The sequence below is a fragment of the Pseudomonas sp. MYb327 genome (genome assembly GCF_040438925.1).
In the GTDB taxonomy this organism is placed as follows: Bacteria; Pseudomonadota; Gammaproteobacteria; order Pseudomonadales; family Pseudomonadaceae; genus Aquipseudomonas.
Genome location: NZ_CP159258.1, coordinates 624,284 through 681,571 on the forward strand (window position 1 = coordinate 624,284; position 57,288 = coordinate 681,571).

A 57,288-nucleotide genomic window follows, 5' to 3' on the forward strand; every position below is an offset into this window, starting at 1 on the left:
CACTCCCATTGCTGCGTAATGCCGTGAAGGCATAACCGTTACCGGTCAACGCTACGACGTCCCGCCATTCGGCGATCTCTGCCGGGACCAGCCCACCATTAGGTTCATACCCCCAGGCCACCACGCTGTCATTGTTCCTGCGTGCGCTAAAGGCATAGCCACACAGGCTCAAGGCGACAATGTCGGTGAGTGTCGGCAGCGTTGCCCCCAGGTTGCCGCCGCGCCCGGGGTTACCCCAGGCCACGAGGTTGCCCAGGTCCGCGCGCGCCGCGAAGGCTGCGTTATTGGCGACCATGCCAGAAATCAGGTTGCCGTTGCCCACCAGATTGCGTTGATGAATGGCCACCCAGTCATCGTCCACCTGCACGTGCAGCGGGCGATCCGGTTGCGTGTCGCGAAAGCGCAAGCCGCTGACGACGGTCGTTTCGTGGTTGTACCGCCAGCGCGCTTCAATGGGTTGCAAGGTGTTGGCGTCGAGCGCCGTCAACCAGAAATCGCCACCGGAAAGGAAGTGGCGATTGCCACGGGACCGCGCGCCCATCACCTGCAAGCGCCCGGTGCCGATGGAATGGTGCACTTCAAATTCGGCCACCCGCGATTCTTCACGCCGACCGTCCACGCGCAGCACCGTGCAGTCGAGTCTGACCTCGCGCCCGACATTAGCCAGAAATACCGCTCTTGGCAGGGTGACCCACTTGTCGCGTCCCGCCTGACCTTCCTCGATCCGGAACGGCACGCTGGCGGTACCGCCCCCCGGCGCAACGGTAACGCGAACTTCGCCGCTGTCACCGACTTGCAAGGGATAGTCGGTAGCGGCCAGGCAGGCTTCCAGGTCACGCGGTATCACGGCCAAATCCATGACTGCATTCTCGACACCATCAAGCCGCGGTGGATTGAACGCCAGGGAAACATCACCGATCAACAGCACCAACGGTTCGGAATAACCAATGATCGCACCCGCACGTGTGATGTAGTAATCAACGGTTACATGACGGTAGCGATTGGCGGTGATGAACTGCTTGTACACCAGGAACTCGACTTCCTCACCGGCAGTTGCCGCGGTCAGGTTTCTGAATTCCATGTGACTGCCGCCGGCAACCGAGCTGCTCCAGCGATACGTTACCCGGTCCCGGTCCAGGGTTTGTGTATAAGGAACAATCAGAGGGCAGCCTCCCGGAGGGACGAGTTCAGGGTCAAGTACACCGCCAACGGCCAAATTAACGAGGGGAGGGGGAAACGCATCGAGAGGCACCCCAGGGTGGGTTTTGCTGACAAGGGCAGAGAGTTGCGAAGGCATGTGAACACACTCCTTACGTCGGACGACGGACTGGCGGTAAAACCAGGTGGTTAGGGGTATCACACAAGAAAGGTCGAAGGCTTTGCTACTGTCAGAACTGACAGTGCCGACCGGCGGGTAATTTTACTTCGGGGCGTGAGTTCTCCATCACATTGGCTCGGGCGGCCCGATCAACCGTCCTATCACCCCAAATACGCCCCGCTCCTTGATCGTCTCAAGCTCCCCTTGGGTCTCGATCCATGGCAGAAATTCCCTGGCGACAATCACTTCACCCTGTGGATCGAGCAGGCGTGCAAGCACCTTGTGATGCATGACCTTGCTGGATGGGTGTTCAATCGCTTGCACCGGTCAGGCGCAAGTAATCCAGAGTGGTGCTGATCTCGGCGGCCAGGTGTTCGGCATCTTCAGTGCTCAGGCCTTGGGTCAGCAGGCTGAATTCGCGAGTCGAGGTGGTGTTTACAGAGAAGGAAGGCGAGTCGTCGGGAGAAGAATTACACAAAAGCCCTGTACGAAAGAGGCTCAGGACTTGCGCAAGGTTTTTTGCTTGAGGATGTAAATCGTCACCAGCACCGCACTGGTCAGCATGAACCCGCGTGCCCAGGGCATGGGCACCAGGTAGCAGGAAAACAGAATGCTCACCCACATCAGGCCGATGGCGTAGACCTTGCCCTTGAGCGGAATTCCATTGCCATCGAGGTAGTCGCGTATCCATGGCCCGAGTCGAGGGTGATCTACCAGCCAATGGTAAAAACGCGGGGAGCTGCGGGCGAAGCACGCGGCCGCCAGTAACAGGAAAGGAGTGGTGGGCAGCACCGGCAGGAAAATCCCGATCACTCCCAGCACTACGCTTAGCCAGCCAATGGCCAGCAGCACGTAGCGCAACATCAGGGAGCGGTTGCCTATGGGGTTGTCCATAGGCAGAACCTTAGTGGTGACGTGGCTTGAGGATCGCCGGTTTTTCGTCTGGTGCGTTGCACAGCAGGTACAGCGCAGTCAGGGCTTCCGGGATCTGCACGATCATGTCGTCCATCAGGTTGGCGTCGGCGGCAATGTCGGAGAACTCCGGTTGCTCGTCGAACAGGCCCGAACCGACCATGATCGGCAGCAGCATTTCGCTGACTTCGTCTTCGGCGGTTTCGAACCAGGCTTCTTCACGCAGGAACACGCCTTCCATGAAGCCGATGCACCAGCCGCGCAGTTCGGAATCGTCCGGATCGTCGCCCAGGTCGAGGTCGCATGGCAGCTCGAACTCTTCATCGGAGGCCAGTTGGCGGGCGATGTGAGCCTTGAGGCCGATTAGGGTGGCTTCGATTTCTTCGCGTTGGGCTTCGCCGCTGTAGTGCGGCTCTTCGGCGAAGAGGGCGTCGATCCACTCTCGATCAGGCACCACCTCGGAACAGATGGAAAGCGCGGTGAGGTAGCCGTGAGCGGCCACGTAGTCCAGCGCCTCGTCATGCAGTTCATCGGCGTCGAGGAAGACTTGCAGGCGGGTTAATTGCTCAGCGAAGGACATTAAAGGGCTACCTTGGGGAATATTCGATGCGGGAATTCTAGGCCTTCTTGAGCGCTTGGGCCAGCCGCGCGGCATATTTGCCCCCTTATGAACTTCGCTTTCCCTGAAGGAACTGCCGAAGGCTGCGATCTACAAGGGGTCATCTTCATCGCTCTTATCAGCGGTGCCCTGCGCAAGGGAGGCCTCGGGTATACTCGCGCGTTTTGTGATGCCCTGCTGGCATCGCGGCTGAAATGTGAAGCGTCATGCAATGCGCACTTACGATTTGTCGGTGCAGCCTTGCGGGTTCTGCACCAGCCTTGCAGGGATGTTTCGGTGATTTTTGGAGTTTCTATGCTCGAACAGGCTCAACGCGTCCTCAAGGACATCTTCGGCTACGACAGTTTTCGTGGTCGCCAGGGTGCAATCATTGAGCGCGTGGCCAATGGCGGCGATGCCCTGGTCCTGATGCCTACAGGGGGCGGCAAATCCCTGTGCTTCCAGGTTCCGGCGCTGTTGCGCGAAGGCCTGGCGGTGGTGGTATCGCCGTTGATCGCCTTGATGGATGACCAGGTCGCGACCCTCGAAGAACTGGGCGTGGCGGCGGCAGCGTTGAACTCGACGCTGAGTGCCGAGCAGCAGCGCGACCTGGCGGCCCGGATCAAGCGCGGCGAAGTCAAAATGCTGTACCTTGCCCCCGAGCGCCTGGTCCAGCCGCGCATGCTGTCCTTCCTGCAAGGGTTGAACATCGCATTGTTCGCCATCGACGAAGCGCATTGCGTATCCCAGTGGGGCCATGACTTCCGCCCGGAATACCTGCAGCTGGGCCAGTTGGCGGAAATGTTTCCCGACGTGCCGCGCATTGCCCTGACCGCTACTGCTGACAAGCGTACCCGCGAAGAAATCGTCACTCGTCTGCATTTGCAGAATGCCGAACGTTTCCTGTCGAGCTTCGACCGGCCGAACATTTTTTATCGCATCGTGCCCAAGGAGCAGCCACGCAAACAGTTACTGGCGTTCCTCGCTGAACGACGCAGCGATGCCGGCATCGTCTATTGCCTGTCGCGCAAAAAGGTCGAGGAAGTGGCCGCGTTTCTCAGCGAGCAAGGCTTCCCGGCGCTGCCGTACCACGCCGGCCTGCCTAACGATTTACGTGCCTATCATCAGAAGCGCTTCCTCAACGAGGAAGGCCTGATCATGGTCGCGACCGTGGCGTTCGGCATGGGCATCGACAAACCCAACGTGCGGTTTGTCGCGCACCTCGATTTGCCGAAATCCCTTGAGGCGTACTATCAGGAAACCGGTCGTGGCGGCCGCGACGGTCTGCCGGCGGATGCCTGGATGGCCTACGGCTTGCAAGACGTGGTGATGCTCAAGCAGATGCTGCAGAACTCCGAAGGTGACGAACGCCACAAGCGTCTGGAACAACACAAACTCGACGCCATGCTTTCGCTGTGCGAAGAAACCCGCTGCCGCCGCCAGACCCTCCTGGCCTACTTCGACGAAGACATGCCCGAACCTTGCGGCCATTGCGATAACTGCGTCGACGTTGTGCAAACCTGGGACGCCACCGAGCCGGCACGTCAGGCGCTGTCGGCGATCTATCGCACCGGCCAGCGCTATGGCGTCGGGCATCTGGTGGATGTGTTGTTGGGCAAGGACAACGAAAAAGTCCGCAGTTTCGGTCATCAACACCTGTCGGTGTTCGGTGTCGGCAAGGCGCGGGCAGAGGGTGAATGGCGTTCGCTGTTCAGGCAACTGGTCGCCCGTGGTCTGGCCGACATCGATCTGGAAGGCTACGGCGGGCTGCGCCTGAGTGACAGTTGCCGACCGCTGCTCAAGGGCGAAGTGACCCTGGAACTGCGTCGCGATCTCAAGGCGCAAACCACGGCGAAAAGCAGCAAGAGTCAGGCGAGCCAACTGGTGCGTGGCGAAGAGCGCGAACAGTGGGAAGCCTTGCGAGCACTGCGACGCAAACTCGCCGAGGAACATGGCGTGCCGCCGTATGTCATTTTCCCGGATTCTACCTTGCTGGAAATGCTCCGCAGCCAGCCGACCACGCTGGCGGAAATGGCCACGGTCAGTGGCGTCGGCGCACGCAAACTTGAGCGTTACGGGGAGGCCTTCCTCGAAGTACTCGGTGGTCAGGTCGAGGCACCGAAAGCGGTGGCCGACGTGCGCCACGAACTCATCACCCTGGCGCGCGCCGGCATGACGCCGTTGCAAATCGCCGGTCAGCTGCAATGCTCGGAAAAGAACGTCTACGCCATGCTCGCCGAAGCCATTGGCAAGCAGCAGTTGTCGCTGGAACAAGCGCTGGATCTGCCCGAAGACTTGATGGGCGAAGTCCAGGACGCGTTCCTCGACGGTGAAGGTGAATTACCGCCCGTGTCGGAGATTTCCGCACTGTTTGCCGGACGAGTACCGGAAGGTGTTTTGTACTGCGTCCGGGCCGCTCTGCAATCCGAATTCGAGATTTGATGGTCGGGTTTACTGGTGTAACGATTCACTACAGATCAAGCCTTGCCTGAAAGCAAGGCTCATGCTTAGCTGACTAATAATTAGTATTTCTCTATTTCAGCCTGATCATGAGTGTTTTATGCCGTTAACCGATCAACACCGTTTTGGCATGCAATTGGCCCAGATGTCCCGTGGCTGGCGTGCCGAACTGGACCGCCGTCTGGCAGGCCTGGGGTTATCCCAGGCGCGCTGGCTGGTGCTGCTGCACCTGGCACGTTTCGAAGAGGCCCCGACTCAGCGTGAATTGGCGCAGAGCGTCGCCGTCGAAGGACCGACCCTGGCCCGCCTGCTCGACAGCCTGGAAAGCCAGGGCCTGGTGCAACGCCAGGCGGTGCTGGAAGACCGTCGGGCGAAAAAAATCGTCCTCTGTGCCCCGGCACACCCCCTGATCGAACAAATTGAAACGATTGCCACTCAACTGCGCCACGAACTCTTCGAAGGTGTCGATGAGGCGGATTTGCGGGTCTGCATGCGAGTCCACGGGCACATCCTGGCCAACCTTGAAAAATCTTGAGGCATAACCCCCGATCCAGACTTTTGAGATCCCTTGTTGCGCGGACTATAAGAACTACTCGGCAATATCGTGTTCGTACCGGATGTGCGAACACGTGCAGGTTGGTTCTGGTTATCTAAGGGATGCTCATGCTTGAAAGTCGGCTGTTGGTTGTTCGCTGTTGCGTCAGGTTGTTGCTCTTCGGTGCTGCTGTCACTTACTCGGCATTGGCTCCAGCGCTGGGTTTGGGTGACATCACCGTGCATTCAGCACTGAACCAGCCGCTTCGCGCCGACATCGCCCTGGTGGATGCCGGTGGTCTGGAGGAGGGCGAGTTGTCGGTCAGCCTGGCGACGGCAGACGAGTTCAGCCGTGCCGGTGTCGAGCGGGTGGTTTTCCTCAACGACCTGAAGTTCACCCCCGTCCTGAAGAGTAACCGCAGTTTCATCCGTGTCAGCTCCAACAAAGCGGTCAATGAGCCGTTCCTGAATTTCCTCGTACAACTCAATCAGCCCAACGGCCAATTGCTGCGTGAATACACGGTGCTGATCGATCCGCCCGGCTCACCGGAGATTGTGCCCGCCACCGATGAACCAACCGCCACTCCTTCGCCTTCCGCATTCCCGAGTGTTCAGCCGGCCGCCGCACCAACGCCTGCGCGCAAGGAACCACCCAAGCCTGCCGCCGGCCAGGCAAATGAGCCTCTTGCTGAGCAACCGGCCGCCAGCGAACTGCAAACCCAGCAGTTGCAGGCAACCGTCGATGAGCTCAAGGCCAAGCTTCAGGCGCAGGACGAACAGATCGCTGCGGATAAAAAACAAGTCAGTGAATTGCAAGCCCGGTTAACGGAAGTCCAGCAGTCGGTGGCAAAACCGGTCAAGCCAGCGGTAGCGGCGCCGATGGTTGTGGAGGAAGCCGAGTCTCGCTGGCCGGTAATTCTCGGAGTTTTCATATTGGTGGGGCTGGTGGTGCTGGGATGGTTCGTCATTCGTCGGCGTCAGGTGTCTGACGACGCCCCCGAATCATCTACAAGACAGGAACCGATGATGGAGCGGGCAGTGGAGCCCCCGATGCCGCCGTCCGCGATACCCGCGAACCCTGAAGAAACCCCGACGGGCGATGTGCTGGAAGCAGTCGATATTTACCTCACCTATGGCCGATTTGCCGAGGCCGCAGGTTTGTTACGCGAGGCAATGGTCAAGGAGCCTCAGCGCACCGATCTGGCTGAACAACTGTTGGACGTGCTGGGCAAGCAAGGTGATCTTGCGGCGTATGAGGCGCAGGAAACCAGCCTGAGAAACGGCGGGTTCGACGCACAAAAACTCCACGAAATCCGCACCCGTCACCCGAAACTGAGCGCCAGTACACCGGTCACCGTGGCTGCTTTAGCGATTGCGCCTGCTGATGAGTTTCAGTTGAACCTTGATGACCTGTCGATGGACACCTCTTGGGACCTGACCAATCCATTTGAAAGCCCGCCATCAAGTGAGCCGCCACTATCGGAAGCCGAGATCGTATGGGTTGCCGAACCTGACACTCAACCCCTCGACAATGCCTTTCTCGCTGAATTCAGTGAGCCCCTGCAGTTGCTGCAACTTGAGCCACTGAATCTGAAACCTGCCCAACCGAGCAACGTTGGCAAACTGGAACAAGCCCAGACCTGCATCGATGATGGTGACCTCGACGGGAGCAAGCTCCCTCGCCACGGGTGTTAAGCTGACGGCATTCAAACATCACACAGGGATCTGCGATTCATGACCGCAAGCAAACCCGAAATCATCATCACCTATTGCACCCAGTGCCAGTGGCTGTTGCGCGCTGCCTGGCTGGCCCAGGAGCTGCTCAGCACCTTTGGCGACGACCTGGGCAAAGTGTCCCTGGTGCCCGGCACTGGAGGGGTGTTTCATATTTACTGTGACGATGTACAGATCTGGGAGCGCAAGGCTGACGGCGGTTTTCCCGAGGCCAAGGTGCTCAAGCAGCGAGTCCGCGATCAGATCGATCCGGACCGCGATTTGGGTCACAACGATCGCACTCAGTGAGAGGTCGCTTCCGCTGCAACGGTTTTCTTGCTTGAGCCGTTGGACAGCCGGCTGGACACCACAATCGCAACGATGATCAGCGCGCCGCCAAGCAACATCCGCAGCGTCGGGTTTTCCCCGAACAAAAGCCACGCCATGGTGATGCCGTAAACCGGTTCCAGAGCGAACACCACCGCGGCGGTTCTTGCTTTGATCACCGCGAGACTGGCGACGAACAGGCTGTGGGCGACGCCGGTGCAGAACACGCCGAGCAGGCCGATCCACAACCAGTCGATCGCGCGTACTTCGCTCAATTGCGGTGCCGCCACCGGCAGCAGGCACAGGGCAACGACCACGTTCTGGCACAGTGCGGCCTGCACTGGCGGGATACGCCCGGAGCTGGCGCGGTTGGTCAACGACAACAGGGAGAACAGCAAACCGGAAGCGACTGACCACAACAGGCCGGTGGTGGCGTCGCTGGCCAGATTGAAGTCTGGTGTCACCAGTATCAACCCGATGGTGACGAGCGTGACCAACAGAATCTCATTGACGCGAATCCGCTCGCGGAAAATCAGCCCTTCCAGGATCACGGTAAAAGCCGGGAAACTGGCAAAACCCAAGGTCGCGATTGCCACGCCGGCGATCTTCACTGAAATGAAAAAACTCACCCAGTGCCCGGCGAGCAACAAGCCACTGAGTAACAGGCGGCGCCAGTCTACGGCGGCCAGTTTGTGCCATCGAGTCTGACTGGCGAATCGTGCAAAAAACGCCAGCGCCAACACCGCGAACGCCGCTCGGCCGAACACGATGATCGCCGGTGACGCGGCGGCGAGTTTGCCGAACACACCGGTCAGGCCGAACATCAGTGCGCCGATATGCAGGGCGCCAAGGGCGGTACGGGGAGTCATGGCAATCCTTGTTAAACGTAATGAGCCCGACCATTTAACCTCGCCCGCAGCCGCAATGTCTGTCGGCAAACTAGCGTTATTTGTCGCCAGCCTCGCGCCGTAATTTTCCGGGTGATACGCCGAACTCCCGCAGCACGGCGGCGGCAAAGGCACTCTGGGAGCTGTAACCCACCCGTGAGGCAACTTCGCCAATGGGCAGCATTGAATCCCTCAACAATCCCACAGCTTTATGCAGGCGGCGGCTACGGATGTAATCCATCGGCGTCTGCCCGCATTCGGCGACGAACCGTGCATGAAGGCGAGCATTGGAAAGGCCGGCCACGCGGGCCAGGTCGGCGACCTGCAACGGATAGGCCGCGTATTGGTCGATGTGCGCATTCAGCGCGGCATAGGGCAGGCGCCGACCGCCGACGCTATCGGGCCTGGCGTTGTTGAGACTGGCCAGCAATAGTACAGCGCCTTGTTGCGCAATCAGCGGGTCATCGACTTTGCTGTTGGCCAGCCAATCCACCAGTTGACTCTGTCCAGCATCCAGCGACAACCGACCGGCGTTGTCGAGCAAGCGTCGACTGGCCTCGGCATGATCGCCCAAAGACTGGGCAATCCATTGATCGCCGGGCACGTCCAGGACCAGACAACGGCTGCCATTGGCGCTCCCGCAGGCATGATGATATCCCGAGGGGATCACGACGAAACTTTGCTGAACCACCTGACTGCCACACCCGTCAACTTCGAAATCCAGCGCGCCAGAGAGCCCGAACACCAACTGCGCATGTTCATGGCTGTGGACGATCAGGTCGTCGGTGTATTGGCGAAGGGTGAGGATCGGTCTCATCGCAGGTCTCCCGGGTCAGGGCGCCAGTCTACACCGGGGCACGCCCGCGAGCGCTGTCACAAGACTGACTTGCCGCTGTCATGGGCCATTAACCCGACCGGCGCAAGCTTGCCAAAACTTGTCCTGAGGTTTGCCCATGACCAGCGCCGAGCTCGCCAAACCCAGTCGTAAGCAACGTGTGCGGACCTTGTGGATTTCCGATGTGCACTTGGGCACTCGCGATTGCCAGGCCGAGCATCTGTCGCAGTTTCTCAAGGGCTATCACGCGGACAAAATCTACCTGGTCGGCGACATCATCGACGGCTGGAAACTGCGCGGCGGCATGTACTGGCCGCAGGCGCACACCAACGTGATCCGGCGCCTGCTGACCATGGCCAAGCGTGGCACCGAAGTGATCTACGTCACCGGCAACCACGATGAATTCCTGCGCCGCTATTCGAAGCTGATCCTGGGCAACATCCAGTTGGTGGACGAAGCGGTGCATGTGACTGCCGATGGCCGGCATCTGCTGGTGATCCATGGCGACCAGTTCGACGTGATTACCCGCTATCACCGCTGGCTGGCGTTTCTCGGCGACTCGGCCTACGAATTCACGCTGACCTTGAACCGCTGGCTCAATCATTGGCGCGCCCGTTATGGCTACGGTTATTGGTCGCTGTCGGCGTACCTCAAGCACAAAGTGAAAACCGCGGTCAGTTTCATCAGCGACTTTGAAGAAGCCATCGCCCACGAATGCGTAAAGCGCGAGCTGCACGGCGTGGTGTGCGGGCACATTCACCACGCCGAGATACGCAAGGTCGGCGAGGTGGACTACCTCAATTGCGGGGATTGGGTGGAATCGTGTACGGCGCTGATCGAGCATTGGGATGGCACGATCGAGTTGTATCGGCTGGCCGATGCCCAGGCGCGGGAGGCGCAGTTGAAGTCAGCCAAGGTCGCAGAATTGGCTTAAGGCTCAAAGTCCCCATCGCGAGCAGGCTCACTCCTACAGTTGATCGTTTTCTCCTGGAGGTACTCGGTCTCTTGTGGGAGCGCGCCTGCTCGCGATTGGACCTCGCAGCGGTCCCGCTGGATCTGTTAGGCCGGCGCGTGTTCTTCCATCGCCGCCTTGTAGATCGAATTCTTCGGCTGCGCAAATAACCTTTCCATCATCGGTTCAAAGAAGCTCAACGGCAGCGTGTCATAAGCCGGGTCAAACGCCGCCGCATCGTATTTGGCGCAGAACTCAATGGTCGTCTGGTATTGCGGGTGATCGCTAAATTGCTCGCGCAGGTGCCGATCCATGCCCAGGTGATGGAAGAAATAGTAGCCCTGGAAAATCCCGTGTTTCTCCACCATCCAAAGATTCTCGGTGCTGACGAACGGCTTGAGGATCGCCGCGGCGATGTCCGGGTGGTTGTAGGAACCCAGGGTGTCACCGATGTCGTGGAGCAGGGCGCAGACCACGTACTCTTCATCGCGGCCATCGCGCCAGGCACGGGTGGCCGTTTGCAAAGAGTGGGTCAGGCGATCCACCGGAAAGCCACCGAAATCACCTTCCAGCAACTTCAAGTGCGCCACGATCCGGCCCGGCAACTGACGGGCATAGGCACTGAAATCGGCGGCGATGATCGCCCAGTCTTCCTGTGTGCCGTCCTTCATGTGGGTGAAACGGGCATTGGCATTCATCGGCAATCCTCTTGTGTTCTAGAACGGCACGCGTCCCAGAATCATGTCGCGATACATGACGAAATCGCCGAGCAGGCTGTAGAAAGGGTGCTGAAAGGTTGCAGGACGATTCTTCTCGAAGAAGAAATGCCCGACCCAGGCGAAGCTGTATCCGGCCAGCGGCAAGATCCACAACAACATCCACGCGCCACGACCGATGGTCAGCGCCAGAATGAAAATAACCAGCGTGGTACCGATGAAGTGCAGTCGTCGGCAAGTGCTGTTGCTGTGTTCGCTGAGGTAGTACGGGTAAAACTCAGCGAAGCTGTTGAAACGTTTGATGTTTTCCACGACTGCAATCTCTGTGGTTATTGTTCTGGCTGCAAGTTGTTCTGCGGGTAGCTTATTTGAGTCTAGAGTGATCATTGGCGCCAGCCAGTGACAATAGGCGCCACTTTAGTATCCTTCGGTAAATTCGCCGCGACAGACGGCTCACCAAGACAGTAAAGCCATGAGCGAACGAACGACTTCTGCAAGCTGGGCGATGGGGATTGTCAAAGCACTGGAAATGGACGGCCTGGATTGCCGGGTTCTGTTCAAACAGCTGGGGCTCGACTACGAAGCACTGGATGATCCGGATGCACGCTTCCCGCAAGACTCCATGACTCGACTTTGGCAGCGCGCGGTTGAGCTGTCCGGTAACCCGGCGATTGGCCTGAACATGGGCAAGGTAGTGCGACCGGCACAGTTTCATGTGACGGGCTACGCCCTGATGTCCAGCCAGACCCTGGCCGAAGGCTTCAAGCGCCTGGTGCGCTACCAGCGGATCATCGCCGAAAGCGCCGACCTGAGTTTCCGCCTGCTGGACGAGGGCTATGCGCTGATCCTGACTGTCCACGGCGATCATCTGCCGCCGACCCGGCAAAGCGCCGAAGCCTCGCTGGCTTGCGCCCTGGCGCTGTGCGGCTGGCTGACCGGGCGCACGTTGCAGCCGCGCAAAGTGCTGGTGCAGGGCGATCAACCGGCCAATCTCGAACCTTACAAACAAGCTTTCCACGCCCCATTGGTGTTCAACGCGCCCTACGATGCCTTGATTTTTGAACGCGCGGACATGGAAGCGCCGCTGCCGACGGCCAACGAGGCCATGGCGTTGTTGCATGACCGTTTCGCCGGTGAGTACCTGGCGCGGTTCTCCGAGAGCCGTGTCACGCACAAGGCGCGGCAGGTGTTGTGCCGTTTGTTGCCCCAGGGCGAACCCAAGCGCGACGCCGTGGCGCAGACGCTGCATTTGTCGCAACGCACCTTGCAGCGGCGTTTGCAGGAGGAGGGAACGAGTTTTCAGACGTTGCTCGACGACACCCGTCGTGAGCTGGCCGAGCAGTATCTGGCGCAACCGACCATGACCCTGCTGGAAATTGCCTACCTGCTGGGGTTCGCCGATCCGAGCAACTTCTTCCGCGCCTTCCGCCGCTGGTTCGACACCACCCCCGGCGAGTACCGGGCGCGGTTGCTCGAAGCGCCTGCGCCGGTCAGTGACGCCAGAACGCCGGAATACACAGCACAAACACCGTAATGATCTCCAGTCGGCCCAGAAGCATGCCGAACGAGAGAATCCACTTGGCCGCGTCCGGCAGGGAAGCGAAGTTGCCGGCCGGACCGATGGTCTCGCCCAGGCCGGGACCGACGCCGGATACGGTGCTGGCCGCGCCGGTGAGGGCGGTCATCCAGTCCACGCCGAGCAACGACAGCAGTAACGCGATCACACAGATAGTGATGGCGAAGAAGAACGAAAAGGTGAGGATCGACCTCACGATCTCTTCATCGAGACGGTGACCGTTGTACTTCTGCTTGATCACCGCGCGGGGGTGAATCAGCTGGTTAAGGTTAGCCTTGAGCAGGATGTAGGCGACCTGGAAACGGAAAATCTTGATCCCGCCGGCAGTCGAGCCGGAACAGCCGCCGACAAAGCCCAAATAGAAAAACAGCATCAGCGAGAAATTGCCCCAGAGGCTGTAGTCCCCCAGTGCAAAACCGGTGGTCGTTACTACCGATGTCACGTTCAGCGCTACATGTCGCAGCGCTTCCAGCCAATGCAGCTTGGTGGTCCACCAGTACCAGGTGCCCAGCACCAGCCAGGTCACCAGCAACATGCCCAGCAAGCCTTGAACCTGTTGATCCTTGATCAGCGCGCGGCGGTTACCGCGCAAGGTCGCTACGTACAGGGTGAATGGCAGGCTGCCGAGAATCATGATGACGATCGCCACCCAATGCACGGCCGGTTGCGTCCACTTGGCCAGGGATTGGTCCGAAGTGGAGAAACCCCCGGTGGAAATCGCGGACATTGCATGGTTGATCGCATCGAACGGGCTCATCCCGGCCCACCAGAAGGCCAGGCTGCCGAAAATGGTAATGCCGACGTAGGCCGCTACGATCAATCGCGCCACCATGTGCGAACGGGGCATGACTTTTTCGGAACGGTCTGACGACTCCGTCTGAAACAGCCGCATGCCACCGATGCGCAGCAGTGGCAGAATCGCTACCGCCATGCCGATAAAGCCGATGCCGCCAATCCAGTGCAGCAGCGAGCGCCACATCAGAATCCCGGGGGACATGTCATCCAGATGGTTGAGCACCGTCGAACCGGTGGCGGTGATACCGGACATGCTTTCGAAGAACGAGTCGGTGTAACTGATGTGCTGGGTCAGCAAAAACGGCAACGCGGCGAAGATGCACACCACCAGCCAACTGCTGACGGTCAGCAAATACATGTCCCGTGGTCGCAAGTGCACGTGCTCGGGGCGCCCGGGAATGACCAGGGCCAGGCCGGCGACAAAGGTAATCATGCTGGCCCAGAGGAATGACGGCAGGTCGCTGGTGCGGTCAAAGATGACCAGCGTGGCCATGGGCACGACCATGGAGATCGCCAGGGTTATCAGGAAGATGCCGATGATGAAACCAATGATCCGTAAGGTCGGCAACGCCATGAATTCCGCTCGGCTGAAGTAAGGAGGGCGCCATTCTACCTGTGGGGCAGGGCATGTAAACCGGCACTCTCAAGGTGGATACCGCTAGAATAGCCAAACATTTTTCTCAGGAGGTGGCCGATGCAGGCTCTCGACGTTTTGCTCAACCGTGTTTCCGTCCCGCGACTGGTCGAGCCGGCCCCTACACCAGCACAGCGAGAAGTGCTGTTTGGCGCCGCCATGCGGGCCCCGGATCACGGACACCTGCAGCCTTGGCGCTTCCTGACGGTCGAAGGCGCGGCGCGTGAGCAAATGGGTGAGTTGCTGGCAGAAGCGGCGAAGCAGCAGGACGGCGAAGTCACTGAAGCGGCCATCGACAAGGCACGCAACGGTCCGCTGCGTGCACCACTGGTGGTCGTGGTGATTGCGCGTGTGCAGGATCACGTCAAGTATCCGAAATCCGAGCAGTTATTGGCGGCTGGTTGCGCGGCGCACGGGATTTTGCTGGCAGCTTATGCGCAAGGAATTGGCGCGGTGTGGCGCACGGGTGATCTGGCTTATTCGCCGCAGGTGGCCAAGGGGTTGGGTCTTGCCGAAGGCGAAGAGGTGATTGCGTTTCTTTACCTTGGCACGCCGCAGAAAGAGCCGCGGGTGGCGGAGAAGGTTGATCTGACTGCTTTCGTCAGCGCCTGGCCCGGCAAGGCCTGACACCGCAAAACCTGTAGGAGCAAGCTTGCTCGCGATGGCGGCAGAGGCTTCAACATTGAAGTGACTGATAGACCGCTATCGTCGGAACGCCGCCCGGAGCAGGCTCGCTCCCACAGGGTTTCAAGGTTGGACGACGGCCCCCGGTACCAATGGTAATTCCAGACTGGCAATAAACCCACCTTCCGGATGATTGGCTAACACCAGGCTCCCGCCATGGCGTTCCGCCGCTCGGCGTGCGATCGCCAATCCCAAGCCATGCCCCGCTGCTGTTTGCCCCGGTGCGCGGAAGAACGGCTCACCCAACTGGCTCAAATGAACCGCATCGACCCCCGGCCCATGGTCACGCACGGTTACCACAATCCGCTCCCCGTGACGCAACGCCTGCATTTCAATCGGCAGGCCGCCTAACGGATTGAAGCGTTGGGCGTTACGCAGAAGGTTGTCCACGGCGCGCTCGATCATGGTCGGCCAGCCTTTGAGACTCAATTGAGTCTCGGCTTCGAGATGGACGAGTTGTTCCGGTGAACCCAGTTGCGCATCTTTTTGCAGGGTATTGAGCAAGGCGTTGAGATCCACTTCTTCAGCGCTGGCGTTGTCGGCATCGACCCGGGCCAGTACGAGGATTTCACTGATTAGCGCTTCGAGCCGATCGCATTCGCGGGTCAGGCGCGGCCAGAGTTTTTCTCGTTCTTCCGGGTTGGCCCGTTCGGCCAATGCCAGCGCAATGCGTAGCCGGGCAAGCGGAGAGCGCAGTTCGTGAGACACGTCCCGCAGCAATTGTCGCTGGCTGCCGATCAGGCTTTGCAGACGCGCGCCCATCCGGTTGAAGTCGTTGGCCAGCACGCCGAATTCATCGCGGCGGTTGGCCAGTTTGACCAGGCTGTTTTGTTGGTAGGTGGTTTGCCCAAGATCATGCACCGCACCGCGTAAACGGCTGAGTGGACGGGTGATGGAAAAGGTTACTAACAGGCTGAACAGGGTCAGTACCACCAGGGCAATTCCCAATGCACTCAGCGGCCAGAGCAGGCTTTCGCGGTGCCAGGCGTCGAGTTCCGGGTGAGGAATGCGGTAGATGAACAGGTAGGTGTCGCCGCTTTTTTCGCTGGTGAACTCGTCGGTCAGGCGCCGCCAGGGCAGGCGACGGTCATCGTTGTTCTGCCGAGCCTCAAACGCCGCCGCGCGCCGAGGGAAGGTGCCGCGCACCACCGGGTCGCCGCTCTCGTTGAGCACCTGGACATCGATGTGATATTGGCGCTTGCGCTGCTCAAGAATGTCCTGGGCTGCGTCTTCACCCTGGGTTTCGTAGGTCTGCGTCCATTGCTCGGCCAGGGTGTTCAGGCCCGGATGGCGACTGAGTATCCACGCATCCTGGTTGAGCATGTGCCCGAGCAGAATGGAGAGCCCTGCAACCAGAGCGATGGCCAGCCAGAAGCTGGCCAGAATCCGCCAGAACAATGAACGCACAGAAATCCCTCAAACAAACACAAACCATTGTGGGAGCGAACCTGCTCGCGAAAGCGTCGGCACATTCAACATCAACGTGACTGAAAGAACGCTATCGCGAGCAGGCTCGCTCCCACATCTGAATTACATCAGACCCAACGGTGTTCAGCCGTTGGGTCCGGGTTAGCGCATTATTGCGCTTTTTGCGCCTGTTGCGCTTTCCAGGCCTTGAACTCGGCCCATTCGGCGCGACGCTCAGCTTGTTTCTTCTGGATCTCGTCGAATTGCTTCTGTTGATCCGGCTTCAGCAAGGCGCGCACGTCAGCTTCAGCTTTCTTGTGATTGGCGGCCATTTCGTCTTTCATGGCTTTCTGGTCGGCTGGCGAGAGTTTTTCCAAGTATTTGTCGACCACTTGCTTACGCTCGTGCATCTGCTCGCCCATGATCTTGCGAATCTGTTCGCGCTGTTCGCGGCTCAGGTCCAGTTGGCTGTACGGGCCTTTGCCGTGCATGCCGTGCATCTGACCGCCGTGGCGCGAACCGTCCATCGGGCCACCCATCGGGCCGGCGCCTTCAGGCATGGCCATGGCAACGGTCGGCAGAGCGGCGGCGAACATCAGAGCGATAAGAGTCTTGCGCATGGTGAATCTCCTTGTCTCATTCCCGGTACGTTCCGGATGAGTTCAGATTACGCAGATCAAGGTCAGCGGCAGTCAGGGGTACGTAAAGCTTGGGTAAAGATGATTTTGTCAGTACCTGGCAAAACATAATCCTGTAGGAGCCCGGCTTGCCGGCGATGGCGTCCGTGAGATCGCCATCGCCGGCAAGCCGGGCTCCTACAGGGTTTTTGTACTTCCTATGACCTGTAGGAGCCGGCTTGCTGGCGATCCCAGCAACGCGGTGTCAGAGGCTGTAGTAATAGCCCCGGCTACGCAGCGCCACGATGCGCGGGCGCCCATCGGGGTGTGGGCCGATTTTCTTGCGCAAGTTGCTGACGTGCATGTCGAGGCTGCGGTCGTACAGGGTCAGCTTGCGGCCGAGGGCGATTTGCGCCAGTTCCTGTTTGTCCAGCGGCTCGCCGGGTTGCTTGAGCAAGGCTTCCAGCAGGCGGCTTTCGGAAACGGTGAGGGTAAATTCCTGTTCATCGATGCTGACCACGCCGCGCACCGGGCTGAAACACAGGTCGCCCAGTTCCACCTGGCTGGACACCGCCGCCGGGTGGCTGCGGCGCAATACGGCGCGCAGGCGGGCTGTCAGTTCCCGCGGGTCGCAAGGTTTGGCCAGGTAATCGTCGGCGCCGAGTTCCAGGCCGAGGATGCGGTCCAGCGGTTCGCCACGTGCCGACAGCATCAACACCGGCAAGTCCGGGTGATCGCTGCGCAACTGCTTGAGCAGTTCCAGGCCACTGCCATCGGGCAACATCACATCCAGCACAACGGCCGCCGGGGAGGTTTCGGCCAGCGCACGACGGGCGCTCTGACCATCGTGACAGGCACGAACCTGAAACCCTTCCTGGCTCAGCCAACTGCTCAGGAGCTCGCACAGCTCCTGGTCATCATCAATTAGTAACAGCTCGCTCATGACTCACTCAATTTAGCCATTGTCGACGTTTTCGACTTGCCCCACTGGCGAAGATACCGCAGAGCAGGGCCAATAGCGCTACTCCGGCGCCGATGACGAACCACTGCTGCTGATCAGTCAACAAGCGCGGTACCGAACTGCCGGCCTGCGCTTCCTTGAGTTGCAGCTTCAAACGCTGGTTATCCTGGCGCAACCGGGCCAGTTGGGCGCTTTCACGTTCGCCATCGGCATTTTGCAGTTGTTTGTTCAGTTCTTCCCGTTGCCGCTCGCTTTCCTTCAAGCGTTGCTGCAACTCGTTTATCTGGCTGCCGGCGCTCAGGGACAGCGGCGTCGAGCTTGCGCCCTCGGCGCGATCTTCACCGTGGGCGGGGGCCACGATCGACAACATGACCAACATCAGACACAACGGACCTTTGCGCATCGCGACTCCTGGTTCCAATACGAGTATTGGGAAGTTGTCGGCCGGCAAACGAGAATAATGAGCGATTGAGAGCGCGATGAACCGACAAGGTTCACCGCGCGGGGGATTTGCGGAAAGAAATTTACGGCAGGACTTGCTTGAACGGCTTGACCGAAACGTTGGCGTAGACGCCTGCGGCGATGTACGGATCGGCGTCGGCCCAGGCCTGGGCGGCGCTCAGGGAATCGAATTCGGCAACGATCAGGCTGCCGGTGAAACCCGCCGCGCCCGGATCATTGCTGTCGACCGCCGGGTGCGGGCCGGCCAATACGATACGGCCTTCGCCCTTGAGCACTTGCAGGCGCTCAAGGTGCGCAGGCCGTGCGGCCAGGCGGGCTTCCAGGGAGTTGGCGACGTCTGTGGCAATGATTGCGTAAAGCATGTCAGTCCTCGGTTTTCGGCGTTGTGGTATCGGCGTCGTGCAGGTGGCGGGACAGGTAGATGCCCTGGCCGACCAGGAACAGCAAAGTCATGCCCAGGCTGCCGAAGACCTTGAAGTCGACCCAGTAGCTCTGGAAGGTGAACGCGACGAACAGGTTCGCGGCGCCGCAAAACAGGAAAAACGCAATCCACGCGATGTTCAGGCGCGTCCAGACTGCATCCGGCAACGTCAGTGCATGGCCCATGATGCGCTTGATCAGCAGTTGATCACCGATGAAGTGACTGCCGATAAAGGCGAGAGCGAACAGCCAGTTCACTACCGGGGCTTTCCATTTCAGGAACGTCTCGCTGTGGAAGGCCAGGGTCAGGCTGCCGAAGACCAGGCAAGCGATGAGGGTCAGCCACTGGCTCTTCTCCAGCTTGCGCTGTTTGATGAACAACGTGCCGTAGACCACCAGGGAGCTGATGATCAGCATCGCGGTGGCGCTGTAAATACCGCCTACAGTTACCTCGTGACCGGCGATGTCGACGACCCGTGGATCGATTTTGAAGACGATGAAAAACAGCAGGAGCGGGATGAAATCGATGAATTGTTTCACAGTGGCAGCCAGAAGCAGGATGTGGCGGCATAATAACAAACATATGGGCGCGCGATAGCGCCAGCTGATTTGAGGTTACAAAGCCCCGTGAATGTTGATTTGCACTGCCATAGCACGGCCTCCGATGGCGCCCTGGCGCCTGCAGTTCTGGTGGCGCGTGCGTTCGAGAACGGCGTGCGAGTCCTGGCGTTGACCGATCACGACACCCTTGAAGGCCTCGAAGAGGCACGCAGCACGGCGAATTCGCTGGGCATGCAACTGGTCAACGGCGTCGAGTTGTCCTGCACCTGGGGTGGCGCGACCATTCACGTGCTGGGCTACGGATTCGACGTCAACGCCCCACCGTTGGTCGAGGCGATCACCAAATTGCACGAAGGCCGCTGGCTGCGTTCCGAAGAAATCGGCCGAAAACTGGCATTGAAAGGCATGTCCGGCGCGCTGGAAGGTGCCCGGAAAATCCAGCAGGAACTGGGTGACAGTGGCAACGCTCCGGCCCGTCCGCACTTTGCTGACTGGATGGTGCGCGAAGGTTTCGTCAAGGATCGCGCCGAAGCGTTTCGCAAATGGCTGGGTGCCGGCAAGCTCGGGGACGTCAAGCAACACTGGCCGACCCTGGAGGAAACCGTCGAAACCCTGCGCGCGGCTAAGGCCTGGGTCAGTCTGGCCCACCCTTGGCACTATGAATTCACCCGTAGCAAACGTCGCCGCCTGATTGCCGACTATATTCAAGCAGGGGGCCACGCGATTGAGGTGGTCAATGGCTTTCAGCCTGCCGAGCAAGTGGGCAGCCTGGCGATTCTGGCCCGCGAGTTCGGTCTGCTGGTCAGCGCCGGCAGTGATTTTCATGGCCCTGGAGGCTGGTCCGAGATCGGTGAATACCGCCCGATTCCGGAGGATCTGCCACCACTGTGGTGTCGATTCAAACATGACCCAATTATTGCCGCCGTCTGAACAGGTAGAGAATGTGAGTCAATTTTTCCAGATTCATCCGGAAAACCCGCAAGCGCGCCTGATCAAACAGGCCGTCGAAATCATCCGCAACGGCGGGGTGGTGATTTATCCCACAGACTCGTCCTACGCCATTGGTTGCCAGATCGGCGACAAGACCGCTGTGGAACGCGTGCGCCGCTTGCGCGGGCTGGATGACAAGCACAACTTTGCGCTGATTTGCAGCGACCTGTCGCAATTGGGGCTCTTCGCCAAGATCGACACCGGTTTGTTCCGCTTGCTCAAGGCCCACCTGCCAGGGCCGTACACCTTCATTCTCAACGCCACCCGCGAAGTCCCGCGACTGTTGCTGCACCCGAAAAAACGCACTATCGGCCTGCGAGTGCCTAGCCACCCGATTGCCCTGGCGCTGCTGGAAGAGCTCGGCGAGCCACTGATGAGCGTAACCCTGATTTTGCCCGGCGACACCGATCCGCTGACTGATCCCTATGAAATGCGCCAGTTGCTTGAGCATCAGGTCGACCTGATCATCGACGGCGGTTTCGGCGGGATCAAGGCGTCCACCGTGATCAACCTCGCCGACGGCGAGCCGGAAGTGATTCGCGTCGGTTGCGGCGACCCCACGCCGTTCATGGCCGAGGCCTAGATGTCCGCAGTAGAACCCGTCGACAGTCAGGCCGGAGCCCAGCAAGAGCTGCCCTTCGCCATGGTCTATGGCCAGGCGGTCCTGGAAATGCCGCTGGACCTGTACATCCCGCCGGATGCGCTGGAGGTGTTTCTCGAAGCCTTCGAAGGCCCGCTCGACCTGCTGCTGTACCTGATCCGCAAACAGAACATCAACATCCTCGACATCCCGGTGGCGGAAATCACCCGCCAGTACATGGGCTACGTCGAGTTGATGCAGTCGGTGCGCCTGGAACTGGCCGCCGAGTACCTGGTGATGGCCGCGATGCTTGCCGAGATCAAGTCACGGATGCTGCTGCCGCGCGCCGAAACCGTCGAAGACGAAGAAGACGACCCGCGCGCCGAACTGATCCGCCGCTTGCAGGAGTACGAGCGCTTCAAGGCGGCTGCCGAAGGCATCGATGGCCTGAGCCGCGTCGGTCGCGACGTGGTGGTGCCCAAGCTCGATGCACCGCAAGCGCAGGCGCGCAAGCTGTTGCCGGACGTGCGCCTGTCAGAGTTGCTGTTGTCCATGGCCGAGGTGCTGCGCCGTGGCGACATGTTCGAAAGCCACCAGGTCAGCCGCGAGGCGTTGTCCACCCGCGAGCGCATGAGTGATGTGCTGGAACGGCTCAAGGGCGGCGGTTTCGTCCCCTTTGTCGAGCTGTTCACCGCTGAAGAAGGGCGCCTGGGGGTGGTGGTGACCTTCATGGCCATCCTCGAACTGGTCAAGGAATCTTTGGTCGAGCTGGTGCAGAATGAGCCGTTCGCCGCGATTCACGTGCGAGCCCGAGCCGAATAACGAGTCGAATCATGAACCTGAGTGAACCCCGCGAGCTGGCACCTTTGCTCGAAGCCTTTCTGTTGGCCTCGGGAAAACCGCAATCCCTGGAACGCCTGTACGAACTCTTCGAAGAGGGCGAACGGCCGGAGCCGCCGGTTTTCAAGAAAGCGCTGACGATTCTCGCCAAGTCCTGCGATGGCCGCGCCTTCGAACTCAAGGAAGTCGCCTCGGGCTATCGCCTGCAAATCCGCGAGAAGTTTTCGCCGTGGGTCGGCCGTTTGTGGGAAGAGCGTCCGCAACGTTATTCCCGCGCCATGCTTGAAACCATTGCCCTGATCGCCTATCGCCAGCCGATCACCCGGGGCGAGATCGAGGATGTGCGGGGCGTGGCGGTCAACAGTCAGATCGTCAAGACGCTGATGGAACGCGAGTGGATCCGCATCGTCGGTTACCGCGACGTGCCGGGCAAACCGGCGATGTTCGCCACCACCAAGGCGTTCCTCGATCACTTCAACCTGAAAAACCTCGACGACCTGCCGCCGCTGGCCGAACTGCGCGAACTTGAACCCGACCCGGTGCTCGATTTCGACGACGCGCCCGTTCCAGCCGGATTGCAGGAACTCGCCGACGCCAGCGCCGAGCCGGAAGAGCCCAAGGAAGAGACCAGTTTCCATACGTTGTTGCTGGAACTGGACACCATGGAGGAGGGCCTCAAGACGGATTTCGATGATTTGTTGCGTGACGGTGAAGTGTCCGAGCCCGATTCGGAGTTCGCTGACATACAGCCGGAAACCGAAGTTGTAGAACTCGAAGCGCAGCCCGAGCCAGAAATCGAACCCGAGCAGGAAGACGACATCCTCGGCGTCGCTGAAGCCAGGGAAAAACTGCTGGCCGCCGTCGCTGCCCTTGAGCAGCCGAAACCCGAGCTTAGCGATGAAGAAGCCGAAGCATTGGCCCTGGCCGAAGCCATCGAAGCCGAACGCCGCGAGTTCGAAGACTGATCCTTCAGGAGCCGGCTTGCTGGCGATCGCAACACCGCGGTGCCCAGATCACCGCGTTGGCCGCATCGCTGGCAAGCCAGCTCCTACAGAAGGGCTACGGTCTGCGACCACCGGTCAGCGGAAAAACAAGTAAGTCCCGATTGATCAGCTAGTCTCTGATGCGCGAACGCTCGCATGAGCGTATGATTCGCGACCCTTCGGCGATCCCTTCGCCCGAGTACCCAGTTTTCAGAACACACCGGGAGGTGCCCAGATGAGTATCAACGACCAGAAAGACGACCAGGAAATCGGCCCAGCAGGCGAAAAACTGCAGAAAGTCCTCGCCCGTATCGGCGTCGGCTCGCGCCGTGACGTGGAAGCCTGGATCAGCCACGGCCGCATCAAGGTCAACGGCAAAGACGCCACCCTTGGCCAGCGTGTCGACATGCACGACGCCATCACCATCGATGGCAAGGTGATCAAGCGCGAAGAGGCTGCCGAGTCGGTCCGCCGCGTGATCATGTACAACAAGCCCGATGGCGAGATCTGCACCCGTGTCGACCCGGAAGGTCGTCCGACCGTGTTCGACAAGATGCCGAAGCCGAAAGAAGGCCGCTGGATCAACATCGGTCGCCTCGACATCAACACCACCGGTCTGCTGATGTTCACCACCGATGGTGAGCTGGCCAACCGCCTGATGCACCCTTCCTACGAAATGGACCGTGAATACGCGGTACGTGTGCGTGGTGAGGTCGATGACGAGATGATCGAGCGCCTGAAGGCTGGCGTCGTCCTTGAAGACGGCCCGGCCAAGTTCACCGACATCAAGCAGGCACCGGGTGGTGAAGGTTTCAACCACTGGTACCATTGCGTGGTGATGGAAGGTCGTAACCGGGAAGTTCGTCGCCTGTGGGAATCCCAAGGCCTGGTGGTCAGCCGCCTGAAGCGCGTGCGTTTCGGTCCGGTGTTCCTCAACTCCGACCTGCCGATGGGCCGCTGGCGCGAAATGAGCCAGTACGAAGTCGACATTCTGAGTGCCGAGGTCGGCCTGACGCCAGTCGCGATGCCGCAGATGAACGCCAAGAGCAAAGACAAGCTCGAGCGTATGCAGCGTAAATCGTCGCGGCCGATGGCCAAGACCGAGCGCGTGCGTACCCTGCGTCCGGCCACTGGCGCAGCCGCCGCGCCTGCCGCGCCTCGTGCCAGCCGCGAGCCGCAGATCGAAGGCGAGCGTCCGGGTCGCAAGCCAGCCGCCCGTCAGGACGGTGAGCGCGGCCCGCGTACTCCGCGTCCGGCCAATGGTCGTACCGAACGCGGCGAAGGTCGTGGTACGCCGGTAGCTGATCGTCCAGCCGACACCAAGCGTCCGGCCAAGCCTGCGCCGAAGCGTCCGGGGATCAAACTGGTCGAGGGTGACAAGCCATCGGGCAAGCGCCGCGGCGCACCAGCCGGTTCGGGCCAGCGTCCTGGTTTCGGTCGTCGTAAGCCGGAGTGAGGCAGCGTTAAGCTGCGAGCGGCAAGTAAAAAACGCCAACCTTCGGGTTGGCGTTTTTTTTGCGTCTGGCTTTAGCGTTGCGTTGTTTTTGAGGGTCTCTTCGAGGGTAAGCCGATCCCACAGGGGCCGGGTTCGGCGAAAAAAGCGATCCAATGTGGGAGCCAGCCTGCTGGCGATTGCTATGGCGGCAGCGCCGTCAACCCTGAATTGGAAGCCCGCCTTTACACTCTGTAAAGAAATGCTGACGAATTCCTCGGGTTGGTCCAGTGAAATGATCTCCATCTCAACAGCGTAAGAAAATCCTTCCACTTCGCCACCTATCCATTCCCGTTCCACTGCTCTAACCCGCTTGTTTCCCCTCCCTATGCGAGGTGTTATGCGCGCCATGCCTGTCGTGCAGGTGCATAACAAAAAGGAGGCGCAATGAACGCCGTAATCCATTTTCACCTCCCAACGTGGGGCGAGTTTTCCGCCGTCTGCGTCCATGGCCCGCAAAGGCCTGATTCTCTTTTTGCAGCCGCCCGAGTCACTCGCGGCGGACACAGGCAATCCCGGCAACCGACACGCTGATCCAGCGGGTCTGGCAGCAGGGGGTTAGCGGTGTACAATGCGCCGCGTTTTACCTGTGACCTCCTGCGCATCTGCGCAAACCTCAAGGCTATCCGCCTTGTTCACTCCGCCGCGTCACGAGCGTGTCGGGTTCGATTTCGTCACAGATAAAAACAAACAGGTGACGCATGACCGTTGTAAATACGCTGAACTCCTGGTGCCTGCGCTGGGGTTTGATCGGTGCCGCTTAACGTCGTTTCCAAGCAGCAACGTCTATTGAACATCATCAAACCTTGCGTGAGACCCTTTTCATGAGTGGACAAAACTCGCATTCAGGCGAGCTGAAACGCGGCCTGAAGAATCGCCACATTCAACTGATTGCCTTAGGTGGCGCGATTGGTACCGGTTTGTTCCTCGGCTCGGCCGGGGTACTGAAATCCGCCGGTCCGTCGATGATCCTCGGCTACGCCATTTGCGGCTTCATTGCCTTCATGATCATGCGCCAACTGGGCGAAATGATCGTCGAAGAGCCGGTGGCCGGTTCCTTCAGCCACTTCGCGCACAAATACTGGGGCGGTTTCGCCGGTTTTCTGTCGGGCTGGAACTGCTGGATTCTGTACATTCTGGTGGGCATGTCGGAGCTGACCGCAGTCGGCAAATACATCCACTACTGGGCGCCGGACATCCCGACCTGGGCCAGCGCCGCCGCCTTCTTCGTGCTGATCAACGCGATCAACCTGGCCAACGTCAAAGTGTTTGGCGAGGCCGAGTTCTGGTTCGCGATCATCAAGGTCGTGGCGATTGTCGGCATGATTGGCCTGGGCAGCTATCTGCTGGTCAGCGGCAATGGTGGCCCGCAAGCGGCGGTCAGCAACCTGTGGTCCCACGGTGGCTTCTTCCCGAACGGCGTCAGCGGTCTGGTGATGGCCATGGCGATCATCATGTTCTCCTTCGGCGGCCTGGAAATGCTCGGTTTCACCGCAGCTGAAGCCGACAAGCCGAAAACCGTGATCCCGAAAGCGATCAACCAGGTGATCTACCGGATCCTGATTTTCTACATCGGTGCACTGGTTATCCTGCTGTCGCTGACACCATGGGACAGCCTGCTGACCACGTTGAACGCCTCCGGTGATTCCTACAGCGGTAGCCCGTTCGTGCAAGTGTTCTCGATGCTTGGCAGCAACACCGCTGCGCACATCCTCAACTTCGTGGTTCTAACGGCGGCGTTGTCGGTGTACAACAGCGGCACCTACTGCAACAGCCGCATGCTGCTGGGCATGGCCGAGCAGGGTGATGCGCCGAAAGCTCTGGCGAAAATCGACAAGCGCGGCGTGCCGGTGCGTTCGATCCTGGCTTCGGCCGCCGTGACGCTGATCGCGGTGCTGCTGAACTACCTGATCCCGCAACATGCGCTGGAACTGTTGATGTCGCTGGTCGTGGCAACCCTGGTGATCAACTGGGCGATGATCAGTTTCTCGCACTTCAAATTCCGCCAGCACATGAATAAGACCAAGCAAACGCCGCTGTTCAAGGCCCTGTGGTACCCGTATGGGAACTACGTTTGCCTGGCGTTCGTAGTGTTCATCCTCGGGGTGATGCTGTTGATTCCGGGGATCCAGATCTCGGTGTATGCGATTCCGGTGTGGGTCGTGTTCATGTGGGTTTGCTATGGCATCAAGAACAAGCGCGGTGCTCAACGCAACTTGCAGGCGGCGGTGGAGTAACTCCTCGCACAAACAACAAACCCGGCCATGTGCCGGGTTTTTTTGTTCTTGAAACTCTAACTTTCGTTTGCTCTGACGTCTGGATCCTACAGAGGCGGATATCGTTTACTACAGTAGTTTCGGAACTTTAAGCAAAACAGATTAATTCAGAGCTGGCCTACTCTTTGTCCGGTCCTGTTTGCCCTAGACTCTGGTGCTCTAAATAATCAAGGAGCACTGATTGTGGCTAGTAATAGTTACATGAGCATCACGGGAAAACGACAAGGCTTGATTTCAGCAGGTTGCTCAGGCCAAAGTTCTATCGGCAATAAATGCCAATTTGGCCATCAGGATGAAATCATGGTGTTGGCCTACTCCCACGATATGCTCACGGGTAATGACGGCAGCACTACAAGTGGTCGAGGCAAACACATGCCGATCATGATCACCAAGGCTATCGATAAATCATCGCCGCTGTTAGCGAGCGCGCTGCATGAGAGTGAAGAAGTCGAGTGCATCATCAATTTTTACCGCACGGGCTCGGCTGGAGGGCGAGAGCGTTATTACTCAATACATCTCTCAGGCGCGCGTATTGCACATATCAGTCAGCAAGTTCCCCACGCCATTCGCATGAACGACGCAGAGCCGCAGGAGTTGGTGTCGATTTGATATAGGGAAATTGCCTGGGCGCACGTTCCTGGTGCCACAAGTGCTTATAGTACTTGGGGGAATGAGGGTGAATGAGGAATCTTGCGATATTGCCGATGTGACTGGAGCAGCTTCTGATCTGGTGGCGGCGGGTTGCACTATTGGCATGACGCATTTTCCAGATGGGGTTACCCGGCTGCGCTTTAGTTTGATGGTTTCATCCTATGCGAATGAGGTGATTTCAAGCTGTTGATGAAGGGCTTGTCAGTGCCTGGCAGGGACTTGAGGCGTTAAGGGCGGAACATGAGGAGTTGTTGTCGAAGGCTCGGTTTTATCTTCAGAACGGGGTCGGGGTAGTGGCGGGTGCAATGCAGATTGAGGCTGGCATAGCCATTACGGGAATTTCGGGAGGCGCTGGGGTTGTGCCGGGTGCGCTTTTAATAGCTCATGGGGCTAATAATATTGCCGAAAGCGCGGCTAATATTTACAACGGTCCCGATGCACCTAGCGCTCAGGGGCCTATCCGGCAAGGCTATAAAGTTCTCTTTAAGGATAGTTATAAAGGGAATGTGGCGTATTACTCAACCGACTTGATTCTATCGGGCTTTGGGGCGTTTAGGGTTGTACGTAAGCCTGGTTCTGCGCAACTATTTAGATTCGATCCAATGAGTCATGAAAAGGCCTATCGGCAAGCTGGAGTTCTGGCATTGTTATTTGAGGGGCTGGCGGATTCGATAACCTTGAATATGATCGCTGAGGAAGTGCGGTCAAGGGAGAGTGTGGAAAACTGATTTTAGTAAGATTTTGGTTATGTCCAGCCACGCATCCTTGGCAAATAGAAGCGCAGACCCAATAGCGCAATAGGTATATACGTAGCTACATAGGAAATATCTAGGGAGCATCCCTCCAATGGGATTACTTCAGTAATTACCCAGACAACCGCTCCCGTGATTGGAATTGAGCAGCCTAGAACCAGTAAGGTAACCGCGAGGTGGTATCGAATGTTTTCAAAGTTCACTTTGACTAATTCTGTCCATTGGGGGGAAACCTTAGACTAGTATCACCATTAGAAACAATGCAACTTCCATTGTGTAAATCCGAAAACTCCGTAAGAAAAGTCAGGGTGCTTTCAGCGTTTCGCTTGTGCCCGTGATCATCTGCAATTCAGGACGACATTCGCGGTATCCTGAACGCCCCGAACCCGGACGCTTTTCCATGCTGGTGATTTCCAACAACGTGCATCTGCCGGATGCCGAGATCGAGTTGACGGCCATTCGCGCCCAGGGCGCCGGTGGGCAGAACGTCAACAAGGTCTCCAGCGCGGTGCACCTGCGTTTCGACATTCCGGCGTCGTCCTTGCCCGAGTTCTACAAGGAACGGCTGCTGGCGCTGCGCGACAGCCGCATCACCAGCGACGGCGTGTTGATCATCAAGGCCCAGCAATATCGGACACAGGAACAGAACCGCGCCGATGCGCTGGAGCGTCTGACGGAGTTGATTCTCAGCGCTACCAAAGTCGAAAAGAAACGCCGCCCGACCAAACCGACTCTCGGTTCGAAGACGCGTCGGCTTGAATCCAAAAGCAAACGCGGCAACATCAAGGCCGGGCGCGGCAAGGTGGATTTCTAACGGGTTTGCCTGGCTTCGCGGCTCTTTGGTGCCTGGCGGTAAAGGTAGATGCACAGGATCAAGCTGCTGACGGCGGCCAGCGCAGCGAACAGGAAAATCGACGCAAAACCAAAGCCCGATGCAACCGCACCCGCCAATGGCCCGGTGATCCCCAGCGACAAATCAATGAACAGTGAATAAGCACCGACCGCCGCGCCACGGCTCGACGCCGGAACCAGATTGACCGCCTCGACCCCCAGCGCCGGAAACACCAGCGAAAAGCCGAAACCGCTTAGCGCCGCGCCCGCCAGCGCCCAATGCGCGTCCGGCGCCAGCCACAGCAGTAACAATCCCAGGGTTTCCACCGAGAGGCAGGCGATCGCAACGCGAAAGCCGCCGAGGCGGTTGATCAGGTTGCCGAACAACAGCCGCGCGCCGATGAAGCTGGCGCCGAACAGGCTCAGGCACAGCACCGCGTTGTCCCAATGCTGGGTGGCGTAATACAGGGTGATGAACGTGGCGATGGTGCCGAAACCGATAGAGCCCAAGGCCAGTCCGCAGCCGTGGGGCAACACCCGCCCGAGCACGTGCATGAATGGCAAGCGCTCACCGACAACAATCGGCGCGGCGGTTTTCGGCCAGGCCAGCAGCAGCCCCAACGCGGCCAACAGCACAATGCTGACGCCCATGCTCCACAAACCCATCTGGCTGACAAGCAACACTCCCAGCGGTGCACCGATCGCCAGCGCGCCGTAACTGGCGATGCCGTTCCACGAGATGACCTTGGCAGTGTTCGCTGCGCCAACCCGGCCGATGCCCCAGCCAATTGAGCCGGAGCCCACCAGACTTTCAGCACTACCAAGCACCAGGCGGCCGATCAACAGGCTGATCAAACTCAGCATCGGCAGGCTTTGGGTCCAGGCCGAAATCAGCATGAATACACCGCTCAAGCCGCAACCGGCGAGGCCATACATCACCGCGAGTTTGCTGCCCTTGTTGTCGATGATTTTCCCGGCGTACGGGCGGCTGAGGAGGGTGGCGAGGTATTGCACACTGATCACCAGCCCGGCGATCACCGCGCCAAATCCGAGTTCACTGTGAACGTAGCCCGGCAGCACGGCGAGGGGTATGCCGATATTCAAGTAGCCAATAAAGGTAAACAGAACGATGGAGACAACTTGCAGCGTGACCGCCAGGGGGCGCTGGTTTTCAGACATGGGTAAAGGTCCACGGGAAAGCAGGATAGATAGGCTGCTCATGATAACGGCGTGAACGCGGGCGAGTTGTGAAAAAGTAAAACTATTTGCCGGGTGGTGTCACTCGGGCTTGGCAGGCGCTACCAGCTGCGTGGTGACCAATGCGGCCAAGGCATTTTCTTCAGTGCCGAAGCGGGCAAGCAATGCGGCCTGTTTTTCGGGGGAGAGGCGATTCCAGATCTCGATCATTTTCTCGGCGGTGCCGATCAGGACGCTGGCTTGCGCTTCGCTGAATTCATCGGTCATGGGGGCGCTCTCGTTTCAGGCAGTGTGGAAAGCGCATGTTAGCGCTTTCCACACGGTCTGTACGGCGGGTGTTTCAGTCTTCGCTGTCAGCCTGGCGGCTGTCAGTGGCTTCTTTCGGCTCGGGCTGTTGGGCGCCGGCTTGTTGCGTGGTCGTCTGCTCAGGTACGTGCAGGCTTGGGAAGGGGAGATTAGGAATCTCGTGCATGGTTGCGCTCCTCGCTAAGTCTGTTGATAGATCTGGTAGATCCGCGCTTTTAAAAAGCCTCGGCAGGATACAGCACTGAAAATGACAAACAGACTTTTATATCCATTTGTTTCGACAGACGGGGTTGTATAGACAGATCGGTAGGAGAGCCAACACAAAACAAATGTGGGAGCGAGCCTGCTAGCGATAGCGGAGTGTCATTCAACGGTGATGTTGATTGATAAACCGCTATCGCGAGCAGGCTCGCTCCCACAGGGGTGTTGCATTGCTTGAGGATTACTTGCAGACGCTGGCAATCGCCTCGGCCAACAAATCCAGGCGCGTGGCATCAATCCCCGCCACGTTGGCCCGACCTGAATTGACCATGTACACGCTGTGATGATCGCGCAGGTTTTTCACTTGCTCAGGCGTCAACCCGGTGTAGGAAAACATCCCGCGCTGCAGCCCAATGTGCGCAAAGCGCTCGCGCAAACCGTGAGGCTCCAGCGCCTCGACCAGACCGCTGCGCAGTTGGGCGATGCGCAGGCGCATGGTTTCCACTTCGTCGGCCCATAGGCTTTTCAGCTCCGGGTCACCGAGGATGGTTGCCACCACGGCGGCGCCGTGATCCGGTGGCGTCGACCACAGGTTGCGGGCGATGTTGGCCAGTTGGCTGCGGATGTCGGTCAGCTTGTCGGCGTTTTTCGCGCAGACAATCAGCGCCCCGGTGCGGTCGCGGTACAAGCCGAAGTTTTTCGAGCAGGAACTGGTGATCAGCATTTCCGGCAATTCGGCGGCGAACAGCCGGGTCGACCAGGCGTCCTGCTCCAGGCCGTCGCCGAAGCCCTGGTAGGCGAAGTCGATCAGTGGCAACAGTTCCCGCCGACGCACCACGTCCAGCACTCGACGCCAATCGTCGTGAGACAGATCGAACCCGGTCGGGTTGTGGCAGCAGGCGTGCAGCAATACCACGTCGCCCTTGGGTGCTTCGTTGAGCACCGCGAGCATCGCGTCGACATCCAGACGGTTGTCGCTGCCCACGTACGGGTAGTGGCTGACATTGACCTTGGCCGCCGCGAAAATGGTTTCGTGGATAGGCCAGGTCGGGTTGCTCAACCACACGCCACGGCCCGGCAGGCACTGGGCGATGAAGTCCGCACTCAGGCGCAATGCGCCCGTGCCGCCCGGTGTCTGGGTGGCGCCGGCGCGTTGTTCGCTGATCAGCTTCGAGTCGGCGCCGAGCACCAGCTCACTGATGACCTTGCCGAAGGCCGCGTCGCCATGACCGCCGATGTAGGTTTTGGTGGTCTGGCGATCCACCAGTCGCGCCTCGGCAAGTTTCACCGCCTGGGGAATCGAGGTCAGGCCCTGGGCGTCTTTGTAGACTCCCACGCCGAGGTCGAATTTGCGCGGGTTGGAGTCCTGCGCATAGGCCTCCATCAGACCGAGGATCGGGTCGCCGGGCACCCGGCCGATGGCGTCGAAATGCATTATTTGCGGCCCTCGGCGTCCTTGGCCACTTCGTCAGTGCGCGCGGCCATGATGAAGTCGTTGCGGTGCAGGCCTTTGATCGAGTGGCTCCACCAGGTCACGGTGACTTTGCCCCACTCGGTCAGCAGGCCAGGGTGGTGACCTTCGGCCTCGGAGATTTCACCGACGGCATTGGTGAACGCCAGGGCGTGTTTGAAATTCTTGAACAGGAAGACTTTTTCCAGCTGCATGATGCTGTCGCGCACTTCGATGTTCCAGTCCGGGATCTGCTTGATCAGTACCGGCAGTTCTTCGTCGCTGACTTGTGGGGCATCGGCGCGGCAGGCTTCGCAATGGGCTTGGTTCAATGTGGACATGATGAGTTCCTGAAATCGAATAAATGGAAATCGGCCGTCAGTATCACCACGCTAAAGCAAAGCGACGGTTCCTGACAGGCTCACTTGATCTTAAAAGTCGCGGATCACGCCGCTTTCGGTTTTGGCGGAAACTTCGGTGTGTGCAGGCCCATCTGCATCGCTTGCTTGACCATGCCCATGATGTCTTCATGGGCCAGGTCGAACAGGCGCTTGAGGTTCGGCAGCGCGAAATACAGGGGTTGCAGGATGTCGATGCGGTACGGCGTGCGCATGCATTCCAGCGGATCGAATGCCTGATGCTCAGGCTCGTCTGACAGGCAATAAACGGTTTCTTTCGGTGAAGACAGAATGCCGCCGCCGTAGATGCGCTGGCCTTGCGGGGTATCGACCAGGCCGAACTCGATGGTCATCCAGTACAGGCGCGCCAGGTACACCCGTTCTTCCTTGGAAGCCTGTAGGCCAAGTTTGCCGTAAGTGTGGGTAAATTCGGCGAACCAGGGATTGGTCAGTAGCGGGCAGTGACCGAAGATCTCGTGGAAAATGTCCGGCTCTTGCAGGTAGTCCAGTTCTTCGCGGGTCCGAATAAACGTGGCTACTGGAAACTGCTTGCTGGCGAGCAATTCAAAAAAAGTCTGGAAGGGGATCAGCGCCGGGACACGGGCGACCTGCCAGCCGGTGGTTTCACCGAGAACCTTGTTGATCTCGCCCAGTTGAGGAATGCGGTCGTGGGGCAGACCGAGTTTTTCGATACCGTCCAGGTATTCCTGGCACGCACGCCCTTCGATCACTTTCAATTGGCGAGTGATCAGCGTGTTCCACACCGCGTGTTCTTCGGCGGGGTAGTCGATAAAACCTTGCGCATCGGGCTCGCGAGCCACGTATTGCGTCTGCTTCATGCTGCTCTCCTGCTAAGGGATTTCGTTCTTGTTATGTGCTGCTATGGACCTAGAAATACCCCATGAATTGCAGTGTTGCAGCCGGGGATACGCGCATTGCGTAGGAAAAATCCCGGATATTCGTAAAGTTTTCGTTACGAATCGATAGGCGTCGCGTAGTTGCTGAGATTTGCGGGTTTGAAAAGCGTCATGACTGTCACATAATCTTGACGACTATCTGCGTGCCTTGGCAGAAAAGTCAGGCGCTAAACATGTGGGAGCCAGCCTGCTGGCGATAGCGGCGTGTCATTCGACATCAATATTGCCTGATGCGATGCCATCGCCAGCAGGCTGGCTCCCACAGGTCAAACATCGTTTATCAGGTCTTTCACATGCGAATCAAAGTCCACTGCCAGAACCGCATCGGCATCCTGCGCGACATTCTCAACCTGCTGGTGGAGTACGGCATCAACGTCGCGCGCGGTGAGGTGGGCGGCGAGCATGGCAACGCGATTTACCTGCACTGTCCGAACTTGATCAACATTCAGTTCCAGGCGTTGCGTCCGAAATTCGAGGCGATTACCGGGGTTTTTGGCGTCAAGCGTGTAGGACTGATGCCCAGCGAACGTCGGCATATGGAACTCAATGCGTTGCTCGGCGCCCTGGAGTTTCCGGTGTTGTCGATCGACATGGGGGGTTCCATCGTCGCGGCTAACCGGGCGGCGGCTCAGTTGCTGGGCGTGCGAGTCGATGAAGTGCCGGGGATTCCGTTGTCCCGTTATGCCGAAGACTTCGACTTGCCGGAACTGGTGCGTGCCAACAAATCGCGGATCAACGGGCTGCGGGTCAAGGTCAAAGGCGACGTGTTTCTGGCCGACATTGCGCCACTGCAATCGGAACATGATGACAGTGAAGCCATGGCCGGTGCGGTACTGACGCTGCACCGCGCCGACCGCGTGGGCGAACGCATCTATAACGTCCGCAAGCAGGAATTGCGCGGCTTCGACAGCATCTTCCAGAGTTCGAAAGTCATGGCGGCGGTGGTGCGCGAAGCTCGGCGCATGGCCCCGCTCGACGCGCCACTATTGATAGAAGGTGAAACCGGAACCGGTAAAGAACTGTTGGCGCGCGCCTGCCACTTGGCCAGTCCGCGCGGGCAGTCACCCTTGATGGCGCTCAACTGCGCCGGTCTGCCGGAATCCATGGCCGAGACTGAACTGTTCGGCTACGGCCCGGGCGCCTTCGAAGGGGCGCGGGCCGAAGGCAAGCTCGGGCTGTTGGAACTGACGGCGGGCGGTACGCTGTTTCTCGATGGTGTCGGGGAAATGAGCCCGCGCTTGCAGGTGAAACTGCTGCGTTTCCTGCAGGACGGATGCTTCCGGCGTGTAGGCAGTGACGAAGAGGTTTATCTCGATGTGCGGGTGATCTGTGCGACTCAGGTCGACTTGTCCGAGTTGTGCGCCCGTGGCGAGTTTCGTCAGGACCTCTATCACCGCTTGAACGTGTTGTCGTTGCACATCCCGCCGCTGCGCGAATGCCTCGACGGTTTGACGCCGCTGGTGGAGCATTTCCTCGACCAGGCCAGTCGGCAGATCGGCTGCCCGCTGCCGAAACTCGCACCGGCGGCCATGGACCGGCTCAGTCATTACCACTGGCCGGGCAACGTGCGGCAGTTGGAGAACGTGCTATTCCAGGCGGTTTCCCTGTGCGAGGGCGGGACGGTCAAGGCCGAGCACATTCGCTTGCCGGATTACGGCGTGCGTCAGCCGCTTGGCGATTTCTCGCTAGAGGGTGGGCTGGACGAGATTGTCGGGCGCTTCGAGAAAGCGGTGCTGGAGCGCTTGTATTCCGAGCATCCGAGCAGTCGGCAATTGGGTAAGCGGTTGGGGGTTTCCCATACGACCATTGCCAATAAGTTGCGCGATTATGAGGTGGGCAAGGACAACACCTGACCCTGTGGCGAGGGTGCTTGCTCCCGCTCGGGCGCGAAGCGGCCGCAAAGAGAGCCTGCGCGATCTGCCAGTAGAAATTCGGTCAGCCATTTTGGGGCTGCTTTGCAGCCCAGCGGGAGCAAGCTCCCGCCACAGGTGTTTGTGTTGCTGCAACAGGTCAAGCCTTGCCACTTAACGGCATAACACCGCCGGTTTTTCGTCTCTGATACAAATCCTCTGCACCCCCTCCATCTCCCCAAGTCCTTTGTTTGCCGGGCTCAACGCCTGCAAAAACAAGTTGGTCTGCAAATTGCTTATGCCTCGTCAGTACAGCAGTGGGCGGCAAACGTCCGGCAGGCAGAGGAAAGATTGTGGACAAGTACCTTTATGTGGCAATGACCGGCGCCAGCCAGAATGCACTGGCGCAAAAAGCTCATGCCAACAACCTCGCGAACATATCCACCAACGGCTTCCAGAAAGACTTGGAGCAAGCCCGTTCGATGCCGGTGTTCGGTGACAGCTTTCCGGCGCGTGCGTTTGCCATGTCCGAACGCCCGGCCACCGATTTTTCCCCTGGCAGCCTGGTAGAAACCGGCCGCGACCTCGATGTCGCCGTGCAAGGCAGCGGCTGGCTGGCGGTGCAGACCCCTGATGGTGGTGAAAGCTACGTGCGCACCGGCAGTCTGGTGGTCGACGCCCTCGGCGTACTGCGCGCCGGCAACGGTATGCCGGTGATCGGCAATGGCGGACCGATTGCCGTGCCGCCCGAGCAACAAATTGAAGTGGGCGAAGACGGCACCATCAGCATTCGTGCGATGGGTGAAGGACCGCGCGTCATGGCGGAAGTTGACCGCATCAAGCTGGTCAACCCGGACATCAAGAACATGACCAAAGGCCTGGACGGTTCGATCCACACCAAGGATGGCCAGCCGGCGCAAGCCGATGCCAACGTCAAACTGGTGTCCGGGTTCCTCGAGTCGAGCAACGTCAACGCTGTGGAAGAGATGACTTCGGTACTGGCCTTGTCCAAGCAGTTCGAGCTGCACATCAAGATGATGAACACCGCCAAAGACGATGACCAGGCCATGGCTCGGGTCTTGCAGATCAGCTAATTATCAGAACGTTGCGCCGTAAAACAGGCGCACGAGGAGAATCGAATGCTTCCGGCTCTATGGGTTGCCAAAACCGGTCTGTCCGCCCAGGACACCAACCTGACCACCATTTCCAACAACCTGGCCAACGTCTCGACCACGGGTTTCAAACGTGACCGCGCCGAGTTCCAGGACCTGCTCTATCAGATCAAGCGTCAGCCAGGCGCCCAGTCGACCCAGGACAGCGAACTGCCGTCGGGTCTGCAATTGGGTACCGGTGTGCGCATTGTCGGCACCCAGAAAAACTTCAGCGCCGGCAGCCTGCAAACCACCGAGCAGCCATTGGACATGGCCATCGACGGTCGTGGTTTCTTCCAGATCCTGCAACCGGACGGCACCACGTCCTACACCCGTGATGGTACGTTCCACCTGGACTCCAACGGCCAGATCGTCAACGCCAGCGGCTTCGCCCTGGAACCGGCGATTGTCATCCCGAACGATGCCCAGACCTTCACCGTCGGCAAGGACGGCACCGTCTCCATTACCGTGGCCGGCAACCCGGCGTCCCAGGTGATCGGCAACTTGCAAACCGCCGACTTCATCAACCCGGCCGGCCTGCAAGCCGTGGGCAACAACCTGTTCCTGGAAACCGCCGCCAGTGGTGCGCCGCAAGTCGGCACGCCTGGCCTGGCCGGTTTCGGTACCACACTGCAGAACACCCTGGAAACCTCCAACGTCAGCACCGTTGAGGAGATGGTCAACATGATCACCACTCAGCGCGCCTACGAGATGAACTCCAAGGTGATCTCCACCGCCGACCAGATGCTCTCGTTCGTAACGCAGAATCTGTAATCAAGTCTATGAGGCGGCCACGAGGTCGCCTGCAACACCGTGAGGTAGGGTCATGAATCGCTTCGTCTCTGTTCTGGCACTGAGTGGGATTACCGCGCTCGCAGGCTGCGTGCCTGTGACGCCCAAGCCTAATGACCCTTACTACGCCCCGGTGTTGCCGCGCACGCCGCTGCCGGCTGCCGCGAATAACGGCTCGATCTACCAGGCCGGTTTCGAACAAAACCTCTACAGCGACCGAAAGGCGTTTCGGGTCGGTGACATCATCACCATCACCCTGAACGAGAAGACCCAGGCCAGCAAAAACGCCAACTCGCAGATCGACAAGACCAGCAAGACCGGCATTGGCCTGACCTCGCTGTTCGGTAGCAGCGCCACCACCAACAACCCGTTTGGCAGCAACGACCTGAGCTTGAGCGCCAGCTATGAAGGCGATCGCGCAACCAAGGGCGACAGCAAGGCCGGGCAGGGCAACAGCCTGACCGGTTCGATCACCGTGACGGTCGCTGACGTCTTGCCCAACGGCATCATCGCCGTGCGCGGCGAGAAGTGGCTGACCCTCAATACCGGCGACGAACTGGTACGGATTGCCGGCCTGGTTCGCGCCGATGACATCGCCACTGATAACACCGTGTCGTCGACCCGTGTCGCCGATGCGCGCATCACCTATTCGGGTACCGGCTCGTTTGCCGATGCGAGTCAGCCAGGCTGGTTCGACCGTTTCTTCCTCAGCCCGCTGTTCCCTTTCTAGGTGGCTTTCCAGTTGAGCATGTTGAACTTCAAACACCTGATGGTGGCCGCCCTGATGCTGTCCGCAGCCTTCAATGCTCAAGCCGAGCGGCTGAAGGATATCGCCAGTATTTCCGGCGTGCGTTCCAACCAATTGATCGGATACGGCCTGGTGGTCGGGCTTAACGGCACCGGCGACCAGACGACGCAAACCCCGTTCACCCTGCAGACCTTCAACAACATGCTCTCGCAGTTCGGCATCAAGGTGCCGCCGGGCTCGGGCAACGTGCAGTTGAAGAACGTCGCGGCGGTGTCGATCAGTGCCGATTTACCGCCATTCGCCAAGCCGGGCCAACAAGTCGACATCACCGTATCGTCCATCGGTAACTCCAAGAGCCTGCGCGGCGGTACGTTGCTGCTGACGCCGCTCAAGGGCATCGACGGCAACGTCTACGCGGTCGCCCAGGGCAACCTGGTAGTCGGCGGTTTCGATGCTGAAGGTCGAGACGGTTCGAAGATCACCGTCAACGTTCCGTCGGCCGGTCGCATCCCGGGTGGTGCATCGGTCGAGCGAGCGGTGCCGAGCGGTTTCAATCAGGGCAACAGCCTGACCTTGAACCTCAACCGTTCCGACTTCACCACGGCCAAGCGCATCGTCGACAAGATCAACAACATGCTCGGCCCTGGCGTGGCCCAGGCCATCGACGGCGGTTCGATTCGCGTCAGCGCGCCGCTGGATCCGAGCCAGCGTGTCGACTACCTGTCGATCCTGGAAAACCTCGAAATCGATCCAGGTCAGGCGGTGGCGAAAGTCATCATCAACTCCCGGACCGGCACCATCGTGATCGGCCAGAACGTCAAGGTTTCACCGGCCGCCGTGACCCACGGCAGCCTGACCGTCACCATCACCGAAGACCCGATCGTCAGTCAGCCAGGCCCGTTGTCCAACGGTCAGACAGCGGTCGTGCCACGCTCGCGGGTCAACGCCGAGCAGGAGGCCAAGCCGATGTTCAAGTTCGGCCCGGGCACCACCCTCGACGAAATCGTCCGTGCGGTGAACCAGGTCGGCGCGGCGCCGGGTGACTTGATGGCGATTCTCGAAGCACTGAAACAGGCCGGCGCCTTGCAAGCCGACCTGATCGTGATCTGAGGACGGCGAGCATGGATATGCGCAAGAGCGGTCGGGTCAGCAGTAGCGATTCGGGGTCGTATTCAGACCTCAATCGACTGAACCAGCTCAAGGTTGGCGACAAGAACAGCGACGGCAACATGCGCAAGGTTGCGCAGGAATTCGAATCGCTGTTTCTCGGTGAAATGCTCAAGTCCATGCGCTCGGCCACCGATGCGTTGGGGCAGGACAACCCGCTGAACACGCCAGCGGCCAAGCAATACCAGGAAATGTACGACCAGCAGTTGGCCGTTTCCATGTCCCGCGAGGGCGGTGGTATCGGGTTGGCAGACGTGCTGATGCGGCAAATGTCGAAGAACAAGCCGATGGCTCCGGGTGAAGCGGCCGCCGCCTCGGCAGCCAAGCAGGAGGCCGCTAAAGCTGCGGTACAAACGCCGGTGGCCGCTGGAACTGTTGCCATCAACGGTCCGCTTTCGCGGGTCAACGGCGAGCGTCCGTTGTGGGCTTCGCGGTCGGTCAAGGCACCGACGGGCGAGGGCTCGCATCGCAATGACATGGCACTGATCAATCAGCGACGCCTGGCATTGCCGCCGAAACTGGCTGATCGTCTGCTCGCCGGGCTGGTGCCGTCGGCATCGACTGCGGCAACGACAGCTGTCGTCGCGCAGAACAACATCCAGTTGCCGCAAACCACCAAGAGCGGTTCCGGCCCCTTGTACAACGGCGATTGGCTCGCTCCGCAAACGACCACCGCGTCCGGTGGGCGCATGCAAGTGTACGGCCGCGCCATGGCGCAAATACCTCTGGCGCCGGCGAAGAAAGTCTTCAGTTCCGCTGACGAATTCGTCAACACCATGTTGCCGATGGCCAAGGAAGCCGCCGACCGCATTGGCGTCGATCCGCGTTACCTGGTGGCCCAGGCTGCGCTGGAAACCGGTTGGGGCAAATCGGTCATGCGCGCCCAGGATGGCAGCAGCAGCCACAACCTGTTTGGCATCAAGGCCGGCAGCAGTTGGAAGGGCGATTCGGCGCGGGCGATCACCAGCGAATTCAGGAATGGCGAGATGGTCAGGGAGACGGCCGAGTTTCGTTCCTACGATTCTTACAAGGACAGTTTCCATGACCTTGTGACTTTGCTGCAGACCAATAATCGCTATCAAGATGTCGTGAAGTCGGCCGATAACCCAGAACAGTTTGTACGCGAGTTGCAGAAGGCCGGTTACGCAACCGACCCGGACTACGCGAGCAAGATTTCGCAGATAGCCAGGCAGATGACGAGTTACCAGAACTACGCTGCGGCGGGCGCTTCCACCACGCCTTTATAGGCACAAGGATTAAGGTCTGAACCATGAGTTTGCTCAATATCGGGATGTCGGGACTGGCTGCTGGCCATTCTTCGTTGGTGACCACCGGCAACAACATTGCCAACGTCGACACCGCTGGGTACTCGCGCCAGCAAACCGTGCAGAGCACCAAAGGCTCGATTCAGTACGGCAACGTGTTCATCGGCACCGGCACGACGCTGGCCGATGTGCGTCGGGTGTACAACACCTATTTGGATTCGCAGTTGCGCACGGCGACTTCGCTCAACAGCGAAGCGTCCAGCTATGGCGCCCAGGTCACGCCGCTGGATGCCACGCTGTCCGACTCCAATACCGGTCTGACCGCTGTGCTGCAGAAGTTTTTCACGTCGATGCAGGGTGTCGCGACATCCGCTACGGATGACACGTCTCGTCAAGCGGTGATCAGCGGCGCCCAAGGGCTGGCCAGTCGCTTCAACTCCATCGCCAAGCAGTTGAACGACCAGAACACCACCCTCAACGGCAACCTGTCGGACATGGCGGCGCAGGTCAATAAACTCGCCAATTCGATTGCCGGCCTCAACCAGAAAATTGCCGAACTTTCCTCCGGCACCAGCCAGCCCAATGACCTGCTCGACAGCCGTAACGAAGCGGTGCGTCAGTTGTCCGAGCTGGTCGGCGCGCAAGTCGTCGAACGCGGCAACAGCTACGACATCTACGTCGGTAGCGGCCAGCCGCTGGTGATCGGCAACACCACCAATACCCTGGAAGCCGTGCCGGGCAAGGATGATCCGTCGCGCATGTCGCTGCAGATGAACCGCGGCTCCAGCACCATCGACATCACGTCGGTGATCAGCGGTGGCGAAATCGGTGGTCTGCTGTCTTACCGCAAGGAAGTCCTCGACCCATCGCTCAACGAGCTGGGGCGTGTGGCACTGGTGGTGGCTGATCAGATCAACCGTCAACAAGCCCAGGGCATCGACAAGAACGGTGACTTTGGTGCGCCGATTTTCAACAACATCAACAGTGCCACCCTGATCAGTCAGCGCAGCATTGCCCAGGCGGGTAACAGCACCGGTTCCGGTAACCTGGATGTCACCATCAAAGACACTGGCAAGCTGACCACCAGTGACTACGAGGTGACGTTCACCAGCCCGACCAACTACAGCGTCAAGCGTTCTGACGGCACCGACATGGGCAGCTTCAGCACCACGACCACGCCGCCTCCAGTGATTGACGGGTTCAGCCTGAATCTCAACGGCGGTGCGTTGAGTGCCGGTGACTCGTTCAAGGTGACCCCGACCCGTGGCGCGGCGAGCAGCATCCAGGCCGTCCTCACCGACCCGAAAAAAATCGCCGCCGCGGCACCGTTGACCGGCGTGACCAGTGCCAACAACACCGGCACTTACACCCAGCCGACGCTGACCAGCACCATCGACATCTACAACCCGGCGGCCCAGGCAGAAATGCAGACCGCGCTCAAGTATTCGACACCGGTCAAACTGGTGTTCGGTGCCGCGAGCGGCGGTAGCCAGAGTTACAACATGGTCGATGCCAAAGGCAACTCGATCGGCACCGGCACCATTGTTCCAGGACAGAGCAACACCCTGAGCCTGAAAGTGGGCATGGTCGACGCCACGGGCGCTCCGGTCATGGACAACAGCGTTGCTCCGCCGGTGCAGAAAACCTTCACCGTCGAAACCACGGTCGGCGCCGCGCCAACGACCGGCGAAAGCTTCACGATCAACCTGACCGGCGCGGCGTCCTCCGACAACCGCAACGCTCAAGCGCTGGTCGGCCTGCAAACCAAGCAGACCGTAGACACCGGTAGCGCGAGCAAAGGCATCAGCCTGACCGACGCCTACAACAAACTGGTGACCAACGTCGGCACCAAGGCGGCCCAGGGCAAAACCGACAGCGAAGCCACCACGGCGATCCTGACCAATGCCAAAGGTGCCCGTGATTCGGTGTCCGGGGTCGACCTGGATGAAGAAACCGGCAACCTGGTCAAATACCAGCAGTACTACACCGCGTCTTCGCAGATCATCAAGGCTGCGCAGGAAATTTTCAGCACGCTGATCAACAGCCTTTAAGGAGTCGTAATTCATGCGCATTTCTACCGCCCAGTATTACGAGATAACCGCTGCCAACTACCAGCGCAACTTCAACAAGGCGATCGCGACCAGCAATGAAGCCAGCAGCCTGGTGCGTGTCAACACCGCCGCCGATGATCCGATCGGTGCCGGGCGTTTGCTGCAGTTGGGCCAGCAGAGTGCAATGATTGATCAGTACAAAACCAACATCAGTTCGACCAAAAATGCGTTGAGCCTGCAGGAAACCACGTTGTCCTCCATTGGTACCGCCCTGCAGCGAGCCAAGGAAATCGCCCTCAGTGCCAACAACGGCATCGCCACCGATGCTGACCGCAAAGCCTATGCGGAAGAGTTGAGCCAGATCCAGGAGCAAGTGCTGGGCCTGATGAACTCCAAGGACTCGGCGGGCAACTACCTGTTCTCCGGTTCGAAAACCGACACGGCGCCGTACTCGAAGAACGCTGACGGCACCTTCACCTACAACGGTGACCAGACCAGCATCAATCTGGGCATTGGCGATAATCTGTCGATCGCCACCAACACCACGGGTTGGGATGCATTCCAGCAGACCATCAACACCAGTCGCACCCAGACCACCATGACCGCGCCAGCGGTGGATGACGGTCGAGTGGTCCTGTCCAGTGGCCAGATCAACTCCAGTGCGACCTACAACGCCAAGTTCGCGGGCGGGGAGCCGTACACAGTCACTTTCCTCAGCAGCACGCAGTTGCGCATTACCGATGCACTGGGTAACGACGTGACCGCTGAAGCCAGCCAGAACGGTGTGGTCAGCAACAGCAACGGCGCCAACCAGGTGGTCAACTTCCGTGGTGTCGACATGAAGCTGAACATCAATCTCCAGTCCGGCGATGTCCCGGACACGGCGATTGCCGGGCATACCTTCCAGTTGGCTTCCACCCCGGACACCTTCAACACCTCGCGCAGCCCTGGTAACCCTTCGACGGCGGTCATCACCGGCTCCAGCGTGACCAACAATACCGCCTACACCAATGCGTTCCCGTCGGGCGGGGCGATTCTCAAGTTCACCAGCGCGACCGATTTCGATCTGTACGCAGCGCCGATCACTGCCGACAGCAGGCCAGTGTCGTCGGGCACCATGGTCGGGACCAACGCCACCGCCGCTGGCGTGACCTTCGCCGTGGGCGGAACGCCGGGTGCCGGTGACCAGTTTGTGATTCAGGCCAACAATCACCAGACCCAGAACGTGCTCGATACCCTGGGCCAAATGATGACCGCCATGAATTTGCCGGTTGGCTCCGACCCGGTCGCCAGACAGAAATTTCTGGCGGCCATGGATTCGGGCATGGGCAACCTCGACAGCGCCTCCAACCAGATTGGCACCGCAGTGACTTCGATCGGTGCGCGTGGTCAGTCGCTGGATGATCAGTCCACGACCAACGAGACCCTGACGTTGGCCAATACCGCGAGCCAGTCATCGATTCGCGATTCTGATCCGGCCGAGGTAATGACTCGCCTGACGTTGCAGCAGACCATGTTGCAGGCTGCCCAACTGGCGTTCAGCAAAATTTCTCAGTTGGGCCTGTTCAACAAGATCTGACGGCTGCCGGGCGCGCAGGCGCCCGATTGCCCTGACCCTTCAATATTCATCGTTTTTGCGGTTTCAAAGGGCTCGCTGTCCTGGGCGGACCCGCACCGCTTGTGAGCCCGCCGTGAATTCACTTCCGCTTGTCAGCCTGGTCATTCCTGCCTTCAACCCACGCTTTTTCAACCGGGCCTTGCGCAGTGCCGTGACCCAGAGTTACGGCAATCTGGAGATCATTGTCTGCGATGACAGTCGCGACAACGAGATCGAGGACATCGTCGCTTCGGTGGTTGAGCAAACCGGAGTCGCCGTGCACTACGTGCGCAATCCGCGCACCCTGGGGCTGGTCGGTAACCTGCAAGCATGCCTTGAGCAGGCGCAAGGCGAGTTCATCAAGTTTCTCTGTGATGATGATCAACTGTTCTCGGCGTGCATTGAGCGCCAGGCGCAGCCGCTCATCGATCATGCAGAGGTGAATCTGGTACTGGCCCAGCGACTGTTCTGGGATGCCGATGACCTGGTGCTGCCGTCGCGGCTCGAAAACACGCCGCTTTCCCCGGCGAGCGGGCTGTTCAAGGGCGAAGACCTGCTGGGGATCTTCGAGAACTTCCCGGTCAATATCCTCGGCGGATTCAGCAATGCGCTGTTCCGTCGCGCGGATGTGCTGGAGCTGATGCCAGCCTTGACCCAGCCAGGACACTGCTTCGTCGCAACCCTCGATTTTGCCCTGTACGTTTGCCTGCTGCGGCGCGGCAACCTGGTGGTGTCCAACCTCATCCTCAGTGTCGAGCGCCTGTATCCGGAGCGGCTGAGCGGCCAGCAAGCCATGAAGGACGCGGTAGAGGCCGAGCGGCAATGGATGTTGCAGATGCTCAAGGCCCGCAGCGGCGAGTCGGCGCCTGCACCTGGATGGGTTCGCTATCTGCCGCTGTCCAAGGCGGGCGAGTCACCCCGGGTCTGGGAAGAGTTGCCATTGAGCCGAACCTTGGGTACCCGGCAGACCACTCAGGATTACCAGGTCGGTATCGCCAGCGTCAGTTTCGCCGAGCTGTATGGCCAGTGGCTTTCCTGCCGCAGTCTCAGCGACGGGCAGCGAGAGCTGTTGTCGGAAACGCTGGCCGGTTGGCCGCATGTGCCTAAAATCGTCCCGGTCATCATTGATGAGCACGGCAGCCGATCTGCGCTGGAGCTCACGCTGGAAGCGCTCGCGGAACAGGATTACGCGCCTGAGCTGACGCTGGTGCTTTCGTCTGCCTGTACTGAGGCCAGGCTGAGTGAAGGGGTTTTCCGTTTGCCGCTGCAAGATGACTGGCAGCAACAAATCAACGATCTGCTGCCGCAACTGGCAGGCGCCGACTGGTTCTATCTGCTGCGCGCCGGCGATCGTCTGGTGGCCCCGGCCTTGCTCGTCATGGCCGAACGGATCGCCCACTCGCACACACTGACGTGCCTGTACAGCGATGAGGGCGGACTGCGACAGGGGGAATCGGTGGAGCCTGCGTTCAAACCCGATTTCAACCTGGACCTCATGCGCAGCTACCCCTACGTCGGGCGTGCCCTGGCGTTCGAGCGCGAGCGATTCCTGGCGCTGGGCGGTTTTGATTCGGTGTACGGCGAACTGGCACCTCACGATGTGTTGTGGCGCATGGTCGAGAATGACGGCACCCAGGTGATCGGCCACATCGCCGAAGTGTTGCTGGAGTCGGTGTTCGACCTGGGCAAATGGCTGTCGCAGCCGGACGTGATCGACAACAATCGGCTGTTGCTCGAGGCGCACCTGCAACGTGTTGGCGTCGCCCATGACATTCGCCAGGGCAGTTCGGCGCTGCTCAATCGTGTCGACTATCGGCATGCCGATCAGCCGCTGGTGTCGATCATCATTGCCAGTCAGGACCAGACGATTGCCTTGCAGCGTTGCGTCGAGACCCTGCTGGAGAAGACCGCTTACGGCGAGTACGAATTACTGCTGGTGGACAATGGCAGCGAGAGCGCCGAGGCGCGGGCCTGGTTCGCCGCTATGGCGCAGTTGGGCAGTGAGCGGATTCGTGTGGTGAGCTGTGAGCGTCAGGACAATGTGGCGGCGCTGCGCAATTTCGCCGTGAACCAGTCCCGTGGTGATTACGTCCTGTTGCTCAACCCTTATGCGGTGATCACCCAGGGTGACTGGCTGGATGAATTGCTCAACCACGCACAGCGTCCGGAAGTCGGCGTGGTCGGCGCCAAGCTGTTCAACCCGGATGGTTGCGTGTTGCATGCCGGCCTGATCCTTGGTCTGCAGGGCCCGGCCGGTGCGCCGTTTTACGGCGAGTCTCTGCAGGCATTGGGTTACATGAACCGGTTGCAGGTCGCTCACAATTTGAGTGCCGTCGGTGGTGATTGCCTGATGGTGCGCAAAGCGGTGTTCGAAGCGGTCGGCGGCCTGGACGAGCAGGAGCTGGCGCAGTCGCTGCACGAGGTGGACCTGTGCCTGCGGGTTGGCCAGGAAGGTTATCTGGTGGTGTGGACACCTTTTGCTCAAATGGCGCTGGGGGCGAAACCGGCCGTGGTGGGGCAAGCGGACGAGGAGACTTCGCGTGCCCAGGAACAGGAGGTATTCTACAAACGGTGGTTACCGCTGATTGCCCGTGATCCGGCTTACAACGTCAATATGTCGTTGCATGGGCTCGGTGGCTCCAGCTTCAGTCTCGAGCCAGGCCTGCGTACAGGCTGGAGCCCGTTTTCCAACGAACATCTGCCCAAAATTCTCGCGGTGCCCATCAATGCATCTGCCATTGGTCACTACCGGGTGACGCAGCCCTTGCTCGAGCTGGAAGCGGCAGGCCGGGCTTTCGGGCGTATCCATTACAGCATGCCGTCGATCATTGAAATCGAGCGTCAGGCGCCTGACGTTATCATCCTGCAAGGTCGCTATTCAGAAGGGACGATCAGCGAGATTCCCGCACTGCAACGCTACTCCAATGCGCGGCGGATCTACGAGCTCGATGACTATGTCATCCACGTTCCACATCGCAATGCGCATATCCGCAACATGCCGGGCAAGGATGAGATGGAGAGGCTGGTGCGAGGGGCGATCGGTATGTGCGATCGCGTCGTGGTCTCGACCGAGTCGCTGGGTAATGCGTTATCCGACATGCACAACGACATTCGTGTCGTGCCGAACATGCTCGCGGCCAACTTGTGGACGGATCTGCGCAGTCAGCGCCGCACCTCGAAAAAACCTCGGGTCGGCTGGGGCGGCGGCACCAGTCACCACGGGGACCTGGCGGTCATTGCCGATGTGGTTCGTGAGTTGGCCAATGAAGTCGACTGGGTATTCTTCGGCATGTGCCCGGATGATCTACGCCCGTACATGCACGAGTTCCATGGGGTGATCGGGCTGGATGTCTACCCGGCGAAGCTGGCCAGCCTGAATCTGGACCTGGCATTGGCACCACTGGAGTTCCATATCTTCAACGACTGCAAGAGCAACCTGCGCTTGCTGGAGTATGGCGCTTGTGGCTACCCGGTGATCTGCACCGACACCGAAGCCTATCGCGGCTATTTGCCGTGTACCCGAATCAAGACCAATTCCACGGACGAGTGGCTGCAAGCCATCCGCATGCACCTGGCTGATCCGGATGCCAGTTATCGCATGGGTGATGAGCTGCGCGAGACCGTCTTGCGCGACTACGTGTTGCGCGGCGACAATCTACGTTACTGGGAAAACGGCTGGCTCGCGGACTGATCGTTCGGGCTTTGGTCCAGACAAGGCGGGCGACGTTGAGTCGCCTGCCTTTTTTGTTCTTCACGCAATGCCGAGCAACAGCCATGCCGCCAAACCTGTAGGAGCCGGCTTGCTGTCGATGGCGCCCCGACAGCCAACCATTTTCTTGCTGGGTGCATATCCGTTGCTGCGGTAACGGCTTCTGGCGGTTTCGCTCTTACAGCGAGTCACTTTCGAAAAGCGCGAAAGTAACCAAAGCGCTTTGCCCCTGTCGTTCGGTGCCTCGCTGTGGCTCGGCATGCCCTCGCTCCGGTCCTGCTCCGTGGGCCCGCCGCCATCGGCCATCCATGGCTGGGGGCGGCTAACCCGGCATCCATGCCGGGTTGCCCACTGCGCAGAACCTCCGCTCGGCCTCTCGAGGGGGCGGATACCGCAACAGCACCGCGAGGCGAGCTAACGCTCGACCTCGTTGTTCGTGATATATGCGTTCTGCTGTAGGAGCCGGCTTGCTGGCGATTGTCGTTAACGATGACGCATGTGGTCTGGTAAGCCGCGGGGCCGCCATCGCCAGCCAGCCGGCTCCCGCAGAAGCGCGCCCTGAGCCTCTCGTCGTATCGCCGGGTGCTGGACTGAAAGAGCTGGCGCGATTCCTGCTAGTCCCCCTCATATCGCCATAAAACGAGCACTTCCGGTGAGTCTGGAGGCGCCCTGAACGGCATGAAAAGTTTTAGCCAGATGGCCCGCAAAAGCTTGATACAGCTTGGCTGAGCCCTGTGACGAACAAGAGGGGAAGGGGATGAAGGCAGTTATTTTGGCGGGTGGCCTGGGCACGCGGATCAGTGAAGAGTCGCACCTCAAGCCCAAGCCAATGATCGAGATCGGCGGCAAGCCAATTCTCTGGCACATCATGAAGCAGTACTCCGCGCACGGAATCCACGATTTCGTGATCTGCCTTGGCTACAAGGGCTACGCGATCAAGGACTTCTTCGCCAACTACTTCCTGCATACCTCCGACGTCACCTTCGACATGTGCAACAACCGCATGGACGTTCATCAGAACTACAGCGAGCCATGGCGCGTCACCCTGATCGATACCGGTGAAGAAACCATGACCGGTGGCCGTCTGCGTCGCGCGGCCCGTTATCTGGAAGGTGAAAAGGCCTTCTGCTTCACCTACGGCGATGGCGTTTCCGACCTTAATATCGGCGAGTTGGTGGATTTCCACCTCAGCCACGGCAAGCTCGCCACTGTCACCGCGGTACAGCCACCGGGACGCTACGGCGCCCTGGAACGCGAGGGCGACACGGTGTTGGGCTTCACTGAAAAACCACGGGGCGACGGCGGCTGGATCAACGGCGGCTTCTTTGTACTGTCGCCCAAAGTCTTGCCCTACATCACCGACGATCAAACGTCCTGGGAAGCCGAACCTTTGGCGGCCCTGGCCAGCGAGCAACAGTTGCAAGCGTTCCAGCACGACGGTTTCTGGCACCCGATGGACACCCTGCGTGACAAGAATCACCTGGAGTCGTTGTGGCAGAGCGGGGAGGCCCCATGGAAACAATGGGACTGAGCCAGGACTTCTGGCGCGGCAAACGGGTTCTGGTCACCGGCCACACCGGTTTCAAGGGCAGTTGGCTGACGCTGTGGCTGCAAAGCCTGGGCGCACAGGTCAGCGGGTTCTCCCTCGATCCGTCCACCGAGCCGAGCCTGTTCGAACTGGCGCGCGTGCACGAAGGCATCAACGATCAGCGCGGTGATTTGCGTGACCTCGGTGCCTTGCTCGAACTGATCGGCGACACCCAACCGGAAATCGTCTTGCACCTCGCTGCCCAGCCGCTGGTGCGCGAAGGTTATCGCGACCCGCTGGGTACGTATTCCAGCAACGTCATGGGCACCCTCAACCTGCTCGAAGCGATCCGTCAGGTCGGCGGCGTCCGTGCCTGCGTGCTGGTGACCACCGACAAGGTGTACGCCAATCAGGAATGGCTGTGGCCATACCGCGAGAATGAAGCGTTGGGCGGTCACGATCCCTACAGCAGCAGCAAGGCGTGTTGCGAGTTGCTGGCGCAATCCTATGCCGCGTCGTTCTTCCCTGCTGAAAAGCATGCCGACCACGGCCTCGCCCTGGCTACGGCGCGCGCCGGCAACGTGCTGGGGGGAGGTGATTTCGCACCGGAGCGATTGATTCCCGATGTCCTCAAGGCGTGGTCGGCGAACGAGCCCGTGACCCTGCGCTACCCGCAAGCCGTGCGCCCGTGGCAGCACGCGCTGGAACCGCTGGCCGGGTATCTGCAGCTGGCCGCCGGTCTGTATGAGCAAGGCCCGCAGTTCGCCGGTGCGTGGAACTTCGGTCCGAGCGAGGCGGACATGTGCAGTGTCGGCGAGGTGGTCGAGTTGCTTGCCCATCGTTGGCCGCAAGCACGTGGCTTGCGCATCGAACCGAGCGAGATGCATGAAGCCGGGCTGTTGCGCCTGGACAGCAGCCGCGCCCGTCAATTGCTGGCCTGGCAACCTCGCTGGTCCTTGCAGCAATGCCTGACTCAGACGCTGGATTGGCATATGGCGTGGCAGAACGGTGACGACATGCGCGCTATCACTCTGGGCCAATTGAACCAGTACCGAGGCGCGCTGTGAGTGAATTTCTATTGAAAGCGTTGCCGCTGGACGGGTTGTTCAGCGTGCAGCACAAACGCTTCGAAGACGAGCGCGGGCACTTCGCCCGGCTGTTTTGCGAAGGCAGCCTGAGCGCTTTCGGCCATGCGTTTCACATTCGTCAGATCAATCATTCCTGCACCCGCGAGCGCGGCACCGTGCGCGGCCTGCATTATCAGACTGCTCAGGCGCCTGAAGCAAAATTGATTACCTGCCTGCGCGGTGACGTGTGGGATGTGGCAGTGGATTTGCGCCCCGACTCCGAAACCTTTTTGCACTGGCACGCCGAACACCTGCGAGCTGGCGATGGGCGCAGCCTGTTGATCCCTGCCGGTTTCGCCCACGGCTTCCAGACCCTGAGTGCCGATGCCGAGATGCTTTACCTGCACAGCCACGATTACACACCCGAACACGAAGGTGGGTTGTCGGTGAATGACCCGCGGTTGGCGATTGCCTGGCCGCTGCCTGTCAATAATCTGTCGGCGCGGGATGCCAACCATCCGTCCCTTGATGAATACTTTGCCGGAGTGCGTTTATGAACTGCCGTGGTTGCGCGACTCCACTGGCCTTGCCGCTGATTGACCTCGGCACGTCGCCGCCGTCCAACGCCTACGTGCGCGCCGATCAGTTGGAGCAGGCCGAGCAATGGGTGCCCTTGAAGGTCGCGGTATGTCAGCAGTGCTGGCTGGTGCAGACCGAGGATTACACCCGCGCCGACAGCCTGTTCGATGCCGAGTACGCCTACTTCAGTTCGTTCTCCAGTACCTGGCTGGCCCATGCCGAAAAGTATGTGGCCGAGATGGTCGAGCGCTTCGGCCTGACCGCTGACAGCCGTGTGGTGGAAATTGCCGCCAATGACGGTTACCTGTTGCAGTACGTGGCGGGGCGCGGCATTCCGTGCCTGGGCGTCGAGCCGACCCGCAGCACCGCGCAAGCGGCACGGGAAAAAGGCCTGGATATTCGTGAACTGTTTTTCGGTCGCGACACCGCTGCGCAGTTGATCAGCGAAGGCTGGGGCGCTGACCTGATGGCTGCCAACAACGTGCTGGCCCATGTGCCGGACATCAACGATTTCCTCGGCGGTTTTGCGACCTTGCTCAAACCGGCGGGTGTGGCGACCTTCGAATTTCCGCAATTGCTGACGCTGATGGCCGGGCAGCAGTTCGACACGCTGTATCACGAACACTATTCCTACCTGTCCCTGACTTCCGTGCAGGCCTTGTGCGAACGCAATGGCCTGCAAGTGTTCGACGTCAGCCAGCTCTCGACCCATGGCGGTTCGCTGCGGGTGTTCGTACAGCGCCTGGATGGCGAGCGTCGTCAGGTGCAGTCGGCGGTACAGCAGCAGTTGCAGGCCGAACTCACAGCCGGAGTGAAAACACTCGAGTATTACGCAACCCTCGCGCCAGCCGCTGAACGCATCAAGCACGAACTGTTGCGCTTCTTGTTGCAGGCCAGGGCCGATGGCAAGCGAGTGGTTGGCTATGGCGCCGCCGCGAAGGGCAACACCTTGCTCAACTACGCCGGGGTCAGACCGGACCTGCTGGCCTGGGTCGCCGATGCCAACCCGCACAAGCAGGGCAAGTACCTGCCGGGAAGTCGCATTCCGATCGTGTCGCCGACGCAAATCGATATCGAAAAACCGGATTACGTCTTGGTGCTGCCGTGGAATCTGCTGCACGAAGTTAGTCAGCAACTGGCCAATGTCCGTCGGTGGGATGGCCGTTTCGTGATTGCCGTGCCTGAGTTGACCGTCCTGTGAAGGTGCTGGTGACCGGGGCCACCGGGTTTGTCGGACGACATCTGGTTGCGGCGTTGCTCGCCCGCGGCTGCGAAGTTCGCGCGGTGGCGCGCAACGCCGAGACCGCCGCGGGTTTGCCGTGGATCAATGCCGTGGAATTCATCGCGGCGGATATTGACGCCGACGACTTGAATGTCGCCGCGTTGACCAAGAACATCGATGCCCTGGCGCATCTGGCGTGGCCGGGACTGCCGAACTATCAGGCGTTGTTTCATTTCGAGCACAACCTGATGGCCGACTATCGGTTCATCAAGCGCGCGGTCGAGGCGGGCGTGGCCCAGGTGCTGGTCACCGGCACCTGTTTTGAATATGGCATGCAGAGCGGGCCACTCAGCGAGCAGACCGAGCCGCAGCCCGGTAATCCCTATGGATTGGCAAAGAACACCCTGCGCCTGTTCATAGAGCAACTGCAACGACTGCAGCCGTTCACCCTGCAATGGGCGCGTCTGTTTTACCTGCACGGCGAAGGCCAGAACCCCAACAGCCTGTTGGCAGCGCTGGACCGTGCGATCGATGCCGGGGACGACAGCTTCAACATGTCGGCAGGCGAACAGTTGCGCGATTACCTGCCGATCGAAACCACCGCCGGTTACCTCGCATCGATCCTGCACCAACGCAACTTCAACGGGGTGATCAATTGTTCCAGCGGCCGACCAATTTCGGTTCGGGCACTGGTAGAGCAACGCCTGCACGAACGCGACGCGTCGATCCGCTTGAATCTCGGTCATTACCCATACCCGACCCACGAACCGATGGCTTTCTGGGGTGTAGCAGACCGCTTGCAGCAGCTGCTGGGAGCAGAGCATGGGGCATGAATTGTATCGGGACACCGACCTACCGGAATTGCAAAACCGAATTTTCGCCTACGCCTTGACTGCGCCTGGGCGGCGTGCGGATGTCCTTGCCGCAAGCGGCCGTGGCCGCGTTGCAGAAGGGGCGAACCGTTTGTGATGAAATCCAACAACCTCGAAGAAATCAAGCGGATGACCGATGGACGCCTGTCTATCACGCCATCGACAGCGCTTCGTTCTAGTGACTATTGAGATTCTAAAATGACTGACAACACCATCAATAAAGCCTTCGAAGCCGAATGCCAGGAACAGATTGCCGCTCAGGGCGACAACCAGAAACTCGTCGGTCTGGCGCGGGATTTCTACAACGAATCTGCCAAGCACAAGTACAGCTACCATTTCTCGTGGATGGGACGGCCGATCATTCAGCTGCCACAAGACATGATTGCCATGCAAGAGATCATCTGGCAGGTCAAGCCAGACCTGGTGATCGAATGCGGTATCGCCCACGGCGGCTCGATCATCTACTACGCGTCCCTTCTGGAACTGCAAGGCCACGGCGAAGTGCTGGGCATTGACGTGGACATCCGTGCGCACAACCGCGTAGCCATCGAAAGCCACCCGATGAGCAAGCGCATCAAAATGATCGAAGGTTCGAGCATCGACCCTGCGATCGCTGCTCAGGTACGCGCCGCGGCACAAGGCAAGAAAGTCATTGTGGTGCTCGACTCCAATCACACCCACGACCACGTGCTGGAAGAGTTGCGCCTCTACGCGCCGCTGGTTTCCGTAGGCAGCTACTGCGCGGTAATGGACACCGTGGTTGAAGACATGCCGGCCGACTCTTTCCCCGACCGTCCTTGGGGTCTGGGCGACAACCCGAAAACCGCCGTGTGGAAATACCTGGAAGAAAACGTCGACTTCGATATCGACCAGCAAATGCAAAACAAGCTGCTGATTACCGTCGCCCCGGACGGCTACCTGCGTCGGGTTCGTTAAGTAGCAACATCATCAAAGTGTTTATTTGGCGATTCGCCGGTAGTAGGAGAGGTTATGCAAGGCAAGTACAGTTCTGAACACACGTTGCCACTCAACGAGCTGTTGACAGTGGTGCTGATTACTCACAATCGACCGGCGTTTTTGCGTCGGGCGTTGAAGTATTACAACACCTTGCCTTGCAAAGTTCTGGTACTGGACTCCACTCCAGAGCGGCCGGAGGGTGACTTTTCCTCGGTCGATTACCAGCACGTCCCACAGTTCGCCTACTGGGGCATGCAAGACAAACTCGCTTACGGCGTCGAGCAACTGACCACGCCGTACATGGTGCTGGCGGCCGACGATGACTTCATCCTGCACGACGCGCTGTTCGAATCGGTTGGCTTCCTGGAGGCCAATCGCGATTACGCAATGTGTCATGGCTATTGCCTGATGTACCTGGCGCTTGCCGGCAGCGTGAGCTACTACCGTCGCGACAAGAAAGTCTGCGAAGACTACTCATCCGAGCGGGCGCAGGACCGTGTGCTGGATTACATGCATCAGTACCTGCCGCCGTTTTATGCGGTCACCCGAACCGACCTGATGAAAAAATGGCATTCGGCACTGCCGCCGGGCACCAGTTTCCAATGGCAGGAAATTGGTCACGTGTATTATCTGTTGGCGAGCGCCAAGGCGCGGATTTTGCCGACGGCCTATGTGGTGCGCGAGATCAACTATGGTACTTCCGAGCACAACACCGAGGTGTATCACTCGCTGACCTACACTGACGCCAAGTCGGTGGCCGAACGCGAAGCCTTTGCCGAGTTCCTGGCCTCGCTGCCAACCGGTATCAATGACCTCGATTTGCAGCAGCGCAAGGCATTTGCCCTGGAAAGCTTCGAGGCCATGACCGACAGCCTGCAAACCGGTCGGGCACTCGCGGCGGAGTTGATATTCCAGTCCACCTGGAACAACGCACTCAAGGTCCCGGAGCGTCGTTTCGGGCCGTTGCAATACGTCGAGATGCCGTTCTACAACCAAGTGTTTTTCGATCGTTTGACTCAGTTCGAATTCCTGCTGCATACCATGCCGGCCGGTCGTGTACAGCTTCAGGGACTTGAAGGGGTATGGACGCGCCAGGAGCACTTGCTGCGCGCCCGCAACAACGATACGCCGGAAAGTGTGATCGATCGTTTGTGGCAGGCCCACGACCTCAACGCATTCAATCGCACGGTGAGCGAACGTCTGGTGGCCCAACTGGAGTTGTTGGGTGAAGACGAAGACGCACAGGCGATGCGTGACTGGATCACGCGTTTAGAGGAGGTGTCAGTCGAGAAGCATCACCCGACTTTCAACAAAATGCTGTCCGGTCGACTGCTCCATTGGCTTGAATCTCGCCAGCCCGATGCACAAGTCACCGAGTCGATTGCCCGGCATCTGGCAGCCAATGACGGTGGCCCACAGTTCGGCATCTTTTTGCTGGACCTGGGCAACGACATCGACAAATTGCAAGTCACCCTCGACAGTCTGCTCGAAGGTCACAGCAAGGCGTTCAAAATCGTGGTCTTCACCACCGGTGCTGCACCGGCGGCAACCAATGCGCGAAACACCTTGCACTTTGTCCGCGTCACGCAAGGAAACTTCGTTGAAAAACTCAATCAGAGCGCTCGTCAATCGTCTTGCGATTGGCTGCTACTGGCCGAAGCGGGCGATGAGTTCACTGCTGGCGGTCTGTTGCGTGCCAGTCTGGAGCTGTTGTCGGCAACAGATTGCCGTGCCGTTGCCACGGATGAAATTCAGCGAACCACGGAGGGCGCGCTGGTAGACGTGTTCCGTCCAGGGTTCAACCTTGACCTGTTGCAAAGCCTGCCTGCCTTGATGGCGCGGCACTGGCTGATTCGTCGGGACGTGTTGATCGAGGCCGGTGGTTACGAGGCCGATTTCAGCAAGGCCCTGGAATTCGATTTGCTGCTGCGCATCATCGAGCAGGGCGGCCTGAACGGGCTGGCCCACCTCGACGAACCGTTGCTGATTACCCAGGCGCCGATGCTGGAAGAAAACGCCCATGAGCGTCAGGCGTTGTTGCGCCACCTGGGTAACCGTGGCTACAAGGCCAAGATCACTTCGCCGGTGCCGGGTACCTATCAGATCGACTATCGCCACGACGAGCGTCCAGCGGTCTCGATCATCGTGCCGGCCGGGGACGATCTGGCCGCCCTGCAACAGTGCCTGCGAAGCGTGCTGTTGCGTACCCGCTACACCCACTATGAAGTGCTGATCGCGGTCAATCCGAATCAGTCGGCTGACGTCAATGACTGGCTCGGCACCTATCAACATCCGAAGGTCAACATCCTGCGCTCCGATCAGGTCCTGAGCGAAGCGGCGCTGTACAACTCCGCCATCCTGCAGGCACAGGGTGAGTACCTGGTGCTGCTGGCCCCCGACAGTGAAGTGGTCAACCCGAACTGGCTCGAGTCGCTGCTCAATCACGCCCAGCGTCCAGAAGTCGGCGTGGTCGGTCCGAAGTTGATCGATCGCGAGGGCAAGGTCACCCAGGCTGGCCTGATCCTTGGCATGAACGGCGCGGTCGCTTCGGCGTTCGTCGGTGAAAAACAGGATGCCGAGGGCTACATGCATCGCCTGGTCCTGGAGCAGAACTACTCGGCGGTATCGAAAGCGTGCCTGATGATCGGCAAGGCGTTGTTCGAAACCTTGGGCGGTCTGGACGCCACCACGTTCGCCGAAGCGTTCAGCGACGTCGATCTGTGCCTCAAGGCCGGTCAGGCGGGTTACCTCAACGTGTGGACGCCGCTGGTTCGGATCGCTCACAACGGCGAAGTACCCCAGGCGCCACAGGCCCTCGAAGCTCTGCGTGAAAAATGGGCCGCGGCCTTTGTTCAGGACCAGGCCTATAACGCCAATCTGTCCCTGAACGGCAAGGGTTTTGCCCTGGGTGAAAGCGTTCCGGTGAACTGGGCGCAGTTGCTCGTGTAAGCCTGGCGGACAGGTATGAGGACTCAAGGCATGTTCAACGGTAAATCGATTTTCATCTCGGGCGGCACCGGCTCGTTCGGGCGTAACTTCATCCGTCGCTTGCTGGAGCAGTACCAACCTAAACGGGTGGTGGTGTTTTCGCGTGATGAGCTCAAGCAATACGAAATGCAGCAAACGTTCAATGCTCCGTGCATGCGTTACTTCCTCGGCGATGTGCGCGATGCCGATCGTTTGCGTCAGGCCATGCGCGGCATTGATTACGTGGTGCACGCTGCGGCCCTCAAGCAGGTGCCAGCGGCGGAGTACAACCCCACCGAATGCATTCGCACCAACGTCAACGGTGCGGAAAATATCATCGCCGCCGCCATCGACAACGGTGTGAAGCAGGTCGTCGCGCTCTCCACCGACAAGGCGGCGAGCCCGATCAACCTGTACGGTGCGACCAAGCTGCTGTCGGACAAATTGTTCGTGGCCGCCAACAACATTGCCGGTGAACAGCAAACCCGTTTTGCCGTAGTTCGCTACGGTAACGTTGCCGGCTCGCGAGGCTC

The 57,288-nt window shown here is 59.6% G+C and carries 52 protein-coding genes and 2 pseudogenes (2 of these 54 only partly in view); 33 read left to right on the top strand and 21 right to left on the bottom strand.

What is annotated here, in order from left to right; all coding sequences use genetic code 11:
• The 4 genes and pseudogenes from ABVN21_RS02765 to ABVN21_RS02780 form a co-directional block, all read right to left on the bottom strand.
• Nucleotides 1-1,081, bottom strand: partial view of a hypothetical protein gene (locus ABVN21_RS02765; RefSeq protein WP_339554001.1) — the 5' portion only. It extends 905 nt beyond the left edge of the window; 1,081 of the gene's 1,986 nt are visible here — the first part of the coding sequence; it begins with the start codon at nucleotides 1,079-1,081; the stop codon falls past the left edge of the window.
• A 447-nt stretch (nucleotides 1,082-1,528) separates the two neighbouring features.
• Nucleotides 1,529-1,736, bottom strand: a pseudogene (locus tag ABVN21_RS02770) (hypothetical protein); the annotation flags it as partial.
• Between the two features lie 80 nt (nucleotides 1,737-1,816).
• A complete protein-coding gene (locus ABVN21_RS02775) occupies nucleotides 1,817-2,212 on the bottom strand; it encodes a YbaN family protein (protein WP_339554000.1) in 396 nt (131 codons plus the stop codon).
• A 10-nt stretch (nucleotides 2,213-2,222) separates the two neighbouring features.
• Entirely contained in the window at nucleotides 2,223-2,810 is a 588-nt protein-coding gene (locus tag ABVN21_RS02780) for a YecA family protein (protein ID WP_007975277.1), read from the bottom strand.
• 333 nt (nucleotides 2,811-3,143) lie between these two features.
• Here ABVN21_RS02780 and recQ point away from each other — a divergent pair, with 333 nt between their 5' ends.
• The 4 genes from recQ (at nucleotide 3,144) to ABVN21_RS02800 (ending at nucleotide 7,844) form a co-directional block, all read left to right on the top strand.
• Nucleotides 3,144-5,270, top strand: coding sequence for a DNA helicase RecQ (recQ, locus tag ABVN21_RS02785; RefSeq protein WP_339553998.1), 2,127 nt, complete (start codon nucleotides 3,144-3,146; stop codon nucleotides 5,268-5,270).
• Between the two features lie 118 nt (nucleotides 5,271-5,388).
• Nucleotides 5,389-5,823 carry a MarR family transcriptional regulator gene (locus ABVN21_RS02790; protein ID WP_339553997.1) on the top strand — a complete coding sequence of 145 codons (435 nt, stop codon included), beginning with the start codon at nucleotides 5,389-5,391 and terminating at the stop codon, nucleotides 5,821-5,823.
• Nucleotides 5,824-5,951: 128 nt separating this feature from the next.
• The gene (locus ABVN21_RS02795; RefSeq protein ID WP_339553996.1) at nucleotides 5,952-7,517 is read left to right on the top strand and encodes a peptidoglycan-binding protein LysM; all 1,566 of its coding nucleotides are present in this window, start codon (nucleotides 5,952-5,954) and stop codon (nucleotides 7,515-7,517) included.
• A 39-nt stretch (nucleotides 7,518-7,556) separates the two neighbouring features.
• Nucleotides 7,557-7,844 carry a SelT/SelW/SelH family protein gene (locus ABVN21_RS02800; RefSeq protein WP_339553995.1) on the top strand — a complete coding sequence of 96 codons (288 nt, stop codon included), beginning with the start codon at nucleotides 7,557-7,559 and terminating at the stop codon, nucleotides 7,842-7,844.
• Here the strand turns inward: ABVN21_RS02800 and ABVN21_RS02805 are convergent.
• Nucleotides 7,838-8,731: a DMT family transporter gene (locus ABVN21_RS02805; RefSeq protein ID WP_339553994.1), complete on the bottom strand. Its 894-nt coding sequence runs from the start codon at nucleotides 8,729-8,731 to the stop codon at nucleotides 7,838-7,840. The two genes, ABVN21_RS02800 and ABVN21_RS02805, sit on opposite strands and share 7 nt — an antisense overlap.
• Before the next feature lie 76 nt (nucleotides 8,732-8,807).
• On the bottom strand, nucleotides 8,808-9,566 hold the full coding sequence (locus ABVN21_RS02810; protein ID WP_339553993.1) for an AraC family transcriptional regulator: 759 nt from the start codon (nucleotides 9,564-9,566) through the stop codon (nucleotides 8,808-8,810).
• 136 nt (nucleotides 9,567-9,702) lie between these two features.
• Between ABVN21_RS02810 and ABVN21_RS02815 the strand changes: the two genes are divergently transcribed.
• Complete coding sequence (locus ABVN21_RS02815) at nucleotides 9,703-10,518, top strand: UDP-2,3-diacylglucosamine diphosphatase (RefSeq protein ID WP_339553992.1); 816 nt, start codon at nucleotides 9,703-9,705, stop codon at nucleotides 10,516-10,518.
• Between the two features lie 125 nt (nucleotides 10,519-10,643).
• On the opposite strand, the gene ABVN21_RS02820 is transcribed toward ABVN21_RS02815, so the two are convergent.
• Both ABVN21_RS02820 and ABVN21_RS02825 read right to left on the bottom strand, forming a co-directional pair.
• On the bottom strand, nucleotides 10,644-11,234 hold the full coding sequence (locus tag ABVN21_RS02820) for a phosphohydrolase (protein WP_339553991.1): 591 nt from the start codon (nucleotides 11,232-11,234) through the stop codon (nucleotides 10,644-10,646).
• An 18-nt stretch (nucleotides 11,235-11,252) separates the two neighbouring features.
• On the bottom strand, nucleotides 11,253-11,564 hold the full coding sequence (locus tag ABVN21_RS02825) for a DUF962 domain-containing protein (RefSeq protein ID WP_339553990.1): 312 nt from the start codon (nucleotides 11,562-11,564) through the stop codon (nucleotides 11,253-11,255).
• A 160-nt stretch (nucleotides 11,565-11,724) separates the two neighbouring features.
• Here ABVN21_RS02825 and ABVN21_RS02830 point away from each other — a divergent pair, with 160 nt between their 5' ends.
• Nucleotides 11,725-12,786 carry an AraC family transcriptional regulator gene (locus ABVN21_RS02830; RefSeq protein ID WP_339553989.1) on the top strand — a complete coding sequence of 354 codons (1,062 nt, stop codon included), beginning with the start codon at nucleotides 11,725-11,727 and terminating at the stop codon, nucleotides 12,784-12,786.
• Here ABVN21_RS02830 and ABVN21_RS02835 read toward each other — a convergent pair.
• On the bottom strand, nucleotides 12,743-14,197 hold the full coding sequence (locus tag ABVN21_RS02835) for a TrkH family potassium uptake protein (protein ID WP_339553987.1): 1,455 nt from the start codon (nucleotides 14,195-14,197) through the stop codon (nucleotides 12,743-12,745). The genes ABVN21_RS02830 and ABVN21_RS02835 overlap by 44 nt on opposite strands.
• Before the next feature lie 120 nt (nucleotides 14,198-14,317).
• Here ABVN21_RS02835 and ABVN21_RS02840 point away from each other — a divergent pair, with 120 nt between their 5' ends.
• Nucleotides 14,318-14,884 carry an NAD(P)H nitroreductase gene (locus ABVN21_RS02840; RefSeq protein ID WP_339553986.1) on the top strand — a complete coding sequence of 189 codons (567 nt, stop codon included), beginning with the start codon at nucleotides 14,318-14,320 and terminating at the stop codon, nucleotides 14,882-14,884.
• 120 nt (nucleotides 14,885-15,004) lie between these two features.
• Here the strand turns inward: ABVN21_RS02840 and ABVN21_RS02845 are convergent, their stop codons facing one another.
• The 6 genes from ABVN21_RS02845 to ABVN21_RS02870 form a co-directional block, all read right to left on the bottom strand.
• Nucleotides 15,005-16,348 (bottom strand): HAMP domain-containing sensor histidine kinase, encoded by a 1,344-nt coding sequence (locus ABVN21_RS02845; protein WP_339553985.1) that lies wholly within the window; start codon nucleotides 16,346-16,348, stop codon nucleotides 15,005-15,007.
• Nucleotides 16,349-16,518: 170 nt separating this feature from the next.
• Entirely contained in the window at nucleotides 16,519-16,968 is a 450-nt protein-coding gene (locus tag ABVN21_RS02850; RefSeq protein WP_034146223.1) for an LTXXQ domain protein, read from the bottom strand.
• 262 nt (nucleotides 16,969-17,230) lie between these two features.
• The gene (locus ABVN21_RS02855; RefSeq protein WP_034146224.1) at nucleotides 17,231-17,908 is read right to left on the bottom strand and encodes a response regulator transcription factor; all 678 of its coding nucleotides are present in this window, start codon (nucleotides 17,906-17,908) and stop codon (nucleotides 17,231-17,233) included.
• A gap of 7 nt (nucleotides 17,909-17,915) precedes the next feature.
• Nucleotides 17,916-18,329 (bottom strand): translation initiation factor 2, encoded by a 414-nt coding sequence (locus ABVN21_RS02860; RefSeq protein WP_339553984.1) that lies wholly within the window; start codon nucleotides 18,327-18,329, stop codon nucleotides 17,916-17,918.
• Between the two features lie 121 nt (nucleotides 18,330-18,450).
• Complete coding sequence (locus ABVN21_RS02865) at nucleotides 18,451-18,750, bottom strand: YciI family protein (protein WP_008156126.1); 300 nt, start codon at nucleotides 18,748-18,750, stop codon at nucleotides 18,451-18,453.
• A gap of 1 nt (nucleotide 18,751) precedes the next feature.
• A complete protein-coding gene (locus tag ABVN21_RS02870; protein ID WP_339553983.1) occupies nucleotides 18,752-19,348 on the bottom strand; it encodes a septation protein A in 597 nt (198 codons plus the stop codon).
• Between the two features lie 87 nt (nucleotides 19,349-19,435).
• Between ABVN21_RS02870 and ABVN21_RS02875 the strand changes: the two genes are divergently transcribed.
• The 9 genes and pseudogenes from ABVN21_RS02875 to arfB all read left to right on the top strand — a co-directional run bounded on the left by ABVN21_RS02875 (nucleotide 19,436) and on the right by arfB (nucleotide 28,747).
• The gene (locus tag ABVN21_RS02875; protein ID WP_339553982.1) at nucleotides 19,436-20,299 is read left to right on the top strand and encodes a PHP domain-containing protein; all 864 of its coding nucleotides are present in this window, start codon (nucleotides 19,436-19,438) and stop codon (nucleotides 20,297-20,299) included.
• Nucleotides 20,300-20,312: 13 nt separating this feature from the next.
• Nucleotides 20,313-20,942 carry an L-threonylcarbamoyladenylate synthase gene (locus ABVN21_RS02880; protein WP_339553981.1) on the top strand — a complete coding sequence of 210 codons (630 nt, stop codon included), beginning with the start codon at nucleotides 20,313-20,315 and terminating at the stop codon, nucleotides 20,940-20,942.
• Nucleotides 20,943-21,062: 120 nt separating this feature from the next.
• The gene (locus ABVN21_RS02885; protein WP_339554060.1) at nucleotides 21,063-21,761 is read left to right on the top strand and encodes a ScpA family protein; all 699 of its coding nucleotides are present in this window, start codon (nucleotides 21,063-21,065) and stop codon (nucleotides 21,759-21,761) included.
• An 11-nt stretch (nucleotides 21,762-21,772) separates the two neighbouring features.
• A complete protein-coding gene (gene scpB, locus ABVN21_RS02890) occupies nucleotides 21,773-22,744 on the top strand; it encodes an SMC-Scp complex subunit ScpB (RefSeq protein ID WP_339553980.1) in 972 nt (323 codons plus the stop codon).
• Nucleotides 22,745-22,997: 253 nt separating this feature from the next.
• Complete coding sequence (gene rluB / locus ABVN21_RS02895; protein WP_339553979.1) at nucleotides 22,998-24,218, top strand: 23S rRNA pseudouridine(2605) synthase RluB; 1,221 nt, start codon at nucleotides 22,998-23,000, stop codon at nucleotides 24,216-24,218.
• Between the two features lie 860 nt (nucleotides 24,219-25,078).
• Nucleotides 25,079-26,491: an amino acid permease gene (locus tag ABVN21_RS02900; RefSeq protein WP_339553978.1), complete on the top strand. Its 1,413-nt coding sequence runs from the start codon at nucleotides 25,079-25,081 to the stop codon at nucleotides 26,489-26,491.
• Between the two features lie 222 nt (nucleotides 26,492-26,713).
• Nucleotides 26,714-27,214 (top strand): annotated as a pseudogene (locus ABVN21_RS02905) (Hcp family type VI secretion system effector).
• Between the two features lie 272 nt (nucleotides 27,215-27,486).
• Entirely contained in the window at nucleotides 27,487-27,909 is a 423-nt protein-coding gene (locus ABVN21_RS02910) for a DUF4225 domain-containing protein (protein WP_339553977.1), read from the top strand.
• A gap of 424 nt (nucleotides 27,910-28,333) precedes the next feature.
• The gene (gene arfB / locus ABVN21_RS02915) at nucleotides 28,334-28,747 is read left to right on the top strand and encodes an alternative ribosome rescue aminoacyl-tRNA hydrolase ArfB (protein WP_339553976.1); all 414 of its coding nucleotides are present in this window, start codon (nucleotides 28,334-28,336) and stop codon (nucleotides 28,745-28,747) included.
• On the opposite strand, the gene ABVN21_RS02920 is transcribed toward arfB, so the two are convergent.
• The 6 genes from ABVN21_RS02920 to phhA form a co-directional block, all read right to left on the bottom strand.
• Entirely contained in the window at nucleotides 28,744-29,943 is a 1,200-nt protein-coding gene (locus ABVN21_RS02920) for an MFS transporter (protein WP_339553975.1), read from the bottom strand. The genes arfB and ABVN21_RS02920 overlap by 4 nt on opposite strands.
• Nucleotides 29,944-30,042: 99 nt before the next feature.
• Entirely contained in the window at nucleotides 30,043-30,228 is a 186-nt protein-coding gene (locus tag ABVN21_RS02925) for a hypothetical protein (protein ID WP_056853044.1), read from the bottom strand.
• Nucleotides 30,229-30,301: 73 nt separating this feature from the next.
• Nucleotides 30,302-30,433 (bottom strand): hypothetical protein, encoded by a 132-nt coding sequence (locus tag ABVN21_RS02930; protein ID WP_339553974.1) that lies wholly within the window; start codon nucleotides 30,431-30,433, stop codon nucleotides 30,302-30,304.
• 276 nt (nucleotides 30,434-30,709) lie between these two features.
• A complete protein-coding gene (locus ABVN21_RS02935; protein WP_339554059.1) occupies nucleotides 30,710-31,906 on the bottom strand; it encodes an amino acid aminotransferase in 1,197 nt (398 codons plus the stop codon).
• Nucleotides 31,903-32,259 (bottom strand): 4a-hydroxytetrahydrobiopterin dehydratase, encoded by a 357-nt coding sequence (locus ABVN21_RS02940; RefSeq protein WP_017337151.1) that lies wholly within the window; start codon nucleotides 32,257-32,259, stop codon nucleotides 31,903-31,905. Before ABVN21_RS02940 ends, ABVN21_RS02935 begins: the two co-directional genes overlap by 4 nt.
• Before the next feature lie 104 nt (nucleotides 32,260-32,363).
• Nucleotides 32,364-33,155 (bottom strand): phenylalanine 4-monooxygenase, encoded by a 792-nt coding sequence (gene phhA / locus ABVN21_RS02945; protein ID WP_034146246.1) that lies wholly within the window; start codon nucleotides 33,153-33,155, stop codon nucleotides 32,364-32,366.
• 371 nt (nucleotides 33,156-33,526) lie between these two features.
• On the opposite strand from phhA, the gene ABVN21_RS02950 reads away from it, so the two are divergent.
• The 17 genes from ABVN21_RS02950 to pseB all read left to right on the top strand — a co-directional run.
• Complete coding sequence (locus tag ABVN21_RS02950) at nucleotides 33,527-35,086, top strand: sigma-54-dependent transcriptional regulator (protein ID WP_339553973.1); 1,560 nt, start codon at nucleotides 33,527-33,529, stop codon at nucleotides 35,084-35,086.
• Nucleotides 35,087-35,436: 350 nt separating this feature from the next.
• The gene (locus ABVN21_RS02955; protein ID WP_339553972.1) at nucleotides 35,437-36,177 is read left to right on the top strand and encodes a flagellar basal body rod protein FlgF; all 741 of its coding nucleotides are present in this window, start codon (nucleotides 35,437-35,439) and stop codon (nucleotides 36,175-36,177) included.
• A 45-nt stretch (nucleotides 36,178-36,222) separates the two neighbouring features.
• Nucleotides 36,223-37,008: a flagellar basal-body rod protein FlgG gene (gene flgG / locus ABVN21_RS02960; protein WP_339553971.1), complete on the top strand. Its 786-nt coding sequence runs from the start codon at nucleotides 36,223-36,225 to the stop codon at nucleotides 37,006-37,008.
• Between the two features lie 52 nt (nucleotides 37,009-37,060).
• Nucleotides 37,061-37,756 (top strand): flagellar basal body L-ring protein FlgH, encoded by a 696-nt coding sequence (flgH, locus tag ABVN21_RS02965; RefSeq protein WP_034146250.1) that lies wholly within the window; start codon nucleotides 37,061-37,063, stop codon nucleotides 37,754-37,756.
• An 18-nt stretch (nucleotides 37,757-37,774) separates the two neighbouring features.
• A complete protein-coding gene (locus ABVN21_RS02970; RefSeq protein WP_339554058.1) occupies nucleotides 37,775-38,884 on the top strand; it encodes a flagellar basal body P-ring protein FlgI in 1,110 nt (369 codons plus the stop codon).
• An 11-nt stretch (nucleotides 38,885-38,895) separates the two neighbouring features.
• Entirely contained in the window at nucleotides 38,896-40,188 is a 1,293-nt protein-coding gene (gene flgJ / locus ABVN21_RS02975; protein WP_339553970.1) for a flagellar assembly peptidoglycan hydrolase FlgJ, read from the top strand.
• Nucleotides 40,189-40,211: 23 nt separating this feature from the next.
• Nucleotides 40,212-42,257, top strand: a complete 2,046-nt coding sequence (gene flgK / locus ABVN21_RS02980) for a flagellar hook-associated protein FlgK (RefSeq protein WP_339553969.1) — start codon at nucleotides 40,212-40,214, stop codon at nucleotides 42,255-42,257.
• A gap of 13 nt (nucleotides 42,258-42,270) precedes the next feature.
• The gene (locus ABVN21_RS02985) at nucleotides 42,271-43,836 is read left to right on the top strand and encodes a flagellar hook-associated protein 3 (RefSeq protein ID WP_339553968.1); all 1,566 of its coding nucleotides are present in this window, start codon (nucleotides 42,271-42,273) and stop codon (nucleotides 43,834-43,836) included.
• Nucleotides 43,837-43,948: 112 nt separating this feature from the next.
• Complete coding sequence (locus tag ABVN21_RS02990) at nucleotides 43,949-47,545, top strand: glycosyltransferase (RefSeq protein WP_339553967.1); 3,597 nt, start codon at nucleotides 43,949-43,951, stop codon at nucleotides 47,543-47,545.
• Between the two features lie 775 nt (nucleotides 47,546-48,320).
• On the top strand, nucleotides 48,321-49,094 hold the full coding sequence (gene rfbF, locus ABVN21_RS02995) for a glucose-1-phosphate cytidylyltransferase (protein WP_339553966.1): 774 nt from the start codon (nucleotides 48,321-48,323) through the stop codon (nucleotides 49,092-49,094).
• Nucleotides 49,076-50,158 carry a CDP-glucose 4,6-dehydratase gene (rfbG, locus tag ABVN21_RS03000; RefSeq protein ID WP_339553965.1) on the top strand — a complete coding sequence of 361 codons (1,083 nt, stop codon included), beginning with the start codon at nucleotides 49,076-49,078 and terminating at the stop codon, nucleotides 50,156-50,158. The genes rfbF and rfbG overlap by 19 nt, the downstream gene beginning before the upstream one ends.
• Nucleotides 50,155-50,715, top strand: a complete 561-nt coding sequence (gene rfbC, locus ABVN21_RS03005; protein WP_339553964.1) for a dTDP-4-dehydrorhamnose 3,5-epimerase — start codon at nucleotides 50,155-50,157, stop codon at nucleotides 50,713-50,715. Before rfbG ends, rfbC begins: the two co-directional genes overlap by 4 nt.
• Nucleotides 50,712-51,938 (top strand): class I SAM-dependent methyltransferase, encoded by a 1,227-nt coding sequence (locus ABVN21_RS03010; RefSeq protein WP_339553963.1) that lies wholly within the window; start codon nucleotides 50,712-50,714, stop codon nucleotides 51,936-51,938. Before rfbC ends, ABVN21_RS03010 begins: the two co-directional genes overlap by 4 nt.
• Complete coding sequence (locus tag ABVN21_RS03015; protein ID WP_339553962.1) at nucleotides 51,935-52,792, top strand: NAD(P)-dependent oxidoreductase; 858 nt, start codon at nucleotides 51,935-51,937, stop codon at nucleotides 52,790-52,792. The genes ABVN21_RS03010 and ABVN21_RS03015 overlap by 4 nt, the downstream gene beginning before the upstream one ends.
• A gap of 237 nt (nucleotides 52,793-53,029) precedes the next feature.
• Entirely contained in the window at nucleotides 53,030-53,767 is a 738-nt protein-coding gene (locus tag ABVN21_RS03020) for a cephalosporin hydroxylase family protein (RefSeq protein WP_339553961.1), read from the top strand.
• Nucleotides 53,768-53,821: 54 nt separating this feature from the next.
• A complete protein-coding gene (locus ABVN21_RS03025; RefSeq protein WP_339553959.1) occupies nucleotides 53,822-56,737 on the top strand; it encodes a TIGR00180 family glycosyltransferase in 2,916 nt (971 codons plus the stop codon).
• A gap of 30 nt (nucleotides 56,738-56,767) precedes the next feature.
• Nucleotides 56,768-57,288 carry the 5' portion of a UDP-N-acetylglucosamine 4,6-dehydratase (inverting) gene (pseB, locus tag ABVN21_RS03030; protein WP_339553958.1) on the top strand. 481 nt of this gene lie beyond the right edge of the window, so only the first 521 of its 1,002 coding nucleotides appear in the window; its start codon is at nucleotides 56,768-56,770; the stop codon falls past the right edge of the window.

What these genes read in the sequence shown, in the direction of transcription:
- ABVN21_RS02910 (WP_339553977.1), top strand. Translation starts at nt 27,487, where the DNA reads ATGCAGATTGAGGCTGGCATAGCCATTACGGGAATTTCGGGAGGCGCT.
- ABVN21_RS02820 (WP_339553991.1), bottom strand. Translation starts at nt 11,234, where the DNA reads ATGAATGCCAATGCCCGTTTCACCCACATGAAGGACGGCACACAGGAA.
- ABVN21_RS02860 (WP_339553984.1), bottom strand. Translation starts at nt 18,329, where the DNA reads ATGCGCAAAGGTCCGTTGTGTCTGATGTTGGTCATGTTGTCGATCGTG.
- flgG (WP_339553971.1), top strand. Translation starts at nt 36,223, where the DNA reads ATGCTTCCGGCTCTATGGGTTGCCAAAACCGGTCTGTCCGCCCAGGAC.
- ABVN21_RS02790 (WP_339553997.1), top strand. Translation starts at nt 5,389, where the DNA reads ATGCCGTTAACCGATCAACACCGTTTTGGCATGCAATTGGCCCAGATG.
- ABVN21_RS02925 (WP_056853044.1), bottom strand. Translation starts at nt 30,228, where the DNA reads ATGACCGATGAATTCAGCGAAGCGCAAGCCAGCGTCCTGATCGGCACC.
- ABVN21_RS02800 (WP_339553995.1), top strand. Translation starts at nt 7,557, where the DNA reads ATGACCGCAAGCAAACCCGAAATCATCATCACCTATTGCACCCAGTGC.
- ABVN21_RS02775 (WP_339554000.1), bottom strand. Translation starts at nt 2,212, where the DNA reads ATGGACAACCCCATAGGCAACCGCTCCCTGATGTTGCGCTACGTGCTG.
- ABVN21_RS03010 (WP_339553963.1), top strand. Translation starts at nt 50,712, where the DNA reads ATGAACTGCCGTGGTTGCGCGACTCCACTGGCCTTGCCGCTGATTGAC.
- rfbG (WP_339553965.1), top strand. Translation starts at nt 49,076, where the DNA reads ATGGAAACAATGGGACTGAGCCAGGACTTCTGGCGCGGCAAACGGGTT.
- ABVN21_RS02950 (WP_339553973.1), top strand. Translation starts at nt 33,527, where the DNA reads ATGCGAATCAAAGTCCACTGCCAGAACCGCATCGGCATCCTGCGCGAC.
- ABVN21_RS02835 (WP_339553987.1), bottom strand. Translation starts at nt 14,197, where the DNA reads ATGGCGTTGCCGACCTTACGGATCATTGGTTTCATCATCGGCATCTTC.
- ABVN21_RS02865 (WP_008156126.1), bottom strand. Translation starts at nt 18,750, where the DNA reads ATGCTTTACGCAATCATTGCCACAGACGTCGCCAACTCCCTGGAAGCC.
- ABVN21_RS02815 (WP_339553992.1), top strand. Translation starts at nt 9,703, where the DNA reads ATGACCAGCGCCGAGCTCGCCAAACCCAGTCGTAAGCAACGTGTGCGG.
- ABVN21_RS02840 (WP_339553986.1), top strand. Translation starts at nt 14,318, where the DNA reads ATGCAGGCTCTCGACGTTTTGCTCAACCGTGTTTCCGTCCCGCGACTG.
- ABVN21_RS02850 (WP_034146223.1), bottom strand. Translation starts at nt 16,968, where the DNA reads ATGCGCAAGACTCTTATCGCTCTGATGTTCGCCGCCGCTCTGCCGACC.
- ABVN21_RS02830 (WP_339553989.1), top strand. Translation starts at nt 11,725, where the DNA reads ATGAGCGAACGAACGACTTCTGCAAGCTGGGCGATGGGGATTGTCAAA.
- ABVN21_RS02930 (WP_339553974.1), bottom strand. Translation starts at nt 30,433, where the DNA reads ATGCACGAGATTCCTAATCTCCCCTTCCCAAGCCTGCACGTACCTGAG.
- ABVN21_RS02970 (WP_339554058.1), top strand. Translation starts at nt 37,775, where the DNA reads ATGTTGAACTTCAAACACCTGATGGTGGCCGCCCTGATGCTGTCCGCA.
- recQ (WP_339553998.1), top strand. Translation starts at nt 3,144, where the DNA reads ATGCTCGAACAGGCTCAACGCGTCCTCAAGGACATCTTCGGCTACGAC.
- ABVN21_RS03025 (WP_339553959.1), top strand. Translation starts at nt 53,822, where the DNA reads ATGCAAGGCAAGTACAGTTCTGAACACACGTTGCCACTCAACGAGCTG.
- flgH (WP_034146250.1), top strand. Translation starts at nt 37,061, where the DNA reads ATGAATCGCTTCGTCTCTGTTCTGGCACTGAGTGGGATTACCGCGCTC.
- scpB (WP_339553980.1), top strand. Translation starts at nt 21,773, where the DNA reads ATGAACCTGAGTGAACCCCGCGAGCTGGCACCTTTGCTCGAAGCCTTT.
- ABVN21_RS02855 (WP_034146224.1), bottom strand. Translation starts at nt 17,908, where the DNA reads ATGAGCGAGCTGTTACTAATTGATGATGACCAGGAGCTGTGCGAGCTC.
- ABVN21_RS03020 (WP_339553961.1), top strand. Translation starts at nt 53,030, where the DNA reads ATGACTGACAACACCATCAATAAAGCCTTCGAAGCCGAATGCCAGGAA.
- rluB (WP_339553979.1), top strand. Translation starts at nt 22,998, where the DNA reads ATGAGTATCAACGACCAGAAAGACGACCAGGAAATCGGCCCAGCAGGC.
- rfbF (WP_339553966.1), top strand. Translation starts at nt 48,321, where the DNA reads ATGAAGGCAGTTATTTTGGCGGGTGGCCTGGGCACGCGGATCAGTGAA.
- ABVN21_RS02805 (WP_339553994.1), bottom strand. Translation starts at nt 8,731, where the DNA reads ATGACTCCCCGTACCGCCCTTGGCGCCCTGCATATCGGCGCACTGATG.
- flgK (WP_339553969.1), top strand. Translation starts at nt 40,212, where the DNA reads ATGAGTTTGCTCAATATCGGGATGTCGGGACTGGCTGCTGGCCATTCT.
- phhA (WP_034146246.1), bottom strand. Translation starts at nt 33,155, where the DNA reads ATGAAGCAGACGCAATACGTGGCTCGCGAGCCCGATGCGCAAGGTTTT.
- ABVN21_RS02780 (WP_007975277.1), bottom strand. Translation starts at nt 2,810, where the DNA reads ATGTCCTTCGCTGAGCAATTAACCCGCCTGCAAGTCTTCCTCGACGCC.
- arfB (WP_339553976.1), top strand. Translation starts at nt 28,334, where the DNA reads ATGCTGGTGATTTCCAACAACGTGCATCTGCCGGATGCCGAGATCGAG.
- ABVN21_RS02920 (WP_339553975.1), bottom strand. Translation starts at nt 29,943, where the DNA reads ATGTCTGAAAACCAGCGCCCCCTGGCGGTCACGCTGCAAGTTGTCTCC.
- ABVN21_RS02985 (WP_339553968.1), top strand. Translation starts at nt 42,271, where the DNA reads ATGCGCATTTCTACCGCCCAGTATTACGAGATAACCGCTGCCAACTAC.
- ABVN21_RS02795 (WP_339553996.1), top strand. Translation starts at nt 5,952, where the DNA reads ATGCTTGAAAGTCGGCTGTTGGTTGTTCGCTGTTGCGTCAGGTTGTTG.
- flgJ (WP_339553970.1), top strand. Translation starts at nt 38,896, where the DNA reads ATGGATATGCGCAAGAGCGGTCGGGTCAGCAGTAGCGATTCGGGGTCG.
- ABVN21_RS02940 (WP_017337151.1), bottom strand. Translation starts at nt 32,259, where the DNA reads ATGTCCACATTGAACCAAGCCCATTGCGAAGCCTGCCGCGCCGATGCC.
- ABVN21_RS02900 (WP_339553978.1), top strand. Translation starts at nt 25,079, where the DNA reads ATGAGTGGACAAAACTCGCATTCAGGCGAGCTGAAACGCGGCCTGAAG.
- ABVN21_RS02810 (WP_339553993.1), bottom strand. Translation starts at nt 9,566, where the DNA reads ATGAGACCGATCCTCACCCTTCGCCAATACACCGACGACCTGATCGTC.